Here is a 56,467-nt window from a genome sequence, read left to right on the forward strand (position 1 = left end):
ACGCTGGTGGCGAGGCCGGCAACGAGTTTCAGTACTCGGACCTGATCGCCAGACACTACGGTACGCGCCACCACCAATTGCGCATCGCCGAAAGCGAGATCATCGAACAACTGCCAGCGGCGTTTCGCGCCATGAGCGAGCCGATGGTCAGCCATGACTGCATCGCCTTCTACCTGCTGTCGCGGGAAGTGGCCAAGCACTGCAAGGTAGTGCAAAGCGGCCAGGGCGCCGATGAGTTGTTCGCCGGTTACCACTGGTACCCACAGGTCGACGGTGCCGCCGATCCCTATATGGCTTATCGCGATGCATTTTTTGACCGCAGCTACGACGACTATGCCGCCACTGTCGCGCCCAAATGGCTGACCGCCAACGACGCGGCTGGCGATTTCGTGCGCGAACATTTCGCCATGCCCGGCGCCGATGCGGCGGTGGACAAGGCCCTGCGCCTGGACAGCACGGTGATGCTGGTGGACGACCCGGTCAAACGCGTCGACAACATGACCATGGCCTGGGGCCTGGAAGCGCGCACGCCGTTCCTGGACTACCGCCTGGTGGAGCTGTCGGCCCGCGTGCCAGGTAAATTCAAGTTGCCCGATGGCGGCAAGCAAGTGCTGAAAGAAGCGGCGCGCCGGGTCATTCCGAGCGAAGTCATCGACCGCAAGAAGGGTTACTTCCCGGTGCCGGGCCTCAAGCACTTGCAGGGCGATACCTTGAACTGGGTACGCGAACTGCTGCTCGACCCGAGCCAGGATCGCGGCCTGTTCAACCCCGCCGCGCTGGACCGCTTGTTGACCGACCCGCAGGGCCAATTGACGCCGTTGCGTGGCTCCAAGCTGTGGCAACTGGCAGCGCTGAACCTGTGGCTCAGCGAACAAGGAATCTGATTGATGAAACCTCTCGCAGCGGCCTATAGCCAACGCTTGATCAAGGGCCAGGCGCCGACCTACGAGCGCCTGCAGGCGCGCCTGGCGGAAGACGGCAGCCCATTGGCCGCCGAGCCGATTGCGGTGCATTGCGGCTGGGGCCGGTTGCTGATCGGGCATACCTTTCCCGACCCGGCCAGCCTGGCCCAGGAACTGCTCCATGAGCAGCCGGGTGAGCGTGACATTGCCCTGTACGTGGCGGCGCCCCAGCAGATCCTGGGCATCGATCCCCAGCAGCTGTTTCTCGACCCCTCCGACACGCTGCGCCTGTGGTTCAGCGACTACCGCCCGGCTACACGGGTGTTTCGCGGCTTCCGCATCCGGCGGGTGCAGACGGAGGCCGATTGGCTGGCGGTGAACCAGCTGTACCAGGGGCGCGGCATGTTGCCGGTCGACGCCGAGCGCCTCACGCCGCGCCATCAGGGCGGCCCGGTGTACTGGCTGGCGGAAGATGAAGACAGCGGCACGGTGATCGGCAGTGTGATGGGGCTGAATCACCAGAAGGCGTTTCATGACCCGGAAAACGGTTGCAGCCTGTGGTGCCTGGCAGTCGACCCGCTGTGCACGCGCCCCGGCGTGGGCGAAGTACTGGTGCGTCACTTGGTGGAGCACTTCATGAGCCGTGGCCTGAGCTACCTGGACCTGTCGGTGCTGCACAATAACCGCCAGGCCAAGAACCTCTACGCCAAGCTCGGTTTTCGCGCGCTGACCACCTTTGCGATCAAGCGCAAGAATGGGATCAACCAACCGTTGTTCCTCGGCCCTGGCCCGCAGGCGGGGTTCAACCCCTATGCGCGGATCATCGTCGAGGAAGCCCATCGGCGCGGTATCGATGTACAGGTGGATGACGCCGATGCCGGGCTGTTCACCCTGAGCCATGGCGGGCGCCGTGTGCGTTGCCGTGAGTCCTTGAGCGACCTGACCAGCTCGATCAGCATGACCTTGTGCCAGGACAAAAGCCTGACGCACAAGGTGCTGAAGGCCGCCGGTTTGAAAGTACCCTCGCAGCAACTGGCGGGCAGCGCGGATGACAACCTGGAGTTCCTCGATGAGCACCAGCGCATCGTGGTCAAGCCGCTGGATGGCGAGCAGGGTCAGGGCGTCGCCGTGGATCTGCAAAGTATCGAAGAGGTGCAGCAAGCCATTGAAGCGGCGCGGCAGTTCGACAGCCGTGTGTTGCTGGAAAGCTTTCACGAAGGCCTGGACCTGCGCATCCTGGTCATCGGCTTCGAGGTGGTGGCCGCCGCGATCCGCCGTCCTGCGGAAGTCACCGGTGACGGTCATCACTCCATTGGCGCATTGATCGAAGCCCAGAGCCGCCGTCGCCAGGCCGCCACCGATGGTGAAAGTAAAATTCCTCTGGATGGTGAGACCGAACGCACACTGAAAGCCGCTGGCTATGACTACAGCAGCATCCTGCCCCGTGGCCAGACCCTGGCCGTGCGCCGCACCGCCAACCTGCATACCGGTGGTTGCCTGGAAGACGTCACCGCCATCCTCCACCCCACGCTGGTGGACGCCGCCGTGCGCGCCGCCCGCGCCCTGGATATTCCCATGGTGGGCCTGGACCTGATGGTGCCCGCCGCCGATCAACCCGAGTACGTGTTTATCGAAGCCAACGAACGGGCCGGTCTGGCCAATCATGAGCCGCAACCGACCGCGGAGAAGTTTGTGGATTTGTTGTTTCCCCACAGCCAGCCTGCTACTCAATAACCCTGTGACCAGGGGACCTCTTGTGGTGAGCCAGCTAGCCACAACACGGCTGCTCGCCACACCTCATCAGGAGTCTTTATGAGCCGAAACATCCCCGAACCGGATCTGAACTACCTGCAAAAAGTGCTGCTGGAAATGCTCGCCATTCCCAGCCCCACCGGATTTACCGACACCATCGTGCGCTACGTCGCCGAGCGCCTGGAAGAGCTGGGCATCCCCTTTGAAATGACCCGGCGCGGCACCATCCGCGCCACCCTCAAGGGCCAGAAAAGCAGCCCCGACCGTGCGGTATCAGCACACTTGGACACCATTGGCGCCGCCGTGCGCGCCATCAAGGACAATGGCCGCTTGAGCCTGGCGCCGGTGGGTTGCTGGTCGAGCCGCTTTGCCGAAGGCAGCCGCGTCAGCCTGTTTACCGATAACGGCGTGATCCGTGGCAGTGTGTTGCCGTTGATGGCCTCCGGGCATGCGTTCAATACCGCCGTGGATGAAATGCCGGTGAGCTGGGACCATGTGGAATTGCGCCTGGATGCCTACTGCGCAACCCGTGCCGACTGCGATTCCCTGGGCATTGGCATCGGTGACTATGTCGCCTTCGACCCGCTGCCGGAGTTCACCGAGAGCGGGCACATCAGCGCCCGGCACCTGGACGACAAAGCCGGCGTTGCCGCGCTGCTGGCCGCGCTCAAGGCCATCGTCGACAGTGGCGAGCCGTTGCTGATCGACTGCCATCCGCTGTTCACCATCACCGAGGAAACCGGCAGTGGCGCAGCGGCCGCGCTGCCCTGGGACGTCAGTGAGTTCGTCGGCATCGACATTGCGCCGGTCGCCCCCGGCCAGCACTCCAGCGAGCATGCGGTGAGCGTGGCGATGCAGGATTCCGGCGGGCCGTATGACTATCACCTGTCGCGGCATTTGCTGCGCCTGGCGTCGGAACACGAATTGCCGGTGCGCCGCGACCTGTTCCGCTACTATTTCAGCGACGCGCACTCGGCCGTCACCGCCGGCCACGATATCCGCACCGCGTTGCTGGCGTTCGGCTGCGATGCGACCCACGGCTACGAGCGCACGCATATCGACAGTCTGGCGGCGCTGAGTCGTCTATTGGGCGCCTACATTCTCAGCCCGCCCGTGTTCGCCAGCGATGCACAGCCGGCACAGGGTTCCCTGGACCGGTTCAGTCACCAGATCGAGCACGAGACGCAGATGGAAAGCGACACGCGAGTGCCGTCGGTGGATAGCCTGGTGGGCAACAAGTCCTGAGACTGGCAACTACGGTCCCGGCGCAGTAGGATCGCCGGGATCCATCACCCGAGGCTTGTATGCTGATTCCCTACGATGCACTTGAAGTCGACACGCTCACACGCCTGATCGAAGACTTCGTGACCCGCGACGGCACCGACAATGGCGATGACACGCCGCTGGAAACCCGCGTACTGCGCGTGCGCCAGGCACTGACCAAGGGCCAGGCGCTGATCGTGTTCGACCCGGAAAGCGAGCAGTGCCAGTTGATGCTCAAGCACGACGTGCCCAAGCATCTGTTCGACTGACGTCAGAGATTGGGCACCGGCACCGGATGGGTGCTGGCGGCCTGGCGCTCGCGGATTTTCTGATGCACCTCCGCGCGATGTACATGCACCCCGGCCGGCGCTTCAACGCCAAACTTCACCTGGGTACCGTTCAACTCGAGGATATGCACGGCGATGTCATCGCCAATGGAGATGACTTCGCCTATGGCGCGGCTTAAAACCAGCATGGCGGTTGTCCTTTTAACAGTGAAAGGACCTCGACCATGCGCGCAGGCTGTGGTGTGCATCAATGGCTTGCCGTGAAATCAGGCACTACTTACATGTGTAGGTAAAATGCCTGACAGACCACTTCCCGGTCAGCCTTTGGCGGCCTGTGCCTTGGCGCGCATTTTGTCGGCCATGCTGGTCATTTCGTCATACAACAACTGCGGGTTCTTCTGCTTCAACGCCCAAGCCATGCGCCCCTGTTCGTGGGGCAGGATCATGAACTCACCTTCCGCGACCCGCTGGTAGATGTAATCGGCGATATCCGCCGCCGAAATCGGCGAGCTTTCCAGCAACTTGCCCACCTGGGCCTTCATGGCCGGGGTCGGCCCACGGAAGGAATCCAGCAGATTGGTCTGGAAGAACGATGGGCACACCACATGCACACCGATTTCCTGCTGCTTGAGCTCCACCAGCAGACTCTCCGACAACGCCACCACACCCGCCTTGGCTACGTTGTAGTTGCTCATGGCCGGCCCCTGCATCAGCGCGGCCATGGAGGCGATGTTGATGATGCGGCCCTTGCTCTTTTCCAACAGCGGCAGGAACGCCTTGCAGCCCTTGACCACGCCCATCAGGTTGATTGCGATCTGCCAGTCCCAGTCCTCCAGGGACAACTCGGCAAAGAAACCGCCTGACGCCACGCCTGCGTTGTTGACGATCACATCGATACCGCCCAGCTTGACCTCACAGGCCTGGGCAAACGCGGTGAGCTGGCTGTAGTCGCGCACGTCGCAGCGCTGGATAAAACCTTCGCCACCGGCCTCGCGCACCAGCCTGAGGGTTTCCTGCAGGCCGGGCTCGCTCACGTCCGACAAGGCCAACTGCCAGCCCTCACGGGCCCAGCGCAGAGCGATTTCACGACCCAGGCCGGACCCGGCGCCAGTGATCATCATGCGATTTTGCATAGGAAGTTGCCTTGTGGTTCACGGAAGAAGTGACCGGCAGTGTAGCGAAGGTTTTTCCTACACCCACCCACCATCAGAGTGATGAATGCCCCTGGCAAACCGTGGGCCGGGTCGGATGTTTGCGTATAGCCTAAGTTCAATATTTTTCAACTAACAGGTTTAGTTGCGAGCGCATTAAAAGAAATAAGCCTGTGTGCGAAATGCTTTAAAAAAATACTGAATTTTCTGCGAAGAAGCATAGTCGGAGTTGTTAAGGCGTCTGTCTTTAATATGCGGGCCTATCGTTAAACAACCGGTCTTTGCAGAAGGCCAATAAGGAAAAAAACCATGAGCCTCATTCTGATCATTATCTTGATCCTCCTGCTGGTCGGCGGTCTGCCAGTGTTCCCTCACTCACGTAATTGGGGTTATGGCCCGTCGGGTATCCTGGGCGTTGTCCTGGTGGTGCTGCTGGTACTGTTGTTGCTTGGGCGTATATAAACGCCAGGCAAAAAAAGAGGCCCTTTAAAGGGCCTCTTTTTTATGGCCGGTTAATTAGTCCGGCTTGCCGTTGACCACACCTGCGGTGTTATCCAACAGGCTCTTGGTAGCGGTCTGCAGGAACGACTCGAGTTTCTGCTTCAGTGCCGCCTCGTCCGGCGACTCGGGGATCACTTTACCGGTTGGGTTGGCGCCCAGTTCGTATTCCCACAACTTCGGTGGCATTTCCTTCGGCAGCACCAGAATGCGATCTGCCGTCACCAATGCCACGGTTTGATCGCTGCCCGATGGCTTGATCACACCAAAACCCTTATCGCCTTCCGGCAGGTTCAACAGGTCACGGCCCCAGCACTGGTGCAGGGTATCGCCACCCAGGCGCCCCATGATGGTTGGCACGATGTCGATCTGGGTGCCCACGGTGTGGTCACGCTCGCCGAACTTTTCCTGCATGCCTGGCGCGATCATCAGCATCGGCACGTTGAAACGGCCCAGGTCCATTTCGGTGATCTGCTGTTCGTTGCCGAAGCCATGGTCACCCACGATGACGAACAGGGTTTCCTTGAAGTAAGGCTCCTTGCGGGCCTTCTCAAAGAACTGGCCCAGGGCCCAGTCGGAGTAGCGCATGGCGGTCAAATGCTCGTTGAGGCTGCCACGGTCGGTGACTTTCTCAACTGGCAATGGCGTCGGCAACGCGTACGGCGTGTGGTTGGACAGGGTTTGCAGCAACGCATAGAAGGGCTTGCCACCTTCACGCGCCTTGAGCTCTTCCAGGCCACGGTTGAACATATCCTGGTCAGACACGCCCCACGTCGGGTCGGAGAACACCGGATCGACGAAGTCATTGCGACCGATGAAGTTGGTCATGCCCTGGTTGCTGAAAAAGCCCGACTGGTTGTCCCAGGCGAAATCGCCGTTGTACACATACACGTCGTCAAACTTGCGCGCGCTGAGCAACTGCGGCAGGCCCGACAGCTTGTGGCTGCCTTCCGGGGTCTGCATCAGGTATTCGAAGCCCGGCAGGTTCGGGAAGCACGCCATGGTGGCGAACATACCCTGGTGGGTATGGGTGCCGTTGGAGAAGAAACGGTCGAACAGCAGGCCTTCCTTGGACAGTTTGTCGAAGTACGGCGTGATGTTGCCCGGACGACCCAAGGCGCCGACCGAGTGACCGGCGAAGCTTTCCATGAGGATCACGACCACGTTCTTGATCGGCAGGGTCTTCTCGGCCGGCGGCATGTAGTCGCGGCGCACGGCGGCGATGTCGGTATCCACCAGTTTCTCTTGCGGCAGCACCAGCATGTCACGCACGGTCTGGGTGGCCAGCGGCTGGTCGAGGGTGGCCTTCCAGATATTGGAGCGATCTTCGGAGAACCGCGACTTGGCCGCGGCGATCAGCGACAAGGTGCCGTTGAGGCCCAACTGGTTGGCGAAGTTCGAATCCGTAGTGTAGACATCCCCCCAACGCAGCGGCGGCCCCTGGCGCAGGGTGCCACGGATGGCGACCACGGCGATCAGCAGGCAGACCACGAACACCGCGATGCGCGTGTACCACGGCGCGACCTGGCGGGTACCGATGCTGCCACCGCTGAACGGGCCACGCGGGCGTGTGGCGCGGTCGGCGCCTTTGAACGCCATGCTCAGGATCAACGTACCCACGGCCCAGGCCAGCAGGTAGCGCACCACCGGGAAACCGTACCAGAGCATGCTCATCACGGTCTTCGGGTCTTCCTTCACATATTGGAAGACCAGGCCGTTGAGGCGCTGGTGGAACTCGCGGTAGAAGTCCATTTCCATCAGGCCCAGGAACAGGGCGATGCTGGACGCGACGGTCAGCCACAAACGGAAGAACCCGCGCGCAGCCATGGCGCGGACGCTGAACAAGGCCAGCAGCAGCGGGACCAGCAGGTACATCACCAGGCGAATGTCCAGGCGCAGGCCATTGCCGAACGCTTCGAGGAAGGTCGAGGCCGGCGTGTCGAGGATCATTTCGCGGTTGTACACCAGCAGCGCCAGGCGCAGCAGGGAGAACATCACCATCATGACCAGTGCGCAGAGCAGCGTGTACGCCAGATGGGATTTGACGGTCGGTTGCAGCAGGCGATTAGAAGCTCGCTGCTGACTCAGGGCGTCCGGGTTTGCCATGTCGTTTCAGGACCCATTGGAAGTTTAAGTGACGAAGTAGTGCAGTGGCGCGAATGGTGCCCGATCAACGGCGGCAAGGCTATTAATTACTGAACGTGCACCGGCGCTCCGCCTTTAGTGGCTCTTGGGACAGGGCCTTGGCAGGAAGATAAAGCCGGCGAATTGTCTTGGAAGGGATGTGAAAATTTTGTGCAGCGAATATTTCGAAACACAAAATGAATTGAAGGGAAAAGCCGTGGCCCGACAGCTGCCGAGCCAGGGTTCGACAGCTGCCAGGTGGTGTGCGAGATCAGATCCGCACATTACCCCGTGGTCCGGCAATCGCCCAGATGATCAGGCCCAGCACCGGCAGCAGCAGGATCAACAAGATCCACAACACCTTGGCGCCCGTGCTTGCGCCGCTTTTGAATACGTTGATGATCGCCCAGATATCCAGCGCGAGGATGATCAGCCCGATCAAGCTATTAAACGTGGAACCCATGGTGTCGCTCCTAAGTGAGGGCATGCCCTTGTAGGATAGTCAGCCCTGGCGGGGGTTCCGTTTTATTTCAGACGTGAACCGCGACTTTCAGCGCTTCCAGGGACGGTTCGCCCTTGATGCCGACTTCGGCGCACAGCTCCAGCACGCGCGGCAGGTCGTTGCCGTAGACCAGTACCGCCTGGATCTCGTCATCCAGCAGCTGGCTGAAGTTGAGCAGCACATAGCCGCCATCCTCCGGGCTGAGGGCGCTCATCTGGATCTGGATGCGGTTGAGTGCGGTCAAGTCTTCGGTCTTGGCCAGTTGCTTGGGCTTGAGGTTGAACGCAACGCCCGGGCCGAACGACGCGACGATCTGCGCGAACAGGTCACCATAGGTGTCGGCCTGGAACAGCACGGTGTCCGGCAGGCTGCCGACCACCACCCACTCACCCAGTGGGATGGGGAAGGTGTCGTCGTAGTTGATATCCGGGTTGGCCGCCAGAAACGCGGCCGGGTCGGCGTAGGCCTGGGCCGCCTCATCGGCGATGCGCGCCACCTCGTCCTCACCCATGACGCCGGCGCTGATTTTGCTGATGAGTTCGACGAGGGCGGTTTTCATGGGAATGGTCCTGTAGCGGGCTGGCTTTTGAGGGCGCGTAGCCTACACCAGTTTCTGCAACTGCGCCGCCGTATCCACCGCGCCCATGGTCTGCGCCGCGGCCAGTGCGGTGGCGCCATTGGCGTCGGTGGCCTTAGGGTTGGCGCCCTGCCCCAGCAGGTAATCGACCATTTCCACGCGATTGAACATCGCCGCCATCATCAACGCCGTACGGCCGTCGGAAGACGCGGCGTCCACCGGCGCGCCTCCGTCGATCAGCGCCTTGACCACGCCCAGGTTGCCCTTGAACGCTGCACCGGCCATCGGCAGCTGGTTCTTGTCGTTGGCGATCTGCGGATCGGCCTTGAACTCCAGCAGCACTTTTACTGCCTCGGCATGGCCGTGATAAGCCGCGAGCATCAGCAAGGTGTCGCCGTTGTGGTTACGCAAGTTGGCCGGCAAGCCTTTGGCCAGCAGCGCAGCGAGCATGGCGGCGTCGCCTTTGCGGGCAACGTCGAAGACCTGCTCGGCAAATTCGGCGGCTTCGTCTTCGGTCATTTGTTTGGCTTGGTCTGACATGTGGGGCTCCTTGTCTGGTCCTCTATATGGCGCCCAGTGTCGCGAGGGAGTTCCCCCCTGTCATGGCTTTTTTGTCAAAAGCGGCCATAGGCAGAATCAATGGCGCTACTTTAATAACGAAAATGCCCACCCTGGATCTGCGCCAGCAATTGCCCGGTGACCGGCACATAACTGTCCGACCCCGGCAGCCAGGCGTAGACCGGGTCATTGCCCGCCTTGTCCGGGTCGAAGGCTTCCTCCTTGAGCCGCACCTTCTGATATTTGAAGGTGCCGGTGGTTTCCATCTTCACCTTGATACGCAGGAACAATGGCACGGCATAGTGCGGCAACTGGCCGTGGGCGAACTGCAGCAACTCACGCATGTCCAGGGCAGCCAGCGATTCGCTCGGGGTGATGGCGACCATGCCGGCACGGCCGTTGGTGTTTTCGATTTCCACGCCATAGGCCACGACTTCAGCGATCTGCGGGTGTTGCAACAAGATGTTCTCCACTTCGGTGGTGGAGACGTTTTCTCCCTTCCAGCGATAGGTGTCGCCCAGGCGGTCGACGAACTGTGCATGGCCGAAGCCGATGCTGCGCACCAGGTCGCCGGTATTGAAGTAGCGGTCGCCCTTCTCGAACACATCCGTGAGGATCACCTTGCGGTTTTTTTCCGGGTCGGTGTAACCGTCATAGGGCGACTTTTCATCGATCCTGGCCAGCAACAAGCCCTGCCCGCCGGTCTTCACTTTGTGCATGAAACCATCGCCGCCACGGATCGGTTCACCCGTGTCGTGGGCGTAGTCCACCAACGCCCAGTGTTGCAGGCAAAAGCCGACGGTGTTGTCGAAATTCAATATGTTGGTAAAACCGATATTGCCGTCGCTGGCGGCGTACAACTCGCAGACATGCGCCACGCCGTAGCGCGCCTTGAACTGCGCCCACACGCCAGGGCGCAGGCCATTGCCGACCATCTTGGTCACGCGGTGATCACGGTCGTTTTCGGCCGCTGGCTGGTCGAGCAGGTAGCGGCATAGTTCGCCGACGTAGCCGAGGGTGGTCGCCTTGAATCTGCGCGCATCCTCCCAGAACTGACTGGCGCTGAACTTGCGCCGGATAGCGAAACCGGACGCCCCGACAATCGCCGCGCCCCAGCACACACAGAGGCCGGTGGCGTGGTACAGCGGCAGGGTGCAATAAAGAACATCCTCCGGCCCCATGTCCAGCGCAATGCTGCCGAAGCTGATCGCGGTCTTGGTCCAGCGGCCATGTTTCATGATGCCGGCCTTGGGCAGCCCGGTGGTGCCGGAGGTATAGATATAGAAGCAGGGGTCGTTGAAGAAAATCTGCGCGGTACTCGGCAGGTTATCTACCGGGCCACCGGCGCTGGCAGCCATCAGGTCACAATAACCATCGGGCAGCGCATTGGCTTGCTGGTCCGCGACAAACCAAGTGCGTTCAGCGGAAATGCCCACCTGCTCACGTACCGCGTCATAGGAAGCCACCAATTCCGCACCGGCCACAATCGCCACCGGGTTCACCAGGTTGAGGCTGTGCAGCAGCGCCGCCTGGGTCTGCGCGGTATTGAGCATCGCACAGACGCCGCCCAGCTTGGCCACGGCCAGCACGCTCAGCAGCAACTCGGGACGGTTTTCGATAAAGATCGCCACCACATCGCCCTTGCCGATGCCCTGGGCTTGCAGATGGTGGGCAATACGGTTGGCCTGCTGGTTGGCTTCGCTGTAGCTGAGCACGCGGTCGCCGTACAACAAGGCTGTGCCATCCGGGTTGCGCAGGGTGGCTTGTTCAAACTGCCAGCCCAGGCCACAGGGCTGAGCGGGGTCGGTGACATTGGCGGCCCGCATGCCGCGCACCACCCGAGGCAGAGCACGAACAATGGCCGGCACCTTACGCAGCATCATGCCCCAGGTGATCATGTCGTTTTGCGGGTGGCGCATGGGAACGTCCTTTTTCTTATTGTTCGTAAACCTTGCAGAAAAGTACGTCAGGCCCTCTTCGGCTGTACACGCAGGATTTGAAAAGTTTTGTATCCCGATAAGCGAACGCTGAAAAAAGGAATTAAGCCAGGCAGAGAGAGTCATTATGAGTAGTGAGGCACCTGCCCGAGCGCGCCCGGCAACGCAAAATGCAGGATGCATGATGGCCATTCATGCAAATTGCACGAATCCGGAAATTTTGTATTTTTATAAGCTATTGATTTATAACGATATTTATCTAAATCACTAGCTGGCACAATCACTGCACCTATCTCTCCATGCTTGCCCACTTGAGCCAACGGAGCTGATAGACATGAGCCTGATCCAAGATAAATTCGCTTCAGTATTCTCCAACTACGATGTCACCACCCAGCCTCGTCCAGACGGCGGCATCCTGCTGACCCTGCGCAACAGCGAAGGTAAACAGGTCAAGCGTTCGATCTCCTATCAGCAGTTGCACACTGCCGATCAGCTGACCTGGGTCATCAGCGCCATTCGCCGCGACCTGGCTGAACAGGCCAGCGAGTTGCCGCAGATTTCGATGCTGCAGAGCCAGAACCGCTTTGCCTTGCCGACCTACCACTCGGCTTAAGCCTGAAATACCCAAAAGGGCCGCGACGCATTGAGCGTCGCGGCCCTTTTTCATGGGTTCAACACAGCCCCTGGCGGCTGGCTTCATTGACGGCTTGTACCCGATTGGTCACTTGCAGCTTGCAATAGATATTACGCAGGTGGAACTTCACGGTTGCTTCGGACGTGGCGCGTATCTGGCTGATCTCCCAGACGGTCTTGCCTTCCGAAGCCCAGCGCAGGATTTCCAACTCCGCCGGAGTCAGGGCCTTGCCAGCCAGGTTCAAACGTCGCCTGACTGCATTGGGTACCGAATATGGCGGTAGAAACGATTCCTTGGGGCCACTCATTAGTTCCTCTCCTTTCTCTGGCTCATGCCGCACCCTCTTCGGATTCCTCCTATTGACAGGTGACATAAACATTGATGTCGCAGAGGGTTACATAACGAATGGTATTAAGGCGCAGGCCCGCGCATAAACATCCAAGCCTTACAGAAGTTTGAGTTTCTTCCCACAGCAACTTCCAACCTTAAGGGGTTGTAGTTTTTGATCGGTGGGGATTAGTCGTCCAGGCCGGGGAAACGACTGGCAATATCGTCCTCGATGAACTCCGGTATGCATTCTTCAAGCGTATTGAACAGCCGCAGTGTGACAAAGTGCGGGTTCTCCCCCATGTCAATCCAGTGCGGCATACCGGCCGGGATCACAAGCAGGTCGTTTCTCTCGCAACGCACGGCGTATACATAATCGCCTATGTGCAGGGAAAACAGCCCCTGCCCTGCGATGATGAAACGTGCGGCAACTTCGCTGCAGCGGCGCTCGGCAAGAAAGCCCGCACGCACCTCGGCCTTCTGGAGATGATCCTCCGTCACCCTGAGCACCTGCGCATCCGCGTAGCCCAAGGCTTGAATCTGTGCCTTGTACGCCGCAATCAGTTGCGCATCTGTGGCCCCCTTCTCGATAGAAACGGGTGGCCAACGCTCAAAACGCACGCCGTGCTCGGCCAGGGTCGCAGCAATATCCTCGGGGTGGGTGAGGACCTTGTTCGGGGTGTCCGGTGAAGCAGCGCAGTAGACGGCGACATAACTCATTGAAGGGTTCCTTGGTTCTGCTCGTGCAATCGAAGACCGATGATAAGGGCGGCGGCCAGGGCCGCGACGCTCGCGATACTGAAGGTCAGGGTCGGCCCCAACAGGTTCCAACTGTAGCCGGCATACAGCGCACCCAGCGCACCGCCGGTGCCGGCCAGGGCGGCGTAGAGCGCCTGGCCCTGGCCTTGTTGCCGGGCACCAAAACTGCGTTGCACAAAGGCAATCGAGGCTGCATGAAAGCTGCCGAACGTGGCGGCGTGCATTACCTGCGCCAGCAACAGCACCCAGAAATACTCGGCAAACGACCCCAACAGCAACCAGCGCAATGCCGCCAACAGGAAGCTCGCCAGCAGTACACGACGCACCGAAACGCGCGTGAGGATGCGGCTCATGCCCAGGAACATCAGTACTTCCGCCACGACCCCCAGCGCCCAGAGCATGCCGATCACGCCCCGGCCGTAACCCAGGTGTTCGAGGTGCAGCGTCAGGAAGGTGTAATACGGGCCGTGGCTCAGTTGCATCAATGCCACGCAGGCATAGAACGCGAGTACGCCGGGGCTGCGCAATTGCTTGAGGAAGCCGTCGCCCGCCAGACGATTGCCGTGGGTCGCGGGCTGCGCATTCGGTACCCACAGGCTGGCGCCGATGATGCCGGCCATGATCACCACGACCACCACCGGGTAGATGTCCAGGCTCAACCAGTCGAACAAGCGGCCCATGATCACCACGGTGAGGATAAACCCGATGGAGCCCCACAGGCGGATCTGGCTGTAGCGCGCCGTCTGCTTTTGCAGGTGCGCGAGGGTGATCACTTCAAACTGCGGCAGTACCGCGTGCCAGAAGAATGCATGCAGCGCCATGACCAGGGCCAGCCAGGCGTAGGTATGGCTGACGAAGATCAGCGAAAAACTCGCCAGGGTGCACACCGCACCAAAACGCACGATGGCCAGGCGCCGGCCGGTGTAGTCGCCCAGCCAGCCCCACAGGTTGGGCGCCACGCAACGCATCAGCATGGGGATGGCCACCAGCTCGCCGATGCGCGCGCTGGAGAACCCGAGGTGATCGAAGTACAGCGCCAGGAACGGCGCGGTCGCCCCCAGGAGGGCGAAGTAGAACAGGTAGAAGCTGGAGAGGCGCCAGTATGGGAGGGCTGTCACAGCAGCGCCGTCACAACTGGGCCAGCACCGGCGTACTCACGCGCACATCGGCATTTTGCCCGCGATTGCGCAACAGGTGGTCCATCAACACGATGGCCATCATCGCTTCGGCGATCGGGGTGGCCCGGATGCCGACGCATGGGTCGTGGCGGCCTTTGGTGATCACGTCCACCGGGTTGCCATGCACGTCGATCGAACGCCCTGGCGTGGTGATGCTCGACGTGGCCTTGAGCGCCAGGTGCGCCACGATCGGCTGGCCGGAGGAAATACCGCCGAGGATGCCGCCCGCGTTGTTGCTGAGGAAGCCTTGCGGGGTCAACTCGTCACGATGCTCGGTGCCACGCTGGGACACACAGGCAAAGCCGGCACCGATTTCAACGCCTTTGACGGCGTTGATGCTCATCAGCGCATGGGCCAGTTCCGCATCGAGGCGGTCGAAGATCGGCTCGCCCAGTCCCGGCTTCACGCCTTCGGCCACCACGGTGATCCTCGCGCCGACGGAATCCTGGTCGCGGCGCAACTGGTCCATGTAGGCTTCCAGTTCCGGCACCTTGTCCGGGTCCGGGCTGAAGAAGGCGTTGTCCTCGACGCTGTCCCAGGTCTTGAACGGGATTTCAATCGGACCCAGTTGGCTCATGTAGCCCCGGATCACGATGCCCTGGGTGGCCAGGTATTTCTTGGCAATGGCACCGGCGGCCACGCGCATGGCGGTTTCGCGGGCCGAACTGCGGCCGCCGCCACGGTAGTCGCGCTCGCCGTATTTGTGGTGGTAGGTGTAGTCGGCGTGGGCCGGGCGGAACAGGTCCTTGATCGCCGAGTAGTCCTTGGACTTCTGGTCGGTGTTGCGGATCAGCAGGCCGATGGCGCAACCGGTGGTGCGGCCTTCGAACACGCCGGAGAGGATCTCGACTTCGTCCGGCTCCTGGCGCTGGGTGGTGTGGCGGCTGGTGCCGGGCTTGCGGCGGTCGAGGTCACGCTGCAGGTCTTCCAGGGACAGTTCGAGGCCTGGCGGGCAGCCGTCGACAATGGCGACCAACGCCGGGCCATGGCTTTCGCCCGCGGTGGTGACAGTGAACAGCTTGCCGAAGGTATTGCCGGACATGCAGGGCGCTCCGTGAAATCAGTTGAATCAAGTCAACCGTAATAACTTAAGGCGGCCAGTATACGCAGGCTAACCGAGTAGTTCATCCTCGAAACCTTCCGGGTAGACCTTGGTCCAACCGGCACCTTCCTCATGATGGCGCGATGATGCTGCGAGCTCTGCTTTTGACCCTCACCCTGTTTTCCAGCGTTGGCTTCGCCGCCTCCCCGGTCGTGCTGCAAAGGCCCATCAGCCTCGACACCGGCAGTGGCGAGCTGTCTGGCTCACTCTTGTTGCCCAAATCCGACAGGCCAGTCCCGGTTGTACTGATCATCGCCGGCTCCGGTCCCACCGACCGCAACGGCAACAGTGCCGACGGCGCGCGCAACGACAGCCTCAAGCGCCTGGCCTGGGTGCTGGCGCGGCACAATATCGCCAGCGTGCGCTACGACAAGCGCGGCGTCGCGGCCAGCCTGGCGGCCACGCCGGATGAGCGCAACCTGACCCTGGATGCCTACGTGGCCGATGCCGTGGCCTGGGGCAAGCTGCTCAAGGCCGACAGACGCCTGGGGCCGTTGATTGTGCTGGGTCATAGCGAAGGGGCCTTGGTGGCGGCCCTCGCCGCGCCGCAACTGGACCCGGCCGGCGTCATTTCGTTGTCCGGCAGCGCACGCCCGGTAGACCAGGTGATCCGCCAGCAGTTGGCCGATCACCTGCCCCCCGCCCTGCTGCTGCGCAGCAACGAGATCCTCGATCACCTCAAGGCCGGCCAGGTGGATGCCGACGTGCCTGGCCCGCTGCAAGGTATTTTCCGCCCCAGCGTGCAGCCGTACCTGATCAGCCTGTTCCGTGCCGACCCATCGGCCGCTTTCGCCCAGTTGCGCATGCCCGCGCTGATCATCCAGGGCACCCACGATATCCAGGTGGGTGTGAGCGACGCCCAGCAATTGAAAAAGGCCAAGCCCGACGCGCAGTTGGCGGTGATCGAAGGCATGAACCACGTGATGCGCATCGTGCCCAAAGATGTGAAGCAACAATTGGCCTCCTACAACGATCCGCAACTACCCCTCGCCGCCGAACTGGGCAGCCGCGTCGTGCGTTTTATCGAAGGACTTCAACCCCATTAAGCGACTATTTGCCTCCAGTCCTGGGAAAACCGGCCGATAAGCCCTGGGTCGACAGTAAAAAGACTGTCGGCTCGCTGGGCTTGGACAGGATCTCGCCGCATGACAACCACTGAAGCAACACCGGAATCCACCGCCGACACCCCGGCTGAAAAAACCGAGGCCGTCGACGCGGCGCCCCTACCGTGGGCGGATGTCCAGGCCGAGCATTTCAAGATGCTGCGCCTGGCCCCCCTGGCCACCGACCGTGCCACTGGCGTGCGGCCGTTGCGGTTCGTGCAGTTCGGCTACGCCGAGCGCAATGACAAGCACCACAGCCTGCTGCGCATGGTCATCCAGCTGCCAGGGCAGCGCGTGCGCCGTGAGCAGAACCACCTAGATATCTGGGTCGACCACGACAAGCACCGTGTGCACTTCGGCCCTGGCAACAGCCTGGAAATCGAACCAGCCAACCGGGGTATCGGTCGCTTCCTGGTGGCCCAGGGCGCCGCGTGGGCGAAGAAGAAGTGGTCACACTACCGCGTCGACGGCGTCGACCTGGCCAACAAAGATGCCTTGAACGAGGCCACCCGCCTGCGCCGCGATCACTTCCTGCGCATCCAGGGCTTTGATGTGGCCTACGCCGATGTGCAACACCTCAAAGGTAATGTGCAGCCGGGCAAGGTCGGTGATGTGCTGGACAGTTGGAACACCGAGAAGGTGCAGTTCGTGGAGATTCTCGAAGCCGCGCAGATGCTGCAACAGGCTGAGCAGAACCTGGCGGAGCAGGAAGTGAAGCTGCGCAAGGAAGAGGAAAAGGTCACCAAGTTCAAGCGTGAGGACAGCGGGTTGCGCTTTACCATCACCTGCCTGGTGGCGTTTACGGTGTTTCAGGCGGGGTTGTTGATCTGGATTGCCACCCACCGCTGAAATGAGTCTATGCCTTGAAATAAGGTCTGAATGTGGGAGGGGGCTTGCCCCCGATAGCTGAGTGTCAGTATTTGGAGTAGCTGACTGATCCACCGCCATCGGGGGCAAGCCCCCTCCCACATTGGCCCTATTCGTTCAGTAAGGTGGGTTAAACGCGGGCGGCAAACACCGCCTGATGTTGGCGGCACTGCTCCGCCGTCAACATGAACACCCCATGCCCACCGCGCTGGAAGTCCAGCCAGGCGAAGTCCACTTCCGGGTACAACGCCTCGACGTGCACCTGGCTGTTGCCCACCTCCACGATCAGCAAACCTTTCTCGGTCAGGTGGTCCGCCGCTTCGGCCAGCATGCGCCGCACCAGGTTCAAGCCATCATCGCCACAGGCCAGGCCCAGTTCCGGTTCGTGCTGGTATTCGTCGGGCATGTCGGCGAAATCTTCGGCATCCACATACGGCGGGTTCGACACGATCAGGTCAAAACGCTGGCCCGGCAGACCGTCGAAACCGTCACCCTGCACGGTGTACACGCGCTCATCGACGCCATGGCGCTCGATGTTCTGGTTGGCCACTTCCAGGGCTTCGAACGACAGGTCGCCCAGCACCACTTCGGCGTCCTGGAACTCGTAGGCACAGGCAATGCCGATACAGCCGGAGCCGGTGCACAGGTCGAGAATGCGTGCCGGCGGTTGCGCCAGCCAGGGTTCGAAGCGGTTTTCGATCAGCTCGCCGATCGGTGAACGGGGAATGAGCACGCGTTCGTCGACGATGAACGACATGCCGCAGAACCACGCTTCGTTCAACAGGTACGCGGTGGGCACGCGCTCATGGATGCGCCTGTGCAGCAAACGTTGCACATGGGAAACTTCCTCTTCCTCCAGGTTGCAGTCCAGATAACTGTCGGCAATCTCCCACGGCAAGTTCAACGCGCCTAGCACCAATTGACGGGCTTCGTCCCAGGCATTGTCAGTGCCATGCCCGAAAAACAGGTCTTCCCCATGGAAACGGCTGACAGCCCAACGGATGTGGTCGCGCAACGTGCGCAGGCGGGATGTGATCACGGGGGCAAGCTCCTGGAAAAAACGACTGGTGATTCTAACAGCCTTCACCTGTACCGACGATGTACGAAACCCCGCGCCCATCCGTCGGATTTCATCCGAATTGCCATCATTGTGTCAAACAGGCCCACCTCTTGACATGGCTACACGTCAACAACGGCGTACCTTACGATGGTAGCGATTCACAGAACCGCTCAGCCAGTGGACAATGTCGCAAAAGCCCCCCTCACAGGAGCCCCAGAATGTCCGTTCCAAAGACGATGTTTCAACTCAGCGGTCGTGGTTACGCAGCTGCGAACCTCAGCCATGCGACCCTCGTGATCATCGACGCCCAGAAGGAATACCTCAGCGGCCCGCTCGCCCTCTCGGGCATGGACGCGGCCGTTGGTAACATCAAGCAACTGGTCGCCGCAGCGCGCAACGCCGGGCGCCCGATCGTGCATGTGCGTCACCTGGGCACCGTTGGCGGCTTGTTCGACCCGCAAGGCGAACGAGGTGAGTTCATCCCGGGCCTCGAGCCTGCAGGCGACGAAACCATCATCGGCAAACTGCTGCCCAGCGCATTTCACGGCACCGGCCTGGAAAAACACCTGCAGGACCTCGGTTCCCTGGACCTGATCGTCTGCGGCTTCATGAGCCACTCCAGCGTCAGCACCACCGTGCGTGCCGCCAAGAACCTGGGCTTTCGCTGCACCCTGGTGGAAGACGCCTGCGCTACCCGCGACCTGCCTTACAAAGGCGGCATCCTGAGCGCCGCGCACGTACAGCAGACCGAAATGGCCATCATGGCCGACAACTTCGCCACCCTGGCGTTGACCAAAGACCTGATCTGATCGACCTCCTGATGAGCGGTGCGGCAATGTTTATTGCCCCGCTCATCCGCAAAGCCTTTTCATTTGGCGCATTTACCCCTCGCCCCGGAACAACCTGTGTATTGTCCGGTCGAAGGGCCGATACCCTGGAGGAAAGGTCGGAATGAAGATATCCGATGGTTTTGATGCTCGTCGCTTGCGCCCCAAGGGCCCGAGCAACTGGCGTCTGCGCCTGGTTGCCGGCATCGCCGCGCTGCTGGCGATCGTAGGTCTGCTGTTGGCCGGCGCTGGTGGCGCCGGTCTGTCTGGTCACTCGCCGGCCCTTGGCGAGCTGAATGCCAGCCCTGGCGGCTCGGCTATCCTGTTGGGGATCGGGCTGCTGGTACTGTGGTTGGGCGTATGGTTGTGGCGGCGCAGCCGCCGAAAAATGCGCCAGCCGTTGTCGCTTAATATCGCTTCGCACCTGATGAAAAAACACGACTGATGGCGCTTGGATAGCGTTTCCTGCGCCCCGGCCGCCGCGATTTAGGTAAACTGCCCGCCCTTCGCGGAGGCTGACATGCAAGACGACGATTTTTCCCTGTTCAAAAACGAGCTGCGCGGCGTCAAGCCGATCAAGCACGACCGCGCCGACACCGGCAAACCCAAGGCCGACCGCGCGCAGATCGCCAAGCTGCGCCAGGCCGCGACCGTGCGCACCGATGCCACCACCGTGGACGGCCTGTCGGACCAGTTCGTGATCGACGTCGGCCCCGAAGACGAGCTGATGTGGGCCCGCGACGGTGTGCAGGAAAGCCAGATGCGCAAGCTCAAGATCGGCCAGATCCCGTTCGAAGGGAGTCTCGACCTGCACGGCATGACTGTGGAAAAAGCCCGCGAAACCCTGTGGGCCTTCCTCGCCGAAGCCACCAAATTCGAAATCCGCTGCGTGCGCGTCACCCATGGCAAGGCCGTGCGGCTGGACGGCAAGCGGCCGATGATCAAGAGCCACGTCAACACCTGGCTGCGCCAGCACGCCCAGGTACTCGGCTTTACCTCGTGCCAGGCCCGCCACGGCGGCGCGGGGGCGGTGTATGTGATGCTCAAGCGGACCATGATGGAAGGGCGCGACGAGTAACAAGTGCCATCGTCAGGCTTGCAGCGATGTGCCCGCCACCGTAACCTTGCGCTTTGCGAAAATCCCACAGGTAGTTTCATGTCCCTGGAACAGAATTACACCGCGATCCTCGGCCAACTCGGCGAGGACGTTTCCCGCGAGGGCCTGCTCGACACGCCAAAACGTGCCGCCAAGGCGATGCAGTACCTCTGCCGCGGGTATGAGCAGACACTGGAAGAAGTCACCAACGGTGCCTTGTTCAGCTCCGACAACAGCGAAATGGTGCTGGTCAAGGACATCGAGTTGTACTCGCTGTGCGAACATCACCTGCTGCCGTTTATCGGCAAGGCCCACGTTGCCTACATCCCGAGCGGCAAAGTGCTGGGCCTGTCCAAGGTCGCGCGGATTGTCGACATGTATGCCCGCCGCCTGCAGATCCAGGAAAACCTCAGTCGCCAGATCGCCGACGCGGTGTTGCAGGTCACCGGCGCCCTGGGCGTGGCCGTGGTGATCGAGGCCAAGCACATGTGCATGATGATGCGCGGTGTGGAGAAACAGAATTCGTCGATGATCACTTCGGTGATGCTGGGTGAGTTCCGCGAAAACGCGGCGACCCGCAGCGAATTCCTCAGCCTGATCAAGTAACGGGCTGCTCAGGAAAAGACCGGCGTTCATCGCCGGTTTTTTTTCGCCCGCAGAATTCAGGTAAGCTGCCGCCCCTCAGTTATGGGCAAGAGGTTTAAACCATGTTGGTCAAAGCACTTCGAGTCGGCCTCGGCCAGATCATCATCGCGGGCGACTTCCTGACCCGTCCCCGTAAAAAACAGCGCCCCGCCGAACAGCAGGCGCAGGTGAATGCAGCGGCCAAGGAACTGACCCTGTATCAGTTCCACGCCTGCCCGTTCTGCGTGAAGACCCGTCGCACCCTGCACCGCCTGAATGTGCCGGTGGCGTTGAAGGACGCGAAGAACAACGAGCAGGACCGCCAGACCCTGCTGGAGCAAGGCGGCAAGATCAAGGTGCCGTGCCTGCGCATTGAAGAGAATGGCCAGACCACCTGGATGTATGACTCCAAGGTGATCATCGATTACCTCGACAAGCGTTTCGCTGCGCTCTGACAGACACTGGATGACCCATGTGGGAGGGGGCTTGCCCCCGATGGCGGTGTATCAGTCAACTTATGTGTGACTGACACTCTGCTATCGGGGGCAAGCCCCCTCCCACATTTACGGTATTTACAGGTCGAGATCCAATAATGCAGAGCCCAGGCACTTGCCATGGGCATCCAGCGCCAGCGAGCGGGTCACACCGCCGCACAGGATGCCCGGCAGCACGAAGTTCAGTGCCTGTACATTCGCCAGCTCATAGCGCCGCACCGGTGCGGCGCCTGGCTCCAGTAGATCCGCAAAAAACCCAGCCACACGCTCGACGGTCAGCTGTTCGCAGAGCCAGGGGTAATCCTCGGCACGATAGGCAATGATCGAAATGTTCGACGTATCGCCCTTATCCCCCGTGCGGGAATGGGCCAGTGTGTGCAGCTTCATGCTTCGATCCTCGGGTTGACCGCATCACGCGGCAGCAGCAACGACGCCACCGCCACCACCTGCCGCACGCTCTTGCTCGCGCCGCCGCCACCGGACGGGCCATTGGTGTAAAGGGTTTCTACTTCGTTGCCGACGCGCACCGCTTCGCTGCGCTCTTCACAGCGAGCCGCCACGCGCAGGCGCACTTCCCAGGGCTCCACCGTGCTGCGCGGGCCGTGCAGCGAGTCCATGCCGATCAGTTCGGCACGCACGTCCTGCATCTTCACGCCTATCAACTCAAGGCGCTTGAGCACGACATCCCGCGCCAGCTGCGCCCGTGCGACAGCACCGGGGCCGCCGTAGGACATCTGCCCTTCGCCGATCCAGCCGTCCAGATATCCAACACTCACCTTCAACCGTTCGGGACGCGAGCGACCACCAGCGCCTTGGGCGCGAACGCGATCAACGCCCTCCTCGACAAAGCACACCCGGGAAAAATCGGCGGTCACATCCGGCGTCAGATAGGCCGCCGGATCATGCACTTCGTAGATCAGTTGCTCGGTGCAGGTGGCACGGCTGACCCGCCCACCGGAGCCGGTGACCTTGGTGATCACGGCCTGGCCGTCAGCATCAATCTCGGCCAGCGGGAAACCCAGGCGCGCCAGGTCATCCACATCCTTGAAACCCGGGTCGGCAAAATACCCACCGCTGACTTGCCCGGCACATTCGAGCAAATGCCCCACCAAGGTGCCGCGCCCCAGCCGCGGCCAATCGTCCGCCATCCAGCCGAACTCAAACATCTGCGGCGCCAGGAACAGCGAGGGATCGGCCACGCGCCCGGTGATCACCACGTCCGCATCGGCGTGCAATGCCTGCAGAATGCCGTCGACGCCCAGGTAGGCATTCGCAGAGATCAACCGTTCGCCCAAAGAGCCGACGGTCTGGCCGTTATCCAGCAAAAACTCGGGCTGCAACATCGTCAACACGTCGTCGCCCACCACAGCGAGTACCTTGAGATCCAGGCCCGCCTCAACAGCAATTCGCCGCACTTCGGCCGCCGCCGACACTGGATTGGCCGCGCCCATATTGGTGATCACCCGCAGGCGACGGCGCCCGGTATGCACCCCCACAAACGGCAGCACCCGGCGCATGCGCTCACTCAACAGCGGATCGTAACCGCCCTGCGGATCGCTGATCCGCGCCTGTTGCGCCAAGGCGATGGTGCGTTCAGCCAGGCATTCGAATACCAGGTAATCCAGGTCGCCGTGTTCGGCCAACTCGACCGCAGGTTCGATACGGTCGCCGGAATAGCCGGCACCAGAACCGATGCGCAAGGTTTTCATCTCAAATCACTCCCAGGAGCAACGCAGTCAGGGTCATCAACACCGACGCGGCAAACAGAAACGGAATGGTGAAGCGCTGGTGATCGGCCAACTCGATCTTGCACAGGCCCACCAACAGGAAAGTCGCAGGGGTCAGCGGGCTGACCGGGAAGCCGGTGGTGTGCACCCCCAGCAACGAGGCCTGGGCCACTTGCAGCGGGTCGACGCCCAGGGCCTTGCCGACTTCGGCGATCACCGGCATCACGCCGAAATAGTAGGAATCGGGGTCGAACAGCATGCTCAACGGCATGGAAATGAACCCCACCACCGCCGGGATCAACTTGCCGTGACCCGCCGGAATCTGCGCCACCGCTACTTCGGCGATAGCCTTGAGCATGCCGGTGCCTTGCATGATCCCGGTGAACACCCCGGCGGCCAGCAGGATACTGGCCATGGTCAGGGCGGTCTTGGCATGGGCATCGATGCGGGCACGCTGGGCATCTACGTTCGGGTAGTTGATGCACAACGCCACTACGGTGCCGAGCATGAACATCACCACCGGGTCGACCCAGCCGGCGATCATCACCACCATCACCAGCACGGTCAGGATCAGGTTGACCCAGAACAGGCGCGGGCGACGCAGCTTGATATCGTCTTCACTGAGCACCCGTTGCGGCACCGCATCCACCGTAGAGCCGGCGCCGAGGCCCAGGCGTTTTTCTTCGCGACGGCCCAGCCACCAGGCACAGGCAAACACAAAGATCAGGCCGACGATCTGCACCGGGATCAACGGCTGGAACAGGTCCGCCACCGGCACGTGCAGGGCCGCTGACGAGCGCAGCACCGGGCCCGTCCACGGCAGGAAGTTGACTCCGGCCGCCATCGCGCAGACACAGGCCAGGATGCGCTTATCGATACCCAGCCGCGTATACAGCGGCAACATCGCCGGCACCGTCACCAGGAACGTCACCGCGCCGGAGCCGTCCAGGTGTACCAGCAGCGCCAGGGTCGCGGTGCCTAAAACAATGCGTGTAGGACGCGTCCCTACCGTGCGCAGGATGCGATCAATGATGGGGTCGAGCATGCCAGCATCGGTCATGATCCCGAAAAACAGGATCGCAAAGACGAACATGCCGACCACGGGGGCGACGTTCTTGATACCGGTGATGATGAAGGCGCTGGTTTGCAGGCCGAACCCGCCGAGCAGTGCGGCGATGATCGGCAAGGCGATCAGGGCCACCAGCGGCGAGAGGCGTTTGCTCATGACGGCAGCGAGCAGGCACAGGATGGTGATGACACCCAGGGTAGCGAGCATGGGTTACTCCAGAGCGACCTTTTTGGCCGGTTATTGTTTTCCCTGGAGTATTGGAAGCAGGTTAGTCTTTGTAAATTGGAATATTCACCCGCTAGTGTTCGGAAAAACAAAATGAAGAACAGTATCCAACACATTCAGGCGTTTCTTGCGGTGGCCCGTACTGGCAGTTTCACCAAGGCGGCCAATGAGCTGCATCTGTCGCCTTCTGCGCTGACGGTGCAGGTGCAACAACTGGAAGACTGGCTCGGCGTCGCCCTGCTCGACCGCAGCCCGCGCCACGTCAGTATTACCGCCGCCGGCCAGGAGGCCCGCGGGCCGATGGAAAAACTGCTGCTGGACCTGGACAACATCGTCAGCGGGTCCCGCGACCTGGCGGCGTTGCGCCGAGGCGTGGTGACCATCGCCGCCCTGCCCTCGGTCTGTGCCGGCAGCCTTCCGCCGGTGCTGCGCCTGTTTCGCGAGCGATTTGCCGGAATCGAAGTGCGCCTGCATGACCTGGTGGCCCATCGCATACACGCCCAGGTGCGGTCGGGCGAGGTGGATTTCGGCATTGGCGTGCGTGCACGGCTCAGCCATGGCCTGGAATTCGTGCCAGTGCTGAACGATCGCCTGTGCGCGTTTGTACCGGTCGGTCATCCGCTGACCCGCCATCGCAAACTGACCCTGGCACAACTGGCGGACCAACCGATCATCCTCACTGGCCGCGACAGCAGCGTGCGCGAGCAAGTGGATGCGCTGTTCGATGAGACACGCCTGACGATGAACGCGGGCATGGAGGCCAACTACATGTCGACGGTGCTGGCACTGGTGCGCCAGGGGTTGGGGGTCAGTGTGCTGCCGGAATCGGCGGCGGACAGCCTGGCGGGGTTGAAGCGCATCCACATCGAGCATCCCGGCGTAAACCGGGAGATCGGGTTGATCAGTCGCAGCGGGATGGGCCTGAGCCCGGCGGCGCAACGCTGCTTTGACTTGCTGAACGAAGAACTGAATGTGGGAGGAGCAAGCCCCCTCCCACAGGTTTAACCGAGCATGGCCACATGCTTGGGATGGCTGGCAACCCTCTTCAACCACGCCTGCACAGCCGGATAAGCCTCCAGCTCAAAACCACCCTCATTGGCTACATGGGTATAGGCATACAAGGCCACATCGGCGATGGAGAACTGCTCGCCCACCAGGTACGGCGTCAGTTGCAGTTGGCGCTCCATGACCTTGAGTGCCTTGTAACCGCCTTTGTGCAGTTTCTTGTATTCCTCCAGGCGGTCCTCGGGCAGGCCCAGGTAAAACTGGATAAACCGCGCCACCGCAATGTACGGCTCATGGCTGTACTGCTCGAAGAACTGCCACTGCAACACTTGGGTGCGCAGGCGCGGTTCGGTGGGCAGGAACTCGCTGCCATCGGCAAGGAAGTTGAGGATCGCGTTGGACTCCCACAGGCAGGTGCCGTCTTCCAGTTCCAGCACGGGGATCTTGCCGTTGGGGTTCTTCGCCAGGAACTCGGCGGTCTGGGTGTCACCCTTGAGGATGTCCACATCGATCCATTGGTACGGGATGCCCAGCAGGCTGAGCATCAATTTGACCTTGTAGCAGTTGCCCGACTTGTAATCGCCATAAACCTTGTACATGGGGCTCCCCTTATGCCGCTTGCGCGTGCTGTGCTTGACGGACCACCGCGGCCAGGCGCTTGAGACCTTCGTCCAAACGGGCCGGGTCGATATGGCTGAAATTGAGCCGCAACGAACCCAGGTGTCGGTCGGGCTCGGAAAAGAACGGTTCACCGGGCATGAACGCGACGTTCTGGTCGAGCGTTTGAGCCAACAAGGTGCGGGTGTCGAGCGGCTGTTTCAAGGTCAGCCAGAAGAATAAACCGCCCTGGGGCACCTGCCAGTCGGCCAGCTCGACGAAGTGACGCTCCAGCGCCGACTGGAAAGCATCGCGGCGCTCGCGATAAAAGCCGCGCAGTTGAGTCAGGTGCTGCTGGTATTGCTCCGTGCCGATCCACTGCATGGCCTGCCATTGGCCGACGCGGTTGGTGTGCAGGTCCGCCGATTGCTTGAGCTTGAGCAGGTGCGGGAACAGGTCCGGGCTGGCGATCAGATAGCCCACGCGCAGGCCCGGCAACAGGGTCTTGGACACGGTGCCGGTGTAGATCCAGCTGGCTTTTTTCAGGCGCCCGACGATGGGTCTGGCGCTGCCGCCGTCGAAAGTCAGTTCGCGGTAGGGTTCGTCTTCGATCAGGGTCACGCTGAATTCGTCGAGCAAGGCGGCGACGGCTTCGCGCTTGGCCTCGCTGTAGCGCACGGCCGAGGGGTTCTGGAAGGTCGGGATCAGGTAGATGAACGCCGGGCGATGGCGTTCAAGGTTGGCACGCAACGCATTCAGGTCCGGGCCGTCGGCGTCCAGTGGCACGGTGAGGCAATCGGCGCCGAACAGTTGGAAGATCTGCAACGCGGCCAGGTAGGTCGGGCCTTCCAGCAGGATCCGGGTGCCCTTGTCGATGTACAGCTTGGCCGCCAGGTCGAGGGTCTGCTGGGAGCCGCTGACCACCAGCACCTGGCTGGCCTGGCACGGCACGCCCAGGGCACGCGCCTCGGCAGCGAGCAATTCGCGCAACTGCGGTTCGCCTTCGCTCATGCCGTACTGGCCGATGTTCAGCGGCATGTCGTCCCAGTTCAAGGCAGGCAGCATGGCTTCGGCTGGCAGGCCTCCGGCGAACGACATCACTTCCGGGCGCTGGGCTGCCGCGAGGATTTCACGGATCAGGGAGCTTTTGAGGCGCGTAACACGTTCAGAGAAGGCCATGGGGTCACCGGTAGCGAAGACTGTGGGAAATACGTCAAACTGGTTGACCGAAATTACGACGACTCGCACGGATACGTCAATATGCTTGACCTTAAAAACCCAACCGCCCAGCAGGCCGCGATGGAAGCGTTTTTCTTCGGCTACCAGGCGTTTACCGCCAAGGCCGACGAAATGCTCGAGCGCCGCGGGCTGAGCCGGGTGCATCAGCGCATCGTGTTTTTCATCGCGCGCTACCCGGCGCTGAGCGTGAAGGAACTGCTGGAACTGCTCGGTGTGAGCAAGCAGGCACTGAACATCCCTCTGCGCCAATTGCAGGAGATGCACCTGGTCAACAGCGTCGCGTCCGAGACAGACAAGCGCAAACGCCTGCTGGAATTGACCGAGGAAGGCCTGCGCTTCGAACAGTCACTGCGCCGCGAACAGGTGAAGTTGCTGCAACGTGCCTTCAGTGACGCCGGTGAAGACGCGGTGGTTGGGTGGCTGGCGGTGAATCAGGCGCTCGCCAACCAGCCCTGACCCTGTGGTTGCCTTTCATCTATTTGGTGCAGCGGATAGAAAACATTATTTGCTTTATTTGTATACAAAAGCATAATTCGCTTCGTGCGAGTTCCTGACCTATTGGTCAACAAACCCGCCAGTACCTCTCAGCGCTTGCGCGCTGGCCATAACAATAAAATGCTTGAGGAGTACTCGCTGTGGATAGCCGCAAATCCGAAGCCCCGACGCTGGACCTTGCCCCCTCACCAAACGGCTGGCTGGAACGCCTGTTCAAACTGCGCTTGCATGGCACCACAGTGAAGACCGAGCTGATCGCCGGCCTCACCACCTTCATCACCATGGCCTACATCATCTTCGTCAACCCTAACATCATGGCCGACGCGGGCATCGATCACGGTGCGGCGTTCGTCGCCACCTGCATCGCCGCCGCACTCGGTTGCCTGTTGATGGGGTTGTATGCCAACTGGCCCGTGGGCCTGGCGCCGGGCATGGGTTTGAATGCGTTTTTCACCTACACCGTGGTTGGTACCATGGGCTACACCTGGCAGACCGCCCTCGGCGCCGTGTTTATCTCCGGTGTGTTGTTCATGTTCCTGACCCTGTCCCGGGTGCGTGAATGGCTGCTCAACAGCATCCCCGTCAGCCTGCGCCACGCCATGGGTGCCGGCGTGGGGTTGTTCCTCGGGGTGATCGGCCTGAAGACCGCCGGCATCATCGTCGACAGCCCGGCGACCCTCATCAAGCTCGGCTCCTTGCATGAGCCTGCGCCGCTGTTGGCGGCGGTGTGCTTCTTACTGATCGCGATTCTCAGCTACCACCGGGTTTTCGGCGCGATCCTGATCAGCATCATCGCCGTGACGCTCGCCGGCTGGGGCCTGGGCCTGGTGCATTACAACGGTTTCATCTCCACCCCACCGAGCCTGGCGCCGACCTGGATGGCGATGGACGTAGCGGGTGTGTTCAATGTCAGCATGATCAGCGTGGTATTTGCCTTTCTTTTTGTACACATGTTCGACACCGCAGGTACACTGATGGGCGTCGCGCAACGGGCCGGATTGGTCAATGCCGACGGCAAGATCGACAACCTGTCCCGTGCATTGAAGGCCGACAGTGCCTCCAGCGTGTTCGGTGCCATGGTCGGTGTGCCGCCGGTGACCAGCTACGTGGAAAGTGCTGCGGGCGTGGCCGCAGGTGGCCGTACCGGGTTGACCGCCGTCACCGTCGGCGTGCTGTTTGTAGCCGCGATGTTTTTCGCACCGCTGGCCGGGATGATTCCGGCCTATGCCACCGCAGGTGCGCTGATTTACGTGGCAATGCTGATGATGGCGAGCATGGCCCATATCAATTGGGATGAGGCCACCGACAGCATTCCGGCGATTGTCACCGCGATCATGATGCCGCTGACGTTCTCGGTCGCCGATGGGATTGCCCTGGGGTTTATCACCTACGTGGCCCTCAAGGCCGGTACCGGCAAGTACCGCGAGATCTCCGTGAGCCTGTGGGTGCTGTGCGCGATTTTCATCGCGAAATTCATATTTCTATAAAGAGGAGCAAGGCATGAGTCTGGAAACCTGGTTGTTGTTCAGTGGCGCGGCATTGGTGGTGATCCTGATCCCCGGGCCGCTGTCGTTGTTGATGATCAGCAACAGCCTCAACTATGGCTTGCGCCGCTCCTACCCTGCATTCCTCGGCGGCGTGACGGCCTCGATCTGTCTGCTCAGTGCTTCGGCGCTGGGCCTGGGTGCCCTGCTGCTGGCCTCGGAACAACTGTTCAGCGCGCTGAAGATCGTCGGCGCGCTGTACCTGTTTTATCTCGCCTGGCAGAGCTGGCAGCAGTCGCGTCAACCCAGCCAGGGAGCCGAGGTCCCGCAGGCCGCGCCGACGCCACGCTTTCGCGCCCTGTTCGGGCGTGCGTTTGTGCTGGGCGCCAGCAACCCCAAGGACATCCTGTTCTTTGCCGCGTTCCTGCCGCAGTTTCTCAACAGCCAGCAGCCGTTCCTGGCGCAGTTGCTGATCATGATCGCCACCTGGACCGTGCTTGACCTTTTGTGCAAGCTGGCCTACGGCTTGAGTGCCCACGGCGCTGCGCGCTACCTGCGCAGCGGCAAGGGCCAGAGCTGGTTCAACCGGATCAGCGCCGGGCTGTTCGGCGGCGCGGGTGCACTGTCGTTGCTCAAGGGCTGACCCCGCCGAACTTGACGAAAAACACCGTCGGGTCGGATCGCGGCGCCCACTGGATACCGGCAATGATCTTGACCAGGCGGTGTTGATTGAGGGCCTGGTTGATCTCGGGAATATGCTCTGAATACGTGCGCGCCACACTGCGCCGCCTGAACCAATCGTCGGTCAGTTGAACGCTGCTGGCGGAACGCAGGTTGACGGTGCTGTCCTTCACCCAGCGGGTGAGCACGTAGTATTTGGCGGTGGATCTGGGGTGAGTGCAAAAGTAATCCACCGAATACTGACCGCCCATGCGCTTTTCAATCGCGTGGGTGACAAACCCTTGCTGCTCAAGCACCTGCGCGACCGCCGTCTGTACCAATTGAGCCCTGAGACTGGCGTTTTCCCGGGTGGTCGTGCGCAAGGAGGGGTCCAGGGGCACAGGCAGGTTGTAATCCAAGCGTGTAAACCCCGGTGAGCGGCCTTCATAGCCGATGTAGAAACTCAAACGCCGCCGGCTGTAGGTGGCACTCAGCAGTTTCAGCAGGTCGTCGGTGCGCCCCACGGCGCCGGGGGCAAGCCACTGGTCCAGCGTGGCGCGGAGGGTCAACAGGTGGCTGGCCGTGACCTCACGGCCGGCGTCGGCCAGTTCGATCAAGCGCTCGCTGACGTAGCGCCTGCTGAGTTCCCTCATCCGGGGGAAAACCCTGCCCACCGTGTTCTCCAGAGGTTCCAGGAACAGCACCGGCCGCGCTTTCCAGAGACCATCGGCTCCCCGCACCGCGGGGATCGGCTGTTCAATGAAACCGGCACCGAGCCAGTAGTGGATGTCGGTGACCGCTTGAGGGGCCAGCGCGCGGTTGCGGGTGAGGAAGATAATGTCCTGGAACGACGAGCGGGTTCCTTCGGGCAGCAGCCTGAACAAGCGCCCCTCCTGCCGAAGCACCTCAAAGGCGCGCTCCCCCTCTCCGCCCACCACACGGAATATCCCCTGCTCGGGCAGCAGGTCTGTCAGCGCCCAACGTGAATCGAACCCCCAGCCCTGCCCCGCCCCAGGCAGAGGGGCCGCGCGCGCCACGTGCTCCTGCAGGAGCACATGAGAGGGCGGCGACCACTCCTGGACGCGGGGAGGCGTCGCCCATGGCCGCCACATACCGGTGCTGGGCCCTGGCTGCGGCTGGGCCGGCGGAGCATCGGCGCCGAGCAGCCATTGCCCGGGTTCCTCGATGTACAGAATCAACTCGTTTTGCACATCATCCTGTGGATGTCTGAGACGCAGCACCTGTTCATCCTGGCGTCGATAGACCGGGTATTGATGGGTATCGTCGACCACAAACTGCTCGCCACCCTTGACGTAGGTGCCCCGATTGCCCGGTCCCTGCAACTCGACGGCGGCATTGGGCGGCAGGTCTTTGCGAAAACGCTCCAACACCTTGGCCGGGAAGGTCGCCGACGGTTTGAGCGTAGACAGCCCGCCCCCGGCCATCCCTTGGCGACGATGCAGCCGGCCCAGTGCACCCAGCATCGATGTGCGTACGGCTGCACTCCCCGTTACCCGCGCGCCCTTGGGCCCGGGCATGAACGCGCTCAGCAGATCCACAAAACCCAGTAGAGTGACAAACGCCAGGTCCACGGCGTCCCCGGCCTGGCGGCTGTGATGAAAGCGCCGGGCCGCCAACAGAATTTCGTAAAGACTGACACCCAGGCCAATCGCCGGCACGAACGACAGTAACCCACGCAATGTGGCGGCGTGCTGCTCACCCAAGCGCTCTTGCCGGTAGGCCGCCAACGCCTTGGCCGACACCGCTCGCCCTTGTGCACGGTGCTGGATTTCGAGGAGTCTGGCATGGGCCAGCAGGGAAAGCGCATGGCTGGCGGTGGTCGCGCTGAAGTCGAGCCAGTCGTTCGGGGCGGCGCCGATCTGCTCGTTGATCTGCGCGTGGATATCCTCCACGGCCACCGCCGGCACGCGGTGCTTGACCTTGAACGTGCGAATGAATCGGGCGATTGCCTCGATCGTTTCCAGCACATAAAACCCACGTACCGGCGCATACACCAGCTTGGGACTGCCGAGAGCAAGCATGGCGCCTGCGCCGCCGACGGCGGAATAGCTGGCAATGGCCTCTGCCTCCCACCCCGGCGCGACTTGACGGGCCAGCGCCTTCACATTGGCCGGCGTCGCCCAGGCCTTGTTCAATCCGGCGACAGCCTGCGCTCGGCTGGCGTACTCGGTCATGGCCGGTCCGTCCACTGCGGCAGGCCAGTAGACCAGCCACAACCCTGAGGACTCGTCGTGGATCACCAGTATCCCGGCGATGTGACGGTCGTGTTCCAGGGTATGGCCGCGAAGACGCACGAAGTGCAGTCGCAAGCGTTGGCCGCCGAGGTTCAGGTCAGCCGCCATCGCGGCGTTCAGCACGCCCTGGGCGGCACTGCTCAAGCCTTGCCGCGCCGCCGAAAACAAATGCATTCGCGCCTCTTGGCGCAGCATTCGGTGAATCAGGGCATCGGGCAACGGTGGGGACGCGGAAGCAGACGGATAGAACACCTTTTGGATCAGCGTGTCATAGCGCCCGCCAATATCCAGGGCTGACAGGGTCTTGATCAAGTAGCCCGGATTCAAGCGTTGCTGCCACTGTGGCGCCAGGTAGCGCGCGCGGTTCAAGCGCCACTCGGTCCAGGGCGCCTGGGCATCCAGGTTGTGCAGGGCCAATTGCAACAGACTGAACGTGGTGCGTTGCGGGCTGACGACTTTCTTCACGTCCCGCTCGCCCACCCCGCACTGGCTGGTCCACCCGCAAAAATAGGCACTGACATCATCGGGCATATCCAGCAAAGGCTGATCGATGTCCACCTCCGGGTACAACCCATCCAGCGTCAACTGAGCGATCAACCGCGTGCGCGCAAACACTTCCAGCTCCGGCAATTCACGCCAGAGCTTGGCTTCGAATGCCTGGGCACTGCTCAGATAGTGCAGTTGCAAACGTCGGTATGCATTGCGCTGATCAGCCTGCGCCTGGCCCAGCCACGCCGGCAGTTTTTTCGCCTGGGTGGCGGCGAAGCGCAGCAGATCAAGGTTGGCCATGGCGTGGGTCAATGCATCATGGACCGACACCTGTAGGTGCTCGCGCAACTCGGCAGCCAACAGCATCCGAATCAGCGCCGGGTCGTGGACTTCACTGAACGGCCGCGAGCCCCGATCCGCCTCCTGGTCGAGCCGGGCATAGTGGTGGATCAGTTCAGTGAACCCATGATGCAGCACATGCTCCTCAAGCACTTCATACGTCACCGTAACGGTCGATGTCGCTTTCAACGCCTGACGCCGATCGCGCCCCACGCAGTGCCACAGGGGCGATCCGTCACGGCTGCCGAGGCTCGCCCGCAGGCGTGCGGATAGCGTCTCCAGGCTGTCGAACTCAGCCAGCCCGCCAAAACGCCCGGCCACACACAGCAGCACGGGCTGCGTCCGACCCGGGGTGGCGTGAGCCTGTTTTGTCGTTACCACGAACGCCCCCAACGCCCCCTGGCCACCCAACAGCACCCGCAGTACGCAAGTATCGCTGCCCTTGCGGTCGCTGGCCTGGGGTTTGTTCAACACTTCAACCAGGCGCTGCAAGGGCGCCTCGCCTACCAGTTTCAAACGTTGTAGCCGTTGCGCCTCATGCAACAGCGCCTCACGCTGGGCGATCAACAGCAAGGTGGTGCGATTGCGCGTGCCGCCAGGGTGCTCCAACCAGAATGCCGGGCTCAGCAGGCGCTCATCCGGCCCTTTCAACAAGGCCTGCACCGCATCAGCCTGTGTTTGCCATTGCCCATTGAGCGTGACCAGCGCTTCATAAGCCGTACTCTCCCGACTCGGGTCCTGTAGGTCGAGCAACCTCATGAGGTGCTTTTCATAGCGCTCCACCTGCTGCTCGCGGCAGCGCAGGGCCATCCCGAAAGGCAGTTGGCCAAGGATGATTTCATCCGCACGCCGCGTTGCGTCCCAGCCCAACAAGGTCCCCAGGGAAGCGCCCAGGCGCTCCACGATCGCCAGTCGGTCCCGGCCTTTTTCGATAAACCGCAGCAAGCGCGCCGTGTCACGCCCCAGCGAAGCCGGTGCGGCTACTGCCGCGTGATTGATCGACAACGCACACGCCAGTTCGTTATCCCATTGCGCCTCAAGCACGGCGATTGCACTGTGCTGCAAGGCATCGCCGGCCAGGGCAGCACCACACGCCAACCGCGTCTCGCCGTGGCAGGCTTCGTGGCGACGGCGTAGCGGCAGGCACTGCCACAGGAAGCTGAACAACTCGCCGTTCAACAGGCTCGTCAAGCCGCATTGCACCTGTTCCCAGGTGTTGAACTCATAGAATGCGCGGGCCATCCCTGGCAGATAGATCACGTGGGGCGCCTGCTGCGCCGCGCCCTCACGGTACAGGTGCAGGGCGCCGGGAATGGTCAGCGCTGTCTGAAACGTACCGGGCCACAGCACTGTGCTGACGCGCACGCCAGCCCAATCGCCACCCGCGCGCTGGCGTGCCTCGTCGGAAGGCGCGTCCGCCACCTGCTGCACCATCGCCCAACCCGCGTCCGACAGTTCATCCAGTTGGTGAGCCAGGAAACCGGCGTCGATGAACAAGCGCTTGCGCAATTGCACCCAACGCGCCTGGCGCGTCAACCACGAGCCGTACGCCAGATGCCGCCAGTAATCACGCATCTGGTTGTCGAGCCGAGCCATCAACGCCAGGCCCTTGACCTGCTCCAGCGCCTGCAGGGCGGTAAAAGGCAGTTTGCGCGCAGGGTCGTCCTTGAGGCTCAGCGCGGTGTATTGGTTGAGGTTGATCGGCAAGGAAGGATCACTGAACAACGCCAACGCGCGCTCGGTCAGGCTGTCGACTTTCTGCGCGGGACGTGGCGGCAGCGGCTCGGTGAACAGCAGGTTGTCCGGGTCGAGACCGAAGGCTTCCTGCAACGCGAACCGAATCACCCGCAACACCCGTGGCGCCCTGCCGATCAGACGCTTGAGCGCCTTTGAGGATTCGATGCAGCGCGCGTTCACGCCGTGCCATTGGTTGATCACTCGACTGGGTTGGGCGGATGCGTTGAGACGGCGCGTCAGCAAGCGGCGGACGGCTTGATCACGGTCCTCGCGGGCTTGAACGGGACTGTCGAGATCATGGGATTCGGCGGGGATTGTGTCCGGTGCCGAAACTGCGGGGTTAAGGGGATCAGAGCTCATGACGGCGTCTTCTTGTACGAAAGAAGCCGAGCCTAGGCCTCATCCCTCTAAGGTGTGCGTCACATAATTGAACGGGCGCATGGACCAACGCCCGGCGAAAAAAAGCCCGCAGTGTGCGCGGGCGAAACCAACGAAGAGCTTTGGGGGTGTGAAGCGAGGTGACGCTCAGCTACCGCGATAGGTGGAGTAGCTGTAGGGCGAAATCAGTAGCGGGACATGGTAGTGATCCTGCTCGGCGCTGATGCCGAAACGCAGCACTACCACATCGAGGAAGGCCGGCTCCGGCAGTTGCACGCCACGGGCGCGGTAGTAGTCGCCGGCGCTGAATTGCAATTGGTACACGCCGCTGCGGTAGTCATCGCCTTGCAGCAACGGTGCGTCGCAGCGGCCGTCGCTGTTGGTCTGCGCGGTGGCGACCAGTGCCAGCTGCGCGCCTTCGACGCGGTACAGCTCAACCTTGATTGCGCTGCCGGGGCAGCCGTGCGCGGCGTCCAATACGTGTGTGGTCAAGCGTCCCATGGCGTCTACGCGCCTCCTGTGGTCAATAGAAGAGTGATCCGCACTTTTTCAGGGCATCGAAAAAGCCGGCGATGATCGATTAAGACACTTTTTAAAAAAATTGTACACAATAAAAATCACAAACTCTTAGATCCGCCTGCTGCCATTGCTCAACAGCGCAATCTGCGCGTTATCCTTGCTTTTAAACGACCTTTTGTCCATTAGCTGACCAACCAGGCAAGTTTCTTGCTACACCAATAGTTCAGGGCTCCGCCGAAAAAATGCAGAAATGTAGGCTTACAAAGTGCGCGATAAGTTGTATACAATCACTCATCGCTACTACGACGAACAAGAAGGAAGACTGCAGTGAGCGCTGACTACCCACGCGACCTGATCGGTTACGGCAGTAACCCTCCTCACCCCCACTGGCCGGGCAAGGCGCGCATTGCGCTGTCTTTCGTACTCAATTACGAAGAAGGCGGCGAGCGCAATATCTTGCACGGCGACAAAGAATCCGAAGCCTTTCTCTCCGAAATGGTCTCGGCCCAGCCCCTGCAAGGCGAGCGCAACATGAGCATGGAGTCGCTGTACGAATACGGCAGCCGTGCCGGCGTATGGCGCATCCTCAAGCTGTTTAAAGAATTCGATATCCCGCTGACCATCTTCGCCGTGGCCATGGCCGCGCAGCGCCATCCGGATGTGATCCGCGCCATGGTCGACGCCGGCCATGAGATCTGCAGCCACGGCTACCGCTGGATCGACTACCAATACATGGACGAGGCCCAGGAGCGCGAGCACATGCTCGAAGCCATCCGCATCCTCACCGAACTCACCGGCGAACGCCCACTGGGCTGGTACACCGGGCGCACCGGCCCCAATACCCGGCGGCTAGTCATGGAGGAAGGCGGCTTTCTCTACGATTGCGACACCTACGACGACGACCTGCCCTACTGGGAACCCAACACCCCGACCGGCAAGCCGCACCTGGTGATTCCCTACACCCTGGACACCAACGACATGCGCTTCACCCAGGTGCAGGGTTTCAACAAGGGCGATGATTTTTTCGAGTACCTCAAGGACGCGTTCGACGTGCTCTACGCCGAAGGGGCCGAGGCACCGAAGATGCTTTCCATCGGCCTGCACTGCCGCCTGATCGGCCGCCCGGCGCGCCTGGCGTCGTTGAAGCGCTTTATCGAGTACGTCAAAGGTCACGACCAGGTGTGGTTCACCCGCCGCGTCGACATTGCCCGCCACTGGCAGCAAACCCACCCCTACACGGGAGCGGCGAAATGACTGCGTTCCACGGCCTGAAACCCTCGACCTTGAGCCGCGATGAGTTTGTCGCTGCCTTCGCCGATATCTACGAACACTCGCCATGGGTGGCCGAAAAGGCCTTCGACCTGGGCCAGGATGCTTCGATCGACCAGATCGAAACCCTGCACCAGCGCATGAGCGACATCCTGTTGAGCGCTGATCATGCCAGCCAGCTGGCGCTGATCAACGCTCACCCGGACCTGGCCGGCAAAGCCGCCGTCCAGGGCCAACTGACCCAAGCCAGCACCGATGAGCAAGCTGGCGCGGGGATTCACCAATGCACGGCCGAAGAGTTCTCGCGCTTCACCGAGCTGAACGACGCCTACAAGGCCAAGTTCAAGTTTCCCTTCATCATGGCGGTAAAAGGCAGCAACCGGCATCAGATCCTCGCCGCGTTCGAAACGCGCATCCACAATTCGGTGGACACCGAGTTCAAATGCGCGCTGAACGAGATCAACAAGATCGCGTTGTTCCGTTTACTGACCCTCTAAACGACCATCCCCAGCCACTTTATCTAAGGCAGACAAGAAGAATGAAAGCTTACGCCGTACCTTTCGAGAAATTCGTCAACCTGGCCGACGCCCGCCTGGGCACCAAGATCATCTCCGTCACCGATGACTGGTTCGCCGACGCCAATCGCCTGTTCCAGCCGACCCCGGCCGTATGGAAGGAGGGCGTTTTCGATGACAACGGCAAGTGGATGGACGGCTGGGAGTCGCGCCGCAAGCGCTTCGAAGGCTACGACAGCGCGGTGATCCGCCTGGGTGTGCCGGGCTCGATCAAAGGCGTGGACATCGACACTTCATTCTTCACCGGTAACTTCCCGCCATCGGCCTCCCTGGAAGCCTGCTTCCTGACTTCGGGCGAGCCGGATGACAACACCCAGTGGGTCGAAGTGCTGTCCGCCGTCGAGTTGCAAGGCAACAGCCACCACTATCACGAGATCCACAACGACCAGGCCTTCAGCCACCTGCGTTTCAACATCTACCCGGACGGCGGCGTGGCGCGCCTGCGCGTATACGGCGTGCCGTTTCGCGACTGGTCCTCGGTGGGCGACAACGAACAGGTCGACCTGGCGGCAGCACTCAACGGTGGCCGTGCCCTGGCCTGCTCCGATGAACACTTCGGCCGCATGAGCAACATCCTCAATCCAGGCCGTGGCATCAACATGGGCGACGGTTGGGAAACCGCACGTCGTCGCACACCGGGCAATGACTGGGTGATTGTGGCGCTGGGTCACCCGGGCGAGATCGAGAAGATCATCGTCGACACCCTGCACTTCAAGGGCAACTACCCGGACACCTGCTCGATCCAGGGCGCGTTCGTAAAGGGCGGCACCGACAGCCAGATCGAAACCCAGTCGCTGTTCTGGCGCGAACTGCTGCCGGCGCAGAAGCTGGAAATGCACGCCGAACACACCTTTGCCGAGCAGATCAAGGCGCTGGGGCCGATTACCCACATCCGGCTGAACGTGTTCCCGGATGGTGGCGTGAGCCGCCTGCGGGTCCTCGGTAAGGTAGCGAAATAAGGGTGGACCCCATCGCGGGCAAGCCCGGCTCCCACAGGAGTATGCGGTCAAATGTGGGAGCCGGGCTTGCCCGCGATAACGGTAGACCAGACACCATCACACTCGAAAATTTAAGAAGACAGCCATGCGCACACTGATGATCGAACCCCTGACCAAAGAAGCCTTCGCCCCTTTCGGAGACGTTATCGAAACCGATGGCAGCGATCACTTCATGATCAACAATGGGTCGACCATGCGCTTCCACAAACTGGCCACGGTGGAAACCGCCAAGCCAGAGGACAACGCCATCATCAGCATCTTCCGCGCCGATGCGCAGGACATGCCGCTGACCGTGCGCATGCTGGAACGACACCCGCTGGGCAGCCAGGCTTTCATTCCGCTGCTCGGCAACCCCTTTCTGATCGTGGTCGCGCCACTTGGCGATGAACCTGTATCGGGCTTGGTCCGCGCCTTCGTCACCAACGGCAGGCAGGGCATTAATTACCATCGCGGCGTCTGGCACCACCCGGTGCTGACGATCGAAAAGCGGGATGACTTCCTGGTGGTTGATCGCAGTGGCACAGGCAATAACTGCGATGAGCATTTTTTCAAAGAGGATGAGCGGTTGATCCTCGCCCCCCACCAATAAGAGAAGGTCTGATCACCCGACAACAAGGGTGACAGGCGAGAGGTAAAGACTGTGGAAGCACATTTGATGGAATGGCTGAACCTGAGCGTGCGCTGGGTTCACATGATCACGGGCGTCGCGTGGATCGGCGCTTCTTTCTACTTCGTCTGGCTGGAAAACAACCTCAATCGCGTCAACCCCAAGAGCGGCCTGGCCGGTGACTTGTGGGCGATCCACGGTGGCGGTATCTACCACCTGGAAAAATACAAACTGGCCCCGCCGACCATGCCGGACAACCTGCACTGGTTCAAATGGGAGGCCTACTTCACCTGGATGTCGGGCATTGCGCTGCTGTGCGTGGTGTTCTACTGGAACCCGACCCTGTACCTGCTAGCCCCCGGCAGCAGCCTCAGTGGCCCGGAAGGCGTGTTGCTGGGCATTGGCTCACTGTTCGCCGGCTGGTTCATCTACTCCTTCCTCTGCGACTCGGCCCTGGGCAAGCGCCCTGCCCTGCTCGGTTTCATCCTGTTCGTGCTGTTGATTGCCGCCGCGTACGGCTTCAGCAAAGTGTTCAGTGGGCGGGGTGCGTACCTGCACGTGGGTGCGGTGATCGGCACCATCATGGTGGGCAACGTGTTCCGCATCATCATGCCGGCACAACGCGCGCTGGTGGCGGCGATCGCGGAAAACCGCACGCCGGACCCGGCGCTGCCCGCCAAAGGTCTGCTGCGTTCGCGTCACAACAACTACTTCACCTTGCCGGTGCTGTTCATCATGATCAGCAACCACTTTCCGAGCACCTACGGCAGCCAATACAACTGGCTGATCCTGGCGGGCATCGCGGTGGCGGCGGTGTTGGTGCGCCACTACTTCAACACCCGGCATAACAGCCAGAAGTACGCGTGGACGTTGCCGGTGGGTGCACTGGCAATGATCTGCCTCGCCTACGTGACCGGCCCCAAGCCGCTGGCCGAAGTGGCCAAGGCCCCGGCGGCCATCGAGTACCAGCCGTTGCCGGAAACCGCACTGGGCGGTGGCTTGAAACCGGCAGCGCCTGCCGCCCCCGCCGCTGAACCTGCGCCGGCCCAGGCGACGATTGATTTCGACAAGGTCCACGGGGTGATCCAGGAGCGCTGCGCCGTGTGTCACTCGGCCAAGCCCACCAGTCCGTTGTTCAGTACGGCTCCAGCGGGTGTGATGTTCGACACCCCGGCGCAGATCCAGCAGCAGGCCGCACGTATCCAGGCGCAGGCCGTGGCGAGCCAGATCATGCCGCTGGGCAACATCACCCAGATGACCCAGCAGGAGCGGGATTTGATTGGCACCTGGATCAACCAGGGGGCGCGTACCAACTGACAGGCTGGCGCAGATCCAAAGGTGGGAGGGGGCAGCCCCCCTCCCACAAGGGTCTCCAGTGTTTTGAAGATCGAGTTCCACCCGGCAATTGAATGCCGAACAACACAACAATAAAAAGATCCGAGGTGTTGCATGACCGAGTTAGCCGAACCGCAGATTCCCGCCGCACCCGCCCTGGTGCGGCTGCCCCTCTTGCAACTGATTCTGGTAGGCCTGCAACACGTCTTGCTGATGTACGGCGGCGCCGTCGCCGTGCCCTTGATCATTGGCCAGGCCGCAGGCCTCGGCCGTGAAGAAATCGCCTTTCTGATCAACGCTGATCTGCTGGTCGCCGGCATCGCCACCCTGGTGCAGTCGTTCGGCATCGGCCCGGTGGGCATTCGCATGCCGGTGATGATGGGCGCCAGTTTTGCCGCCGTCGGCAGCATGGTCGCCATGGCCGGCATGCCCGGTATCGGCTTGCAGGGCATCTTCGGCGCGACCATCGCTGCCGGGTTCTTTGGCATGCTGATCGCACCGTTCATGTCCAAGGTCGTGCGTTTTTTCCCGCCGTTAGTGACCGGCACGGTGATCACCGCGATTGGCCTGTCGCTGTTTCCCGTGGCGGTGAACTGGGCCGGCGGTGGCAGTGCCGCCGCGACTTTCGGCTCACCGGTCTACCTGGCGGTTGCCGCGCTGGTATTGGCCACCATCCTGCTGATCAACCGCTTCATGCGTGGCTTCTGGGTGAACATCTCGGTGCTGATCGGCATGGGCCTGGGCTACGCCTTGTGCGGCGCCATCGGCATGGTCGACCTCAGTGGCCTGGCCCAGGCGCCGTGGGTGCAGGTGGTGACGCCGTTGCACTTCGGCATGCCCAAATTCGAGTTGGCGCCGATCCTGTCGATGTGCCTGGTGGTGGTGATCATCTTTGTCGAGTCCACCGGGATGTTCCTCGCGCTGGGCAAGATCACCGGCCAGGACGTCACGCCGAAAATGCTGCGGCGCGGCCTGCTGTGTGATGCCGGTGCGTCGTTCTTTGCCGGGTTCTTCAACACCTTCACCCACTCTTCGTTCGCGCAGAACATCGGCCTGGTGCAGATGACCGGCGTGCGCTGCCGTTCGGTGACGATGATGGCCGGTGCGTTTCTGATCGTGCTCAGCCTGCTGCCCAAGGCGGCGTACCTGGTCGCGTCGATCCCGCCGGCGGTGCTGGGGGGCGCGGCGATTGCCATGTTCGGCATGGTGGCGGCGACCGGGATCAAGATCCTGCAGGAAGCCGATATCGCCGACCGGCGCAACCAATTGCTGGTGGCGGTGAGCATCGGCATGGGCTTGATCCCGGTGGTGCGCCCGGAGTTCTTCGCGCAGCTGCCGCTATGGATGAGCCCGATTACCCACAGCGGTATCGCCATGGCCACCCTCAGCGCGTTGTCGCTGAATATCCTGTTCAACATTCTCGGCGGTTCTGAACGACCAGCCGTTGCTCCTACGCATTGATTCCTTCGTTCGCACAAAAACAATAACGAAACTGGGAACATCAACATGCACACCGTTCACCCGGGGCCGGTCACAAGCCGTGCCCCATTCTCGCCCCGCGCGCGCTGTAACGGCGCACTTGAGCCCAGGCCTGGGAGCCAGTATTCTCCGCGCCCGCTCGAATCGACTCAAAAAAAAACAGCGAATGTAAAAGCTGACTGCAAGGCCAACTTATCCCGGCCTAATGTCTGCGGCCAAAGTGCGCAAATGTCCTCTGAATTCGACTGCATCTCATGCAGCCGACGGGGATTTTTTGGCTTTTTAAACACCTTGGCGCAGCTCTTGCTAAAAGCACTAAAGCTGACCGAACAGACGATTTTTGCAGCGAACCAAAAGGCGCCACACCAGAGCGCCTGCGTAGAAGAAAAACCATAAAACTTTAACTCGGGAGCAACCGAATGAAACCTATGTTCAAAGGCCTGATGCTGGCGGGATCCCTGCTGGCCGGTGGCCAAGCCGTGGCCGGTGACCTGTTGCAGTGGCAGAACAACAGCCTGACTTACTTGTGGGGCAAGAGCTTTACCGTCAACCCGCAGATTCAGCAAACCGTCACGTTCGAACATGCCGATGCGTGGAAGTACGGTGATAACTTTATCTTCGTCGACCGCATCTTTTACAACGGCAAGGAAGACGGCAACGTCGGCCCCAGTACGTATTACGGCGAAATAAGCCCACGGCTGTCATTCGGCAAGATCTTCGATAAAGACCTGTCCTTCGGCCCCATCAAGGATGTATTGCTGGCGTTCACTTACGAGTTCGGCGAAGGCGACAACGAGTCGTACCTGCTCGGGCCTGGCTTTGACTTGAACATCCCCGGTTTCGATTACTTCCAGCTGAACTTCTACCAACGCCAGACCGAAGGCAATCGCCCAGGTGACGGCGTCTGGCAGATCACGCCGGTCTGGTCCTACACCATCCCAGTGGGTAATTCCGACGTGCTGATCGACGGCTTCATGGACTGGGTGACAGACAACGACAAGAACGCCCGTGGCACCTACCACGCCAACCTGCACTTCAACCCGCAGGTCAAATATGACCTGGGCAAAGCGCTGCATTGGGGCGACAAGCAGTTGTACGTGGGTTTTGAATACGACTACTGGAAGAACAAGTACGGGATCGAAGATTCCGGCGCGTTCAAGACCAACCAGGACACGGCGAGCTTCCTGGTCAAGTATCACTTCTGACCGTCAGGCCAGGCCGAGGAATTTCGACAACTCCTCGCGCTTGGCCAACGCATCCCGTCGCCCCAGCTCGATCAATTCACTGCAATACCCCGCCTCGAACAGCAGGTAACTCAACACCCCCGCCCCGCTCGTCTTGGTCGCCCCCGGCCCGCGCAGAAACAAGCGCAACGCCGCCGGCAGTTCCTGGCGATGCCGCGCCGCGATCTCATCGATCGGCTGGCTGGGTGCGATCACCAGCACCTCCACCGCCGCCACCCCGGGTGCGACATGGCTGAACTGGTTCAAGCGTTCGAGCAATTCGATATCGCTTTCCAGGCTGTCAATGAACGTGCTGTTGAGCATGTGCCCACCGATCTGCGCCAGGGTCGGCTCCTGACCGGTGTAGCTGCGCTGTACCGCCGGCTCATTGCCCCGCGGGTTGCCGCTGACACCGACCACCAGCACGCGGCTGGCGCCCAGGTGCAACGCCGGACTGATCGGCGCCGACTGCCGCACGGCGCCGTCGCCGAAGTATTCCTGGTCGAGTTTGACCGGGGCGAACAACAAGGGGATCGCCGAACTGGCCAGCAGGTGTTCGACCGTCAGTTGAGTCGGCAGGCCGATACGACGGTGGCGCAACCAGGCGTCGATGGTGCCGCCGCCCTGATAGAAGGTCACTGCCTGCCCGGACTCATAACCAAAAGCCGTAACCGCCACCGCATGCAAGTGTTTGTTGCGGATGGCTTCGTCGATGCCGTCCAGATGCAGCTTGTCTTTGAGCAGCGCCTTCAGCGGCGTGCTGTCGAGCAGTGCCACCGGTACTTGTGCGCCCAAGCCCAGCAGGCTGTGGATCAGGAAACGGCTTGCCTGGCGGATCACCCCCGGCCAGTCACTGCGCAGCACCAGATGGCTGCTGAAGCCCTGCCAGAAAGCGGTAAGGCGTTGGATCGCGGCGGTGAAGTCCATGGCGCCACTGGCCAGGCTCACCGCATTGATCGCACCGGCCGAGGTGCCGACGATCACCGGAAAAGGATTGGGTGCACCCGAGGGCAGCAACTCGGCAATCGCCGCCAATACCCCCACCTGATACGCCGCTCGCGCCCCGCCGCCGGAAAGAATCAAGCCTGTAACCGGTTCAGCTGGGCGCATTGCGTCACTCCATGTGGGGAAATGTCTGTCTTATCGACGGCGTTTTTCGTACAGCTTGGGTTCACCCGGTGGCCGGCTCTTGAAGCGGCGGTGGGTCCACAGGTATTGCTCGGGGCATTCACGCACGGAGGCTTCAACCCATTGGTTGATGCGCAGGCAGTCGACTTCATCGCTTTCGCCGGGGAAGTCGGTGAGCGGCGGGTGGATCACCAGGCGGTAACCGCTGCCATCGGCCAGGCGCTGTTGAGTGAACGGCACCACCAGTGCCTTGCCCAGCTTGGCGAACTTGCTGGTGGCCGGCACGGTGGCGGCCTGGATGCCGAACAACGGCACGAAGATACTTTGCTTGGCGCCATAGTCCTGGTCCGGTGCGTACCAGATGGCACGGCCGGCGCGCAGCAGCTTGAGCATGCCGCGCACGTCTTCACGCTCCACGGCCAGGGAATCGAGGTTGTGACGTTCGCGGCCACGGCGCTGGATATAGTCGAACAGCGGGTTGCCGTGCTCGCGGTACATACCATCGATGGTGTGCTTCTGCCCCAGCAACGCTGCACCAATTTCCAGGGTGGTGAAGTGCAGGGCCATGAGGATCACGCCCTTGCCATCCAACTGCGCCTGCTTGAGGTGTTCCAGGCCTTCGACGTGGGCCAGGCGCGCCAGGCGCTGGCGCGACCACCACCAGCTCATGGCCATTTCAAAGAACGCGATGCCGGTGGAGGCAAAGTTTTCCTTGAGCAACTGTTTACGCTCTTTGGCGGATTTTTCCGGGAAGCACAGTTCCAGGTTGCGTGCGGCGATGCGGCGGCGTTCGCCGGCCACGCGGTACATGCCGGCGCCCAGCAGGCGACCGATGGTCAGCAGCGCGCGGTACGGCAGTTGGGTGACCAGCCACAACAGGCCGAGTCCCAGCCATAACAGCCAGAAACGCGGGTGAAAAAATACAGCTCGAAAACGCGGGCGATCCATTACAGATTCCGGTAAAGACAAGGGCCGCGCATTCTACAACGGTTCGACCCGGCTTGCGGCCAGTGAGTGTTCTCGTTATAAGTCTCGACACTTTTCGTGACAAGCCGCTTTTGCCGACCATGAGCCAAACCGAACCGCTAGACCAAGATCCCGTGTTCCAGCTGAAAGGCAGCATGCTCGCCATCACCGTGCTGGAACTCGCCCGTAACGACCTCGACGCCCTGGACCGCCAACTTGCGGCCAAGGTCGCCCTGGCGCCGAACTTCTTCAACAACGCCCCGCTGGTGCTGGCCCTGGACAAGTTGCCCGCCGACCAGGGCAGCATCGATCTGCCCGGCCTGATGCGCGTGTGCCGCTCCCATGGCCTGCGCACCCTGGCGATTCGCGCCAGCCGTATCGAAGACATCGCGGCGGCCATCGCCATTGAACTGCCAGTACTGCCACCGTCCGGCGCGCGCGAGCGTCCACTGGAACCATTGGTCGGCGAAGAGAAGAAAAAACCGGAAAAACCACCCGAGCCTGCGATCAAGCCTACAAAGATCATCACCTCGCCCGTACGCGGCGGGCAGCAGATTTATGCCCAGGGGGGCGACCTGGTGGTGGTCTCCTCGGTCAGCCCGGGTGCGGAACTTCTCGCCGATGGCAATATCCATGTATACGGCCCGATGCGCGGACGTGCCCTCGCCGGCATCAAGGGTGATACCAAGGCCCGTATTTTTTGCCAGCAGTTGACCGCTGAGCTAGTGTCCATCGCAGGCCAGTACAAGGTTTCAGAAGATTTGCGCCGTGATCCGCTGTGGGGGGCTTCGGTGCAGGTCAACCTGTCGGGCGATGTGTTGAACATCATCCGTCTTTAACGGATACTGCCGCATTTTCCAAGCATCTCTAGACTCTGATAGCACAGCGAAACCGGCATTACTTATGTAGGAATTTTTTATTCCTACAAGGCTGTCCGCCTGCAGCGAGTTCCAAGAGATGTTTTTCAGGGACTGAAAAGTCCTTTTTCCTTAGGGGTGAAACACCTTGGCCAAGATTCTCGTGGTTACATCCGGCAAGGGTGGTGTGGGTAAGACCACCACCAGCGCCGCTATCGGTACCGGCCTCGCTCTGCGCGGCCACAAGACAGTTATCGTCGACTTCGACGTCGGTTTGCGTAACCTCGACCTGATCATGGGCTGCGAACGCCGCGTGGTGTATGACTTCGTCAACGTGGTCAACGGTGAAGCCAACCTGCAACAGGCCCTGATCAAGGACAAGCGCCTTGAAAACCTGTACGTGCTGGCCGCCAGCCAGACCCGTGACAAAGATGCGCTGACCAAAGAAGGCGTCGGCAAAGTCATCGCCGAACTGGCAGAAACCTTTGAATACGTGGTGTGCGACTCCCCCGCCGGCATCGAGACCGGTGCTCACCTGGCGATGTACTTCGCCGATGAAGCCATCGTGGTGACCAACCCGGAAGTCTCCTCGGTACGTGACTCGGACCGCATGCTCGGCCTGCTGGCAAGCAAGTCCAAGCGCGCCGAAGAAGGCCGCGATCCGATCAAGGAGCACCTGCTGCTCACCCGCTACAACCCTGAGCGTGTCAGCAACGGCGAGATGCTCGGTGTTGAAGACGTGAAGGAAATCCTCGCAGTGACCCTGCTGGGCGTGATTCCAGAATCCCAGGCGGTGCTGAAAGCCTCCAACCAGGGTGTGCCAGTGATTCTTGATGACCAGAGCGACGCCGGCCAGGCGTACAGCGATGCCGTCGATCGCTTGCTGGGCAAGACCGTGGAACACCGCTTCCTCGATGTCAAGAAGAAGGGATTCTTCGAGCGTATCTTTGGAGGCAACTAAACAATGAAATTTCTCGACTTCTTTCGCGCCAACAAAAAGCCTACGACCGCGTCGGTCGCGAAAGAGCGTCTACAGATCATCGTGGCGCACGAACGCGGCCAACGCAGCACCCCGGACTACCTGCCAGCCTTGCAGAAGGAACTGGTCGAGGTGATCCGCAAGTACGTCAATATCGGCAACGATGACGTGCATGTCGCCCTGGAAAATGACGGCAGCTGCTCGATTCTGGAACTCAATATCACCCTGCCTGATCGTTGATCGAACAGGCGGCCGCCACGGCGGCTCGATCACCTTGATCCCTTTTCGGGAACCGGGTGGGCGAGCCGCCGTTGGCGTTTGTTACGAGGCTGTTTGATGCCGCTGTCCAATATCCACATCCTGTATCAGGACGCCGCCGTCCTGGTGGTGAACAAGCCCACCCTGCTGCTCTCGGTGCCTGGCCGCGCCGACGACAACAAGGACTGCCTGATCACCCGCCTGCAGGAAAACGGCTACCCCGAAGCCCGTATCGTCCATCGCCTGGACTGGGAAACCTCGGGCATCATCCTGCTGGCGCGGGATGCCGAGACGCACCGTGAGCTGTCCCGCCAGTTTCATGACCGAGAAACCGAAAAGGCCTACACCGCCCTGGCCTGGGGCCAGCCGGAACTGGACAGTGGCAGCATCGATTTGCCGCTGCGCTACGACCCACCGACCAAGCCGCGGCATGTGGTCGACCACGAGTTCGGCAAGCACGCGCTGACGTTCTGGAAGGTGCTGGAGCGCTGCGGGGACTGGTGCCGTGTCGAGCTGACACCGATCACCGGGCGCTCGCACCAGCTGCGTGTGCACATGCTCTCCATCGGCCACCCGCTGCTGGGTGACGGCCTGTATGCCCATGAGCAAGCCCTGGCCGCCTGGCCACGCCTGTGCCTGCATGCGAGCATGTTGAGCTTCACTCACCCGCAAAGTGGCGAGCGGTTGCGCTTCGAGTGCCCCGCACCGTTTTAAAGCTGTCAACGCAGATTCCACTGGCCTGCGATGGCGGAGTGTCAATCACTGTATGGGTTGGCTGACCCACTGCCATCGGGGGCAAGCCCCCTCCCACATTTGTGCTGTGCACTTCTTGCCATCGAACGGTAAACTCCGCGCATTGCTGTCTGGAGCTATTTATGCGCGAAGCGTTGAATCAAGGCCTGATCGACTTCCTCAAGGCCTCCCCTACTCCTTTTCATGCCACTGCCGCCCTGGCCCAGCGCCTGGAAGCGGCCGGTTACCAGCGTCTGGATGAGCGCGAGACCTGGGCCACCGAGGCCAACGGGCGCTATTACGTGACCCGTAACGATTCCTCGATCATCGCCTTCAAGCTCGGCCGTCATTCGCCGCTGCAGGGCGGTATCCGCCTGGTCGGCGCCCACACCGACAGCCCGTGCCTGCGGGTCAAGCCCCAGCCCGAGCTGCAACGCCAGGGTTTCTGGCAACTGGGCGTGGAAGTCTATGGCGGCGCGCTGCTGGCGCCGTGGTTCGACCGCGACCTGTCCCTGGCCGGCCGTGTGACCTTCCGCCGCGACGGCAAGGTCGAAAGCCAGTTGATCGACTTCAAGCTGCCGATTGCCATCATCCCCAACCTGGCCATTCACCTGAACCGTGAAGCCAACCAGGGTTGGGCGATCAATGCCCAGACCGAGCTGCCGCCCATCCTCGCGCAATTTGCCGGTGACGAGCGCGTGGACTTCCGCGCCGTGCTCACCGATCAACTGGCACGCGAACATGGACTCAACGCCGACGTGGTACTCGACTACGAGTTGAGCTTCTACGACACCCAAGGCGCTGCGGTCATCGGCCTGAATGGTGACTTCATCGCCGGCGCACGCCTGGACAACCTGCTGTCGTGCTACGCCGGCCTGCAAGCCCTGCTCACCAGCGACAGCGAAGAAACCTGCGTGCTGGTGTGCAACGACCACGAAGAAGTCGGCTCCTGCTCGGCGTGCGGCGCCGATGGCCCGATGCTGGAGCAGACCCTGCGTCGCCTGCTGCCGGAAGGTGATGAATTCGTACGCACCATTCAGAAATCCCTGTTGGTCTCAGCCGATAACGCCCATGGCGTGCATCCGAACTATGCCGACAAGCACGACGCCAACCACGGCCCCAAGCTCAACGCCGGCCCGGTGATCAAGGTCAACAGCAACCAGCGCTACGCCACCAACAGCGAAACTGCCGGGTTCTTCCGCCACCTGTGCATGGCCCAGGAAGTACCGGTGCAGAGCTTCGTGGTGCGCAGCGACATGGGCTGCGGCTCAACCATCGGCCCGATCACCGCCAGCCACCTGGGCGTGCGCACCGTGGACATCGGCCTGCCGACGTTCGCCATGCACTCGATCCGCGAACTGTGTGGCAGCCATGACCTGGCGCACCTGGTCAAGGTGTTGGGGGCGTTCTACGCGAGCCACGATCTGCCCTGATCTGAATGTGGGAGGGGGCTTGCCCTCTCCCACATTGGTGTTGTGTACCCCTGATCTATATCACCTGCACTTCTCATAATCCGACCTAGACTTGTCAGTATTCCCACTCCGACAAGGCCGTCGCACCATGATCTCCATGTCTTCCTTCCACGCCATGCTTATCCCTATCCTGATCGGCATGATCATGTTGGCCGTGGGTTTCAACTTTCGCGACAAGCCCCTTGGCGTGTTCGGCATGTGGCTCGGCATGCTGCTGATCCTGGGCACCGTGGTGTACAAGATCCTCGCCAAACTGGCCGAATGACGCTTGCACTCGTACACTCGCTCAACCCGTCGTTTCCAAGGTTGACCGCCTCGTGCTTTCCCGTCTGTTTGCCCTGCCCTGCTATTGCTTGATCGCCCTGCTCACCTTGCTGCCGCTCACGCCTGCCCATGCCGTGGGTTTGCCCGGCCTGCTCGGCACCACCAACAAGACCCAGCCCCAGGCCGAAGTGCCGCTGGGGCAGTCGCTGGACGAGGTGATCAAGACCCTGGAAAACGACCAGCAGCGCAATCAGTTGCTGAGCGACCTGAAAAAGCTGCGTGCCGCCACGCAAAAGGCCCAGCCGGCCGCCGAGGAAGGCGTGCTGGGCTTGATCGGCGGCACCCTGGCCAATCTTGAGGCACAGTTTTCGGGCGCCGACAGCCCGCTGGGGCGCTGGTCCAACGAGGTCGACCTGGCCAAGGAAGAACTCGGCGCGCTGATGCTGCCGGCCAACGAATGGCTACCGATCATTTTCGGTTTTGCCCTGATCCTCGCGGTGTGGAGCCTGCTGGCCTACACGCTGATCTGGCTCAGCCATCGGGTGCGCGAACGTTTCGGCCTGCCTGAAGAATTGCCGCAACATCCACGCACCTGGGACATGGTGCGCTTCGCCCTGCGCAAGCTCGGCCCGTGGATGATCGCCCTGGTGATCACGGTGTACCTGAGCTACGCCCTGCCCTCGTCCCTGGGCAAGTCACTGGCGATGGTGCTGGCCTACGCACTGGTGGTGGGCACCTGTTTCTCGGCGATCTGCGTGATCGCTTTTTCGGTACTCGACGGCCCGCACCGTCATCGCGCGCTGTATATCCTGCGCCACCAGGCGTTCCGCCCACTGTGGTGGATCGGCAGTTTTGCCGCCTTTGGCGAGGCCTTGAGCGACCCGCGACTGGTCCAGGCCCTGGGCCAGCACCTGTCCCATACCGCCGCGACAGTCGCCAATGTGATGGCGGCGCTGTCGACCGGTGTATTCATCCTGCGTTTCCGCCGGCCCATCGCCCACCTGATCCGCAACCAGCCGCTGTCGCGCCGCCTGACGCGCCGCGCCCTCAGCGACACCATCGAAATCATCGGGTCCTTCTGGTACATCCCGGCCTTGCTGCTGGTGGGTATCTCGCTGTTCGCCACCTTCGTCTCGGCCGGCGATACCAGCACCGCCTTGCGCCAGTCCCTGCTGTGTACGGTGCTGCTGGTGCTGTGCATGGTGATCAACGGATTGGTGAGACGCCACGCGCTCAAGCCGCAACGCGGTCACAAGCGCCACGCGCTGTATTCCGAACGCCTGAAAAGCTTCGTCTACACCCTGGCCCACCTGATCGTGTGGCTGGTGTTTATCGAGTTGGGCCTGCGGGTGTGGGGCCTGTCGCTGATCCGCTTTACCGAAGGCGATGGCCATGAAGTCAGCGTCAAGCTGTTCGGCCTGGCCGGGACCTTGTTGTTCGCCTGGCTGATCTGGATCCTCAGCGACACGGCGATCCATCATGCCCTCACCCGCTCGCGCAAAGGCCTGGCCAATGCCCGTGCGCAGACCATGATGCCGTTGATCCGCAACGTGCTGTTCGTGACCATCTTTATCATTGCTGCCATTGTCGCCCTGGCGAACATGGGCATGAACGTCACGCCGCTGCTGGCCGGTGCCGGTGTGATCGGCCTGGCCATCGGTTTTGGCGCGCAGTCGCTGGTGGCGGACTTGATCACCGGCCTGTTCATCATCATCGAAGACTCCCTGGCCATCGACGACTACGTGGATGTGGGCGGCCACCTGGGCACGGTGGAGGGCCTGACCATCCGGACCGTGCGCCTGCGGGACATCGATGGCATTGTGCACACCATCCCGTTCAGCGAGATCAAGAGCATCAAAAACTACTCGCGGGAGTTCGGCTACGCGATCTTCCGGGTGGCGATCCCGTACAACATGGAAATCGACGACGCCATCAAGCTGATGCGCGACGTCGGCCATAAAATGCGCAACGACCCGCTGCAACGCCGCAATATCTGGTCGCCCCTGGAGATTCAGGGGGTGGAGAGTTTCGAGTCGGGCAGCGCGATCCTGCGGGCGCGGTTCAAGACGGCGCCGATCAAACAGTGGGAAGTGTCGCGGGCGTTCAACCTGTCGCTGAAACGGCATCTGGATGAGGCGGGGCTGGATCTGGCGACACCGCGCTTGAGCGTGCAGGTGGTGACGGCGGCTTCGGGCGGATTAGACAAAGAAAAAAACACCTGAAAGCAACACAGCTCAAATGTGGCAGGGGGCTTGCCCCGGATGGCGGTGTATCAGTCACTCATTAGTCGACTGACACTCCCTCATCGGGGGCAAGCCCCCTCCCACATTTTTGATCTGTGGCGTTTACGCGATCGCAGCGCTGTCCATCTTCTGACGCAGGCTCAACGGGCGCATGTCGGTCCAGACCTCCTCGATATAGGCCAGGCACTCTTTCTTCAGGCCGCTCTTGCCCACGGTGCGCCAGCCTTCCGGTACGGCCTTGTAGTCGGGCCAGATGGAATACTGTTCTTCATGGTTGACCACTACCTGAAACAGGATGTCGTCGCGGTCAAATACTGAGGTCATTGCTGTTCTCCATCGCTATAAGGCTGGCTGCGCACCGTGCGCAGTACCGATATCTGTAGAAACGTACCAGGCTGGCAAAAAATTAGAGGCTGGCGACCGCCGCCGCCAACGCGCGTCCGAAGATGTCCGCCACCCGGTCCACTTCGCTGGCGGTGATCACCAGCGGCGGCAGGAAACGCACCACGCTGCCATGCCGACCGCCCAGTTCGAGGATCAGCCCGCGCTTGAGGCATTCACGCTGCACCAGCGGCGCCAATTGGCGATGCACGGGCGGATGGCCTTGAATGTCCGGCGTGCCAGTCGGGTCGACCAGCTCCACGCCGAGCATCAGCCCGCGACCACGAATATCACCCAGGTGCGGGAAGTCGCGCTGCAGGATGCGCAGGTGTTCACCGAGGCGCTCGCCCATGGCCGCCGCATGGCCGGCCAGATCATGGTCCTTGAGGTAGCGCATCACCGCCGACCCCGCCGCCATGGCCATCTGGTTGCCACGGAAGGTCCCGGCATGGGCGCCCGGCAGCCAGGTGTCGAGCCAGTCGCGGTACACCACCACCGCCAGCGGCAGGCTGCCGCCGATGGCCTTGGACATCACCACCACATCCGGGATGATCCCGGCGTGCTCGAAGGCAAACATCTTGCCGGTACGGCCGAAACCACTCTGGATCTCATCGACGATCAACGCCACGCCCGCCTGCTCGGTGATACGGCGCAGGCCGCGCAGCCAGTCCAGGTCAGCCGGAATCACACCGCCCTCGCCCTGCACCACTTCGACAATCACCGCCGCCGGCAGTAATACACCGGCCTCCGGATCGTTCAGCAGGTTTTCCAGGTAGTGCAGGTTGACCCGTACGCCTTCCGCGCCGCCCAAGCCGAACGGGCAACGATAGTCGTAGGGGTATGGCAGAAATTGCACGCCACTGCCGAGCAAGGCACCCAGGGGTTTCTTCGGCCCCAGGCTTCCCATCAGGCTCAAGGCGCCCTGGCTCATGCCGTGATAACCGCCCTGGAATGACAATACGGTGCTGCGCCCGGTGGCGGTGCGTACCAATTTCAATGCGGCTTCCACCGCATCGGTGCCGGTGGGGCCGCAGAACTGGATTTTCGCTTCCCGCGCCAGCGCCGGCGGCAACAAACCGAACAGGTCCTGCACGAACTGGTCCTTGACCGGGGTGGTCAGGTCCAGCGTGTGCAGGGGCAATTCATCAGCCAGCACCTGTTGAATAGCCTCGATCACGACCGGGTGGTTATGCCCCAGTGCGAGGGTGCCGGCGCCGGCCAGGCAGTCGATGAAGCTGCGCCCTTCGACGTCTTCCACGTAAATCCCCTTGGCACGCTTGAGTGCCAGGGGAATGCGCCGCGGGTAGCTGCGGGCATTGGATTCCTGTTGGCGTTGACGGGCCAGCAGCGGAGTTTCGTCGAACTGGTAAAGCGTTTCATGCACCTGGGCGTCTTCGATACGGCTGGTAGCGACTGACATTTCTCGATCCCTCAATACGCTGATGATGGTGACCAAACTGCCGATCCGCTGGCGTCTGGCCCCAAGGGGCATGCGCACGGATTTCCTGTTCTGGAAACGCACCAGCGTCGAGGGGATTTAGGGCCTTTGATCACTCGCCAGTGAATACAAAACCAAATGTGGGAGGGGGCTTGCTCCCGATAGCAGTGGATCAGTCACTGGTGTCGGGACTGACAGAGCGCAATCGGGGGCAAGCCCCCTCCCACATTGGAATTGCGTTCGGCGTCAAAGACCGCGGTATTTTTCGTTCAGTGCATACAAAATCGCGCAGGTCTCCGCATCCAGGAACCCGCAGTAATCCCGCGCCCGAAAGTGCATCTGAAACGCCCGCGTCCTCTGTTCAAACCCTTGCCGGTTCTTCGCTGGCGCATAGCCATAGCGTTGAAACGCCCGCTCTACCTCGACCTCCGGCGGCAGGCCCAGGCAAAACCGGCGCTGATACATCGCCCGTGCCGCCTCATCAAACCAGGCCCCCACCCCTGCTTCATGCAGACACCGCCACGGCAGGCGCGGCCCCGGATCACTCTTGCGCCCGAACGCCACGTCCGCATGCCCGAGGATGTCGGTGGGCCCGATCTGCGGGTATCGCTCAAGAATGTCGCGAACCAGTGCAATCAACACGTCGGTCTGTTCCGGCGCATAGGCCGGAAAGCTGAACACACCGCCGTCATCCCGCGCCTGGTTGACGATCTCGATGCCAATCGAGCGGCTGTTGAGGTTGTCGCGCCCCGCCCAATGGCTCACCCCGGCGTGCCAGGCGCGCTGGTCTTCCTCCACCAAACGGAAGACACGCAGCTCTTCATAGCCCGCCGCGCGATAGTCGGGCTCATCAGGGTCGGGCAGCAAGTAGTGTGCACTCACCCCATCCTGAGTCAGGGTGCGCAGGGAGGCACCAAAAGGCGCTGCGGTGTAATGCAGGATCACCTGCCGCACGGGCTCGCCGTTGCGTTCGTTGAAGCCTCTGGCAGGGAAACTGGTATCGATGACCAACATGAGAACCGTCCTTTTTCAATACAGGCCGAGTCATTCAGCCCGTTCAAGCGCAAAAAATTACCGCCATCCTGAAGGCTTCAACTTCAGGAGGGCGGTAGCTATTTGGCACTTGAAAGAAAAGTGATCAGCAGCGCAGTGGCATACCCAGGTCAACGCGCAGGCCGTCCGGCCCGCTGTCGAACTTCAACGAGCAGGAACAGCGCTGCACGATCGCTTGCACGATCGCCAGGCCCAGGCCACAGCCTTCGCTGTTACCGTTGCGCCAGAAGCGTTGGGTCAGGTATTGCAGGTCCTCGGGGGCAATCTGCTTGCCGTGGTCACGCACGCGGAACACCACATTATCGGCGGCGGTGAATACGCTGAGCTCCACCCGGGTATCCGTCGGCGTGTGGCGCAACGCGTTGTCCAGCAGGTTACGCAAGGCGGCGACCGCCAGGCCCACCGGCATGTCCACCGGGGTGGCCGACAGGTCGTCCGGCAGGACCAGGTCGATGCGCGAATTGTCACCGGCATTGGCATCCTGGATCGCCAGGCGCGCTACTTCTTCGGCGCTGGAGTGCATGCCATCGTCAAACGACAGGTTACCCTCCACCCGTGCCAGCAACAGCAATTGCTCCAGGGTCCGATGCAGGCGGTCGGCGCCCTCCTCGGCATGGGCCAGGGACTGGTCGCGGGCCGCACCTTCGGTCATGCGCGCCACTTGCAGGTGGGTCTTGATCGCGGTGAGCGGGCTGCGCAGTTCGTGGGCCGCGTCACCGGTGAGGCGGCGCTCGCGCTCGATGGTCTTGGCAATGCGTTGCAACAGCTGGTTCTGGGTCTCCAGCAGTGGCTCGAGTTCGCTGGGCAACGGGTGGATCTGCAACGGTTCAAGGGAATCGGCACTGCGGCGCATCAAGGCGTCACGCATACGGTTGAGCGGCAGCAGGCTCTGGCCGATGCCCAGCCACAACAGGCACAGGCAGCCCAGCATCGCCACGCCCACCGGCACCGACGCCGCCAGCAGGATCGACAGGTTCAGCGCCTCGCGTTCCACTTGCCGGTCGGCCGTGGTGATCAGCAGGTCGCCACGGGACAGGGTGAAACTGCGCCAGCCCACGCCATCGACGACCTGGTCGCGAAACCCGCTCTTGCGCGACTCCAGCCCCTCATCCGGCGTGGTGTGGCTGCGCGCCAGGATTTCCCCGCGCAGGGAACTGACCTGGCAGGCCATGCCGCCGGGCACATTCAATTGTTCAGCGCTGAAATGCGCGCCGCCGCTGACGCTGGCCAGGCCCGGCATCTGTTCGGTCAGCCCCGCCACCATGCGCGCCGACGCGACCAGGCGCTGGTCGAGGGAGAACATCATCTGGTTGCGCAGGTCATTGAGCATCCAGGCCGCCGCCAGGGCCCAGATCAGCACAAAGGCGGCG

The 56,467-nt window shown here is 61.7% G+C and carries 56 protein-coding genes (2 of these 56 only partly in view); 31 read left to right on the forward strand and 25 right to left on the reverse strand.

What is annotated here, in order from left to right:
- The 4 genes from BM110_RS18710 to BM110_RS18725 all read left to right on the forward strand — a co-directional run.
- Window positions 1–884 carry the 3' end of an N-acetylglutaminylglutamine amidotransferase gene (locus tag BM110_RS18710; protein WP_093513970.1) on the forward strand. Its footprint begins 889 nt before the window's first position, so 884 of the gene's 1,773 nt are visible here — the last part of the coding sequence; its start codon lies off the left edge, out of view; its stop codon occupies window positions 882–884.
- A gap of 3 nt (window positions 885–887) precedes the next feature.
- Entirely contained in the window at window positions 888–2,636 is a 1,749-nt protein-coding gene (gene ngg / locus BM110_RS18715) for an N-acetylglutaminylglutamine synthetase (protein WP_093513971.1), read from the forward strand.
- Window positions 2,637–2,714: 78 nt separating this feature from the next.
- On the forward strand, window positions 2,715–3,899 hold the full coding sequence (locus BM110_RS18720) for an osmoprotectant NAGGN system M42 family peptidase (protein ID WP_093513972.1): 1,185 nt from the start codon (window positions 2,715–2,717) through the stop codon (window positions 3,897–3,899).
- A 59-nt stretch (window positions 3,900–3,958) separates the two neighbouring features.
- Complete coding sequence (locus BM110_RS18725; protein ID WP_003192759.1) at window positions 3,959–4,186, forward strand: YheU family protein; 228 nt, start codon at window positions 3,959–3,961, stop codon at window positions 4,184–4,186.
- 2 nt (window positions 4,187–4,188) lie between these two features.
- Here BM110_RS18725 and csrA read toward each other — a convergent pair whose 3' ends face one another.
- The gene (csrA, locus tag BM110_RS18730; RefSeq protein WP_092243214.1) at window positions 4,189–4,392 is read right to left on the reverse strand and encodes a carbon storage regulator CsrA; all 204 of its coding nucleotides are present in this window, start codon (window positions 4,390–4,392) and stop codon (window positions 4,189–4,191) included.
- 129 nt (window positions 4,393–4,521) lie between these two features.
- The gene (locus BM110_RS18735; RefSeq protein WP_071490757.1) at window positions 4,522–5,337 is read right to left on the reverse strand and encodes an SDR family oxidoreductase; all 816 of its coding nucleotides are present in this window, start codon (window positions 5,335–5,337) and stop codon (window positions 4,522–4,524) included.
- A 327-nt stretch (window positions 5,338–5,664) separates the two neighbouring features.
- Here BM110_RS18735 and BM110_RS18740 point away from each other — a divergent pair, with 327 nt between their 5' ends.
- Entirely contained in the window at window positions 5,665–5,817 is a 153-nt protein-coding gene (locus BM110_RS18740) for a DUF3309 family protein (RefSeq protein WP_015885095.1), read from the forward strand.
- A 54-nt stretch (window positions 5,818–5,871) separates the two neighbouring features.
- Here the strand turns inward: BM110_RS18740 and BM110_RS18745 are convergent, their stop codons facing one another.
- The 5 genes from BM110_RS18745 to BM110_RS18765 form a co-directional block, all read right to left on the reverse strand.
- Entirely contained in the window at window positions 5,872–7,959 is a 2,088-nt protein-coding gene (locus BM110_RS18745) for an LTA synthase family protein (protein WP_071490758.1), read from the reverse strand.
- 289 nt (window positions 7,960–8,248) lie between these two features.
- Entirely contained in the window at window positions 8,249–8,440 is a 192-nt protein-coding gene (locus tag BM110_RS18750) for a PLDc N-terminal domain-containing protein (RefSeq protein ID WP_003192770.1), read from the reverse strand.
- 67 nt (window positions 8,441–8,507) lie between these two features.
- Window positions 8,508–9,038: a hypothetical protein gene (locus BM110_RS18755; protein WP_071492765.1), complete on the reverse strand. Its 531-nt coding sequence runs from the start codon at window positions 9,036–9,038 to the stop codon at window positions 8,508–8,510.
- Between the two features lie 42 nt (window positions 9,039–9,080).
- A complete protein-coding gene (locus tag BM110_RS18760) occupies window positions 9,081–9,596 on the reverse strand; it encodes an ankyrin repeat domain-containing protein (protein ID WP_093513973.1) in 516 nt (171 codons plus the stop codon).
- A 110-nt stretch (window positions 9,597–9,706) separates the two neighbouring features.
- Window positions 9,707–11,533, reverse strand: coding sequence for a long-chain-acyl-CoA synthetase (locus BM110_RS18765; protein WP_093513974.1), 1,827 nt, complete (start codon window positions 11,531–11,533; stop codon window positions 9,707–9,709).
- 352 nt (window positions 11,534–11,885) lie between these two features.
- Here BM110_RS18765 and BM110_RS18770 point away from each other — a divergent pair, with 352 nt between their 5' ends.
- Window positions 11,886–12,164: a DUF3509 domain-containing protein gene (locus BM110_RS18770; RefSeq protein WP_003172952.1), complete on the forward strand. Its 279-nt coding sequence runs from the start codon at window positions 11,886–11,888 to the stop codon at window positions 12,162–12,164.
- Between the two features lie 58 nt (window positions 12,165–12,222).
- Here the strand turns inward: BM110_RS18770 and BM110_RS18775 are convergent, their stop codons facing one another.
- The 4 genes from BM110_RS18775 to aroC form a co-directional block, all read right to left on the reverse strand.
- Window positions 12,223–12,492, reverse strand: coding sequence for a response regulator transcription factor (locus BM110_RS18775; RefSeq protein ID WP_092243202.1), 270 nt, complete (start codon window positions 12,490–12,492; stop codon window positions 12,223–12,225).
- 209 nt (window positions 12,493–12,701) lie between these two features.
- Window positions 12,702–13,232, reverse strand: a complete 531-nt coding sequence (locus tag BM110_RS18780; RefSeq protein WP_093513975.1) for an acireductone dioxygenase — start codon at window positions 13,230–13,232, stop codon at window positions 12,702–12,704.
- Window positions 13,229–14,389, reverse strand: a complete 1,161-nt coding sequence (locus tag BM110_RS18785) for an MFS transporter (RefSeq protein ID WP_092243196.1) — start codon at window positions 14,387–14,389, stop codon at window positions 13,229–13,231. Before BM110_RS18785 ends, BM110_RS18780 begins: the two co-directional genes overlap by 4 nt.
- A gap of 10 nt (window positions 14,390–14,399) precedes the next feature.
- The gene (gene aroC, locus BM110_RS18790; RefSeq protein ID WP_071490765.1) at window positions 14,400–15,491 is read right to left on the reverse strand and encodes a chorismate synthase; all 1,092 of its coding nucleotides are present in this window, start codon (window positions 15,489–15,491) and stop codon (window positions 14,400–14,402) included.
- A gap of 143 nt (window positions 15,492–15,634) precedes the next feature.
- Between aroC and BM110_RS18795 the strand changes: the two genes are divergently transcribed.
- Together BM110_RS18795 and BM110_RS18800 are read left to right on the forward strand one after the other, a co-directional pair.
- Window positions 15,635–16,597 (forward strand): alpha/beta hydrolase, encoded by a 963-nt coding sequence (locus BM110_RS18795; protein WP_093513976.1) that lies wholly within the window; start codon window positions 15,635–15,637, stop codon window positions 16,595–16,597.
- Between the two features lie 99 nt (window positions 16,598–16,696).
- Window positions 16,697–17,503, forward strand: coding sequence for a hypothetical protein (locus tag BM110_RS18800; RefSeq protein WP_058424625.1), 807 nt, complete (start codon window positions 16,697–16,699; stop codon window positions 17,501–17,503).
- Window positions 17,504–17,651: 148 nt separating this feature from the next.
- Here BM110_RS18800 and prmB read toward each other — a convergent pair whose 3' ends face one another.
- Window positions 17,652–18,560: a 50S ribosomal protein L3 N(5)-glutamine methyltransferase gene (gene prmB / locus BM110_RS18805; protein WP_071490767.1), complete on the reverse strand. Its 909-nt coding sequence runs from the start codon at window positions 18,558–18,560 to the stop codon at window positions 17,652–17,654.
- Between the two features lie 239 nt (window positions 18,561–18,799).
- Between prmB and BM110_RS18810 the strand changes: the two genes are divergently transcribed.
- From BM110_RS18810 to BM110_RS18830, 5 genes are all read left to right on the forward strand, one after another.
- The gene (locus BM110_RS18810; protein ID WP_092243189.1) at window positions 18,800–19,390 is read left to right on the forward strand and encodes a cysteine hydrolase family protein; all 591 of its coding nucleotides are present in this window, start codon (window positions 18,800–18,802) and stop codon (window positions 19,388–19,390) included.
- 142 nt (window positions 19,391–19,532) lie between these two features.
- Window positions 19,533–19,853, forward strand: a complete 321-nt coding sequence (locus BM110_RS18815) for a hypothetical protein (protein WP_058424627.1) — start codon at window positions 19,533–19,535, stop codon at window positions 19,851–19,853.
- A 75-nt stretch (window positions 19,854–19,928) separates the two neighbouring features.
- Complete coding sequence (locus BM110_RS18820; RefSeq protein ID WP_058424628.1) at window positions 19,929–20,486, forward strand: Smr/MutS family protein; 558 nt, start codon at window positions 19,929–19,931, stop codon at window positions 20,484–20,486.
- Between the two features lie 78 nt (window positions 20,487–20,564).
- Window positions 20,565–21,110, forward strand: coding sequence for a GTP cyclohydrolase I FolE (gene folE, locus BM110_RS18825; RefSeq protein WP_003236739.1), 546 nt, complete (start codon window positions 20,565–20,567; stop codon window positions 21,108–21,110).
- A 101-nt stretch (window positions 21,111–21,211) separates the two neighbouring features.
- Window positions 21,212–21,583, forward strand: a complete 372-nt coding sequence (locus tag BM110_RS18830) for a glutathione S-transferase N-terminal domain-containing protein (RefSeq protein WP_093122427.1) — start codon at window positions 21,212–21,214, stop codon at window positions 21,581–21,583.
- 117 nt (window positions 21,584–21,700) lie between these two features.
- Here the strand turns inward: BM110_RS18830 and BM110_RS18835 are convergent, their stop codons facing one another.
- From BM110_RS18835 to BM110_RS18845, 3 genes are read right to left on the reverse strand one after another with little or no spacing between them, the layout of a single operon-like run.
- Window positions 21,701–22,009 carry an AtuA-related protein gene (locus BM110_RS18835; RefSeq protein WP_093513977.1) on the reverse strand — a complete coding sequence of 103 codons (309 nt, stop codon included), beginning with the start codon at window positions 22,007–22,009 and terminating at the stop codon, window positions 21,701–21,703.
- Window positions 22,006–23,331, reverse strand: a complete 1,326-nt coding sequence (locus BM110_RS18840; protein WP_093513978.1) for an acyclic terpene utilization AtuA family protein — start codon at window positions 23,329–23,331, stop codon at window positions 22,006–22,008. Before BM110_RS18840 ends, BM110_RS18835 begins: the two co-directional genes overlap by 4 nt.
- Before the next feature lies 1 nt (window position 23,332).
- A complete protein-coding gene (locus BM110_RS18845) occupies window positions 23,333–24,625 on the reverse strand; it encodes a CitMHS family transporter (RefSeq protein WP_093513979.1) in 1,293 nt (430 codons plus the stop codon).
- 111 nt (window positions 24,626–24,736) lie between these two features.
- On the opposite strand from BM110_RS18845, the gene BM110_RS18850 reads away from it, so the two are divergent.
- Window positions 24,737–25,648 (forward strand): LysR family transcriptional regulator, encoded by a 912-nt coding sequence (locus BM110_RS18850; protein WP_093513980.1) that lies wholly within the window; start codon window positions 24,737–24,739, stop codon window positions 25,646–25,648.
- On the opposite strand, the gene BM110_RS18855 is transcribed toward BM110_RS18850, so the two are convergent.
- Both BM110_RS18855 and BM110_RS18860 read right to left on the reverse strand, forming a co-directional pair.
- A complete protein-coding gene (locus BM110_RS18855; protein WP_092243169.1) occupies window positions 25,645–26,247 on the reverse strand; it encodes a glutathione S-transferase family protein in 603 nt (200 codons plus the stop codon). The two genes, BM110_RS18850 and BM110_RS18855, sit on opposite strands and share 4 nt — an antisense overlap.
- 10 nt (window positions 26,248–26,257) lie before the next feature.
- Entirely contained in the window at window positions 26,258–27,424 is a 1,167-nt protein-coding gene (locus tag BM110_RS18860) for an aminotransferase-like domain-containing protein (protein WP_093513981.1), read from the reverse strand.
- An 81-nt stretch (window positions 27,425–27,505) separates the two neighbouring features.
- On the opposite strand from BM110_RS18860, the gene BM110_RS18865 reads away from it, so the two are divergent.
- From BM110_RS18865 to BM110_RS18875, 3 genes are all read left to right on the forward strand, one after another.
- Window positions 27,506–27,940, forward strand: coding sequence for a MarR family winged helix-turn-helix transcriptional regulator (locus tag BM110_RS18865; protein WP_071492751.1), 435 nt, complete (start codon window positions 27,506–27,508; stop codon window positions 27,938–27,940).
- A gap of 179 nt (window positions 27,941–28,119) precedes the next feature.
- Window positions 28,120–29,466 (forward strand): NCS2 family permease, encoded by a 1,347-nt coding sequence (locus tag BM110_RS18870; RefSeq protein ID WP_071490777.1) that lies wholly within the window; start codon window positions 28,120–28,122, stop codon window positions 29,464–29,466.
- A gap of 13 nt (window positions 29,467–29,479) precedes the next feature.
- Window positions 29,480–30,106 carry a LysE family translocator gene (locus BM110_RS18875; protein WP_092243163.1) on the forward strand — a complete coding sequence of 209 codons (627 nt, stop codon included), beginning with the start codon at window positions 29,480–29,482 and terminating at the stop codon, window positions 30,104–30,106.
- Here the strand turns inward: BM110_RS18875 and BM110_RS18880 are convergent.
- Window positions 30,096–35,303, reverse strand: coding sequence for a dermonecrotic toxin domain-containing protein (locus BM110_RS18880; protein WP_139220342.1), 5,208 nt, complete (start codon window positions 35,301–35,303; stop codon window positions 30,096–30,098). The two genes, BM110_RS18875 and BM110_RS18880, sit on opposite strands and share 11 nt — an antisense overlap.
- 165 nt (window positions 35,304–35,468) lie before the next feature.
- Window positions 35,469–35,822 (reverse strand): hydroxyisourate hydrolase, encoded by a 354-nt coding sequence (gene uraH / locus BM110_RS18885; protein ID WP_071490780.1) that lies wholly within the window; start codon window positions 35,820–35,822, stop codon window positions 35,469–35,471.
- A 345-nt stretch (window positions 35,823–36,167) separates the two neighbouring features.
- On the opposite strand from uraH, the gene puuE reads away from it, so the two are divergent.
- The 7 genes from puuE to BM110_RS18920 all read left to right on the forward strand — a co-directional run bounded on the left by puuE (window position 36,168) and on the right by BM110_RS18920 (window position 43,308).
- Entirely contained in the window at window positions 36,168–37,094 is a 927-nt protein-coding gene (gene puuE, locus BM110_RS18890; protein ID WP_093513983.1) for an allantoinase PuuE, read from the forward strand.
- A complete protein-coding gene (gene uraD, locus BM110_RS18895; RefSeq protein ID WP_093513984.1) occupies window positions 37,091–37,606 on the forward strand; it encodes a 2-oxo-4-hydroxy-4-carboxy-5-ureidoimidazoline decarboxylase in 516 nt (171 codons plus the stop codon). Before puuE ends, uraD begins: the two co-directional genes overlap by 4 nt.
- A 41-nt stretch (window positions 37,607–37,647) precedes the next feature.
- Window positions 37,648–38,643, forward strand: a complete 996-nt coding sequence (gene alc, locus BM110_RS18900; protein ID WP_071490783.1) for an allantoicase — start codon at window positions 37,648–37,650, stop codon at window positions 38,641–38,643.
- Between the two features lie 124 nt (window positions 38,644–38,767).
- On the forward strand, window positions 38,768–39,271 hold the full coding sequence (locus BM110_RS18905) for an ureidoglycolate lyase (RefSeq protein ID WP_093513985.1): 504 nt from the start codon (window positions 38,768–38,770) through the stop codon (window positions 39,269–39,271).
- 51 nt (window positions 39,272–39,322) lie between these two features.
- Window positions 39,323–40,606: a urate hydroxylase PuuD gene (locus BM110_RS18910; protein ID WP_093122397.1), complete on the forward strand. Its 1,284-nt coding sequence runs from the start codon at window positions 39,323–39,325 to the stop codon at window positions 40,604–40,606.
- A gap of 132 nt (window positions 40,607–40,738) precedes the next feature.
- On the forward strand, window positions 40,739–42,085 hold the full coding sequence (locus BM110_RS18915) for a nucleobase:cation symporter-2 family protein (RefSeq protein WP_071490786.1): 1,347 nt from the start codon (window positions 40,739–40,741) through the stop codon (window positions 42,083–42,085).
- 437 nt (window positions 42,086–42,522) lie between these two features.
- Window positions 42,523–43,308 carry an outer membrane protein OmpK gene (locus tag BM110_RS18920; protein ID WP_028617274.1) on the forward strand — a complete coding sequence of 262 codons (786 nt, stop codon included), beginning with the start codon at window positions 42,523–42,525 and terminating at the stop codon, window positions 43,306–43,308.
- A 3-nt stretch (window positions 43,309–43,311) separates the two neighbouring features.
- Here the strand turns inward: BM110_RS18920 and BM110_RS18925 are convergent, their stop codons facing one another.
- Window positions 43,312–44,436, reverse strand: a complete 1,125-nt coding sequence (locus BM110_RS18925; RefSeq protein ID WP_092243148.1) for a patatin-like phospholipase family protein — start codon at window positions 44,434–44,436, stop codon at window positions 43,312–43,314.
- Window positions 44,437–44,466: 30 nt separating this feature from the next.
- Entirely contained in the window at window positions 44,467–45,402 is a 936-nt protein-coding gene (locus tag BM110_RS18930) for a lipid A biosynthesis lauroyl acyltransferase (protein WP_071490788.1), read from the reverse strand.
- Window positions 45,403–45,521: 119 nt separating this feature from the next.
- Here BM110_RS18930 and minC point away from each other — a divergent pair, with 119 nt between their 5' ends.
- The 7 genes from minC (at window position 45,522) to BM110_RS18960 (ending at window position 52,204) form a co-directional block, all read left to right on the forward strand.
- Window positions 45,522–46,259, forward strand: coding sequence for a septum site-determining protein MinC (gene minC, locus BM110_RS18935; protein ID WP_071490789.1), 738 nt, complete (start codon window positions 45,522–45,524; stop codon window positions 46,257–46,259).
- 166 nt (window positions 46,260–46,425) lie between these two features.
- Window positions 46,426–47,238 carry a septum site-determining protein MinD gene (minD, locus tag BM110_RS18940; protein ID WP_071490790.1) on the forward strand — a complete coding sequence of 271 codons (813 nt, stop codon included), beginning with the start codon at window positions 46,426–46,428 and terminating at the stop codon, window positions 47,236–47,238.
- 3 nt (window positions 47,239–47,241) lie between these two features.
- On the forward strand, window positions 47,242–47,496 hold the full coding sequence (gene minE / locus BM110_RS18945; RefSeq protein ID WP_010208824.1) for a cell division topological specificity factor MinE: 255 nt from the start codon (window positions 47,242–47,244) through the stop codon (window positions 47,494–47,496).
- Between the two features lie 96 nt (window positions 47,497–47,592).
- On the forward strand, window positions 47,593–48,228 hold the full coding sequence (locus BM110_RS18950) for an RluA family pseudouridine synthase (protein ID WP_093513986.1): 636 nt from the start codon (window positions 47,593–47,595) through the stop codon (window positions 48,226–48,228).
- 161 nt (window positions 48,229–48,389) lie between these two features.
- Window positions 48,390–49,679, forward strand: a complete 1,290-nt coding sequence (locus tag BM110_RS18955) for a M18 family aminopeptidase (RefSeq protein ID WP_071490791.1) — start codon at window positions 48,390–48,392, stop codon at window positions 49,677–49,679.
- 127 nt (window positions 49,680–49,806) lie between these two features.
- Window positions 49,807–49,983, forward strand: coding sequence for a hypothetical protein (locus BM110_RS29625; RefSeq protein WP_163034621.1), 177 nt, complete (start codon window positions 49,807–49,809; stop codon window positions 49,981–49,983).
- 52 nt (window positions 49,984–50,035) lie between these two features.
- A complete protein-coding gene (locus BM110_RS18960; protein ID WP_093513987.1) occupies window positions 50,036–52,204 on the forward strand; it encodes a mechanosensitive ion channel family protein in 2,169 nt (722 codons plus the stop codon).
- A 123-nt stretch (window positions 52,205–52,327) separates the two neighbouring features.
- Here the strand turns inward: BM110_RS18960 and BM110_RS18965 are convergent, their stop codons facing one another.
- The 4 genes from BM110_RS18965 to BM110_RS18980 all read right to left on the reverse strand — a co-directional run.
- Window positions 52,328–52,549: an MbtH family protein gene (locus BM110_RS18965; RefSeq protein WP_058424653.1), complete on the reverse strand. Its 222-nt coding sequence runs from the start codon at window positions 52,547–52,549 to the stop codon at window positions 52,328–52,330.
- 82 nt (window positions 52,550–52,631) lie between these two features.
- Window positions 52,632–54,026 (reverse strand): aspartate aminotransferase family protein, encoded by a 1,395-nt coding sequence (locus tag BM110_RS18970; protein WP_092243138.1) that lies wholly within the window; start codon window positions 54,024–54,026, stop codon window positions 52,632–52,634.
- A gap of 264 nt (window positions 54,027–54,290) precedes the next feature.
- The gene (locus BM110_RS18975) at window positions 54,291–55,058 is read right to left on the reverse strand and encodes an N-acetylmuramoyl-L-alanine amidase (RefSeq protein WP_093122380.1); all 768 of its coding nucleotides are present in this window, start codon (window positions 55,056–55,058) and stop codon (window positions 54,291–54,293) included.
- A 124-nt stretch (window positions 55,059–55,182) separates the two neighbouring features.
- A protein-coding gene (locus tag BM110_RS18980) for an ATP-binding protein (RefSeq protein ID WP_093513988.1) crosses the window boundary here: on the reverse strand, window positions 55,183–56,467 show its 3' portion. Its footprint extends 38 nt past the window's final position; 1,285 of the gene's 1,323 nt are visible here — the last part of the coding sequence; the start codon falls outside the window, past its right edge — the gene reads right to left on this strand; its stop codon occupies window positions 55,183–55,185.

The sequence above is a fragment of the Pseudomonas sp. NFPP28 genome (assembly GCF_900115535.1).
Classification (GTDB): Bacteria; Pseudomonadota; Gammaproteobacteria; order Pseudomonadales; family Pseudomonadaceae; genus Aquipseudomonas; species Aquipseudomonas extremorientalis.

Excerpts from the sequence above, each read along its gene's own strand:
- ngg (WP_093513971.1), top strand. The coding sequence starts at position 888 with ATGAAACCTCTCGCAGCGGCCTATAGCCAACGCTTGATCAAGGGCCAG.
- BM110_RS18920 (WP_028617274.1), top strand. The coding sequence starts at position 42,523 with ATGAAACCTATGTTCAAAGGCCTGATGCTGGCGGGATCCCTGCTGGCC.
- BM110_RS18815 (WP_058424627.1), top strand. The coding sequence starts at position 19,533 with ATGAAGATATCCGATGGTTTTGATGCTCGTCGCTTGCGCCCCAAGGGC.
- BM110_RS18800 (WP_058424625.1), top strand. The coding sequence starts at position 16,697 with ATGACAACCACTGAAGCAACACCGGAATCCACCGCCGACACCCCGGCT.
- uraH (WP_071490780.1), bottom strand. The coding sequence starts at position 35,822 with ATGGGACGCTTGACCACACACGTATTGGACGCCGCGCACGGCTGCCCC.
- BM110_RS29625 (WP_163034621.1), top strand. The coding sequence starts at position 49,807 with ATGATCTCCATGTCTTCCTTCCACGCCATGCTTATCCCTATCCTGATC.
- BM110_RS18725 (WP_003192759.1), top strand. The coding sequence starts at position 3,959 with ATGCTGATTCCCTACGATGCACTTGAAGTCGACACGCTCACACGCCTG.
- BM110_RS18760 (WP_093513973.1), bottom strand. The coding sequence starts at position 9,596 with ATGTCAGACCAAGCCAAACAAATGACCGAAGACGAAGCCGCCGAATTT.
- alc (WP_071490783.1), top strand. The coding sequence starts at position 37,648 with ATGAAAGCTTACGCCGTACCTTTCGAGAAATTCGTCAACCTGGCCGAC.
- BM110_RS18740 (WP_015885095.1), top strand. The coding sequence starts at position 5,665 with ATGAGCCTCATTCTGATCATTATCTTGATCCTCCTGCTGGTCGGCGGT.
- BM110_RS18795 (WP_093513976.1), top strand. The coding sequence starts at position 15,635 with ATGATGCTGCGAGCTCTGCTTTTGACCCTCACCCTGTTTTCCAGCGTT.
- BM110_RS18765 (WP_093513974.1), bottom strand. The coding sequence starts at position 11,533 with ATGCGCCACCCGCAAAACGACATGATCACCTGGGGCATGATGCTGCGT.
- BM110_RS18835 (WP_093513977.1), bottom strand. The coding sequence starts at position 22,009 with ATGAAGCTGCACACACTGGCCCATTCCCGCACGGGGGATAAGGGCGAT.
- BM110_RS18735 (WP_071490757.1), bottom strand. The coding sequence starts at position 5,337 with ATGCAAAATCGCATGATGATCACTGGCGCCGGGTCCGGCCTGGGTCGT.
- BM110_RS18930 (WP_071490788.1), bottom strand. The coding sequence starts at position 45,402 with ATGGATCGCCCGCGTTTTCGAGCTGTATTTTTTCACCCGCGTTTCTGG.
- BM110_RS18915 (WP_071490786.1), top strand. The coding sequence starts at position 40,739 with ATGACCGAGTTAGCCGAACCGCAGATTCCCGCCGCACCCGCCCTGGTG.
- BM110_RS18975 (WP_093122380.1), bottom strand. The coding sequence starts at position 55,058 with ATGTTGGTCATCGATACCAGTTTCCCTGCCAGAGGCTTCAACGAACGC.
- BM110_RS18810 (WP_092243189.1), top strand. The coding sequence starts at position 18,800 with ATGTCCGTTCCAAAGACGATGTTTCAACTCAGCGGTCGTGGTTACGCA.
- BM110_RS18750 (WP_003192770.1), bottom strand. The coding sequence starts at position 8,440 with ATGGGTTCCACGTTTAATAGCTTGATCGGGCTGATCATCCTCGCGCTG.
- folE (WP_003236739.1), top strand. The coding sequence starts at position 20,565 with ATGTCCCTGGAACAGAATTACACCGCGATCCTCGGCCAACTCGGCGAG.
- BM110_RS18970 (WP_092243138.1), bottom strand. The coding sequence starts at position 54,026 with ATGTCAGTCGCTACCAGCCGTATCGAAGACGCCCAGGTGCATGAAACG.
- BM110_RS18950 (WP_093513986.1), top strand. The coding sequence starts at position 47,593 with ATGCCGCTGTCCAATATCCACATCCTGTATCAGGACGCCGCCGTCCTG.
- BM110_RS18925 (WP_092243148.1), bottom strand. The coding sequence starts at position 44,436 with ATGCGCCCAGCTGAACCGGTTACAGGCTTGATTCTTTCCGGCGGCGGG.
- csrA (WP_092243214.1), bottom strand. The coding sequence starts at position 4,392 with ATGCTGGTTTTAAGCCGCGCCATAGGCGAAGTCATCTCCATTGGCGAT.
- BM110_RS18845 (WP_093513979.1), bottom strand. The coding sequence starts at position 24,625 with ATGCTCGCTACCCTGGGTGTCATCACCATCCTGTGCCTGCTCGCTGCC.
- BM110_RS18905 (WP_093513985.1), top strand. The coding sequence starts at position 38,768 with ATGCGCACACTGATGATCGAACCCCTGACCAAAGAAGCCTTCGCCCCT.
- aroC (WP_071490765.1), bottom strand. The coding sequence starts at position 15,491 with ATGTCCGGCAATACCTTCGGCAAGCTGTTCACTGTCACCACCGCGGGC.
- BM110_RS18840 (WP_093513978.1), bottom strand. The coding sequence starts at position 23,331 with ATGAAAACCTTGCGCATCGGTTCTGGTGCCGGCTATTCCGGCGACCGT.
- BM110_RS18775 (WP_092243202.1), bottom strand. The coding sequence starts at position 12,492 with ATGAGTGGCCCCAAGGAATCGTTTCTACCGCCATATTCGGTACCCAAT.
- uraD (WP_093513984.1), top strand. The coding sequence starts at position 37,091 with ATGACTGCGTTCCACGGCCTGAAACCCTCGACCTTGAGCCGCGATGAG.
- BM110_RS18860 (WP_093513981.1), bottom strand. The coding sequence starts at position 27,424 with ATGGCCTTCTCTGAACGTGTTACGCGCCTCAAAAGCTCCCTGATCCGT.
- BM110_RS18755 (WP_071492765.1), bottom strand. The coding sequence starts at position 9,038 with ATGAAAACCGCCCTCGTCGAACTCATCAGCAAAATCAGCGCCGGCGTC.
- BM110_RS18865 (WP_071492751.1), top strand. The coding sequence starts at position 27,506 with ATGCTTGACCTTAAAAACCCAACCGCCCAGCAGGCCGCGATGGAAGCG.
- BM110_RS18850 (WP_093513980.1), top strand. The coding sequence starts at position 24,737 with ATGAAGAACAGTATCCAACACATTCAGGCGTTTCTTGCGGTGGCCCGT.
- BM110_RS18720 (WP_093513972.1), top strand. The coding sequence starts at position 2,715 with ATGAGCCGAAACATCCCCGAACCGGATCTGAACTACCTGCAAAAAGTG.
- BM110_RS18780 (WP_093513975.1), bottom strand. The coding sequence starts at position 13,232 with ATGAGTTATGTCGCCGTCTACTGCGCTGCTTCACCGGACACCCCGAAC.
- minE (WP_010208824.1), top strand. The coding sequence starts at position 47,242 with ATGAAATTTCTCGACTTCTTTCGCGCCAACAAAAAGCCTACGACCGCG.
- BM110_RS18830 (WP_093122427.1), top strand. The coding sequence starts at position 21,212 with ATGTTGGTCAAAGCACTTCGAGTCGGCCTCGGCCAGATCATCATCGCG.
- BM110_RS18880 (WP_139220342.1), bottom strand. The coding sequence starts at position 35,303 with ATGAGCTCTGATCCCCTTAACCCCGCAGTTTCGGCACCGGACACAATC.
- BM110_RS18875 (WP_092243163.1), top strand. The coding sequence starts at position 29,480 with ATGAGTCTGGAAACCTGGTTGTTGTTCAGTGGCGCGGCATTGGTGGTG.
- BM110_RS18955 (WP_071490791.1), top strand. The coding sequence starts at position 48,390 with ATGCGCGAAGCGTTGAATCAAGGCCTGATCGACTTCCTCAAGGCCTCC.
- BM110_RS18745 (WP_071490758.1), bottom strand. The coding sequence starts at position 7,959 with ATGGCAAACCCGGACGCCCTGAGTCAGCAGCGAGCTTCTAATCGCCTG.
- BM110_RS18855 (WP_092243169.1), bottom strand. The coding sequence starts at position 26,247 with ATGTACAAGGTTTATGGCGATTACAAGTCGGGCAACTGCTACAAGGTC.
- BM110_RS18965 (WP_058424653.1), bottom strand. The coding sequence starts at position 52,549 with ATGACCTCAGTATTTGACCGCGACGACATCCTGTTTCAGGTAGTGGTC.
- BM110_RS18770 (WP_003172952.1), top strand. The coding sequence starts at position 11,886 with ATGAGCCTGATCCAAGATAAATTCGCTTCAGTATTCTCCAACTACGAT.
- minC (WP_071490789.1), top strand. The coding sequence starts at position 45,522 with ATGAGCCAAACCGAACCGCTAGACCAAGATCCCGTGTTCCAGCTGAAA.
- BM110_RS18820 (WP_058424628.1), top strand. The coding sequence starts at position 19,929 with ATGCAAGACGACGATTTTTCCCTGTTCAAAAACGAGCTGCGCGGCGTC.